Raw genomic sequence first — 41,728 nt, forward strand, 5'->3', positions numbered from 1 at the left:
AGGGTAGGCGGCCGTTCCCACGTTGGCTGCCTGGAACCAGGCGAAGCAGGCGTTGGCCACTACGCTGGGCAACTGCATGCCGCCCACCTCGTGGTCCATGCCCCCGCCGATCAGCCCGGCGTCGGCGAAGACCTTCAGGGCCTCTTCGACTTCGGGGATGATGTGCACCCGCTCGCCGTCGAAGCGCGGCTCCTGGGTGTCGTTCTTCTTGTTGTGCGGTGCGAAGTGCCGGGCGGCGATCGTTTCGCTGAGGTCCAGCACCGCGTCGAAGGTTTCGCGCGAGTGGTCGGCGAAGCGGGGGCGCGCGGTCAGGGACTCGACGTCGAGCCACTCGTGCAGCAGGAAGTCGAGGTCTTGGCGGGAGAGCAGGAGGGAGGCCATGGTCCTCTTCTTCTGTGGGTTCGGGTTGTGTGTGCGAGGGGGGAGGGGAGTTGTCGCCGGCCGGTCAGACCGTGGTACCGAGGCCGCCGTCGACGGGGATGACGGCGCCGGTGACGTAGGCGCCCGCACGGCTGGCCAGATAGACGGCGACGCCCGCCATGTCGTCCGGCCGCCCGATCCGGCGCAGCGGAGCCGACTCCGCGATCGCCTCGCCCATGGCGTCCAGGGTCGCGGCCATCATCTTGGACTCGAAGGGGCCGGGCGCAATGGCGTTCACCGTGATGCCCTGTGGCCCTAGCTCCTTGGCCAGTACGCGGGTCAGGTGGTGCAGGCCCGCCTTGCTGGCCGCGTAGGAGTAGGCCGAAACCGGGCTGACGTGCAGGCCGTCGATGGATCCGATGTTGATGATCCGCGCCGGGTCCTCCGTCGACCCGCCGGCGCGCAGCTTCGGCAGGAGGGCCTGGGTGAGCAGGAAGGGGCTGCGCAGGTTGAGGTCCATCACCTTGTCCCAGCCGCTGACCGGGAACTCGTCCAGGGGCGCGCCCCAGGTGGCGCCGGCGTTGTTCACCAGGATGTGCAGCCGCTCCTCCCGCTCGCCGATGTCTGCGGCGAGTCGGTGGCACTCCTCCTCGTGCGACAGGTCGGCCGGCAGCGCGACCGCCTGGCCCGGACCGGAAAGCCCGCGCACGGCCTCCTCGCAGGCTTCCGCCTTGCGGGAGCTGACGTAGACCTTGGCTCCCGCTTCGACCAGGCCCCGGGCGATCATCAGGCCGATGCCGCGGGAACCGCCGGTCACGAGGGCGGTTTTGCCGACGAGGGAGAACAGTGAGGTCACCGGTGGACTCCTGAGGGGGAGGGGTGGCACGGGCAGGCTGTCCTCGCACCGACCTAGATACTAAGCAGTCGCTTAGAACTGTTCAAGCCATGTACCCACGGAACCCCCCGGGCTTCCATGCCTCCGTGCCTAGACGGTGGTGCGGTGGACCGGCTGCGGATCCCCGAGGGGCGTCGGCCTCACCCGACGCCCGGGGCGACCGGCACGACTCCGTCAGCGTCGGCAACGCGGGTCCTTGGGGAGGTCCTGGTACTCCGGGGAGTGGAGTGGACCCATGCATCAAGACGAGTTCTACACCGCGCTACTGACCGAGCTGTCCCGCCTCGAACTGGCCTACATCCACCTCGCAGCCACCGCCGAGGAGGAGGTGCTGGCCGGCCTGCCCCGCGCATGGCAGGGCACCCTGATCATGAACTCGGGTGCTCCCGATGGGACCGAAGCACACCGGCCGGGACGAGGCCGACCCCTGGCTCGACCTGGGGGCCGAGCTCATCAGCTTCGGCCGCGCCTTCATCTCCAACCCCGACCCGGTCGAGCGGCTGCGCACCGGGGTGCCACTCGCTCCCGTCGACGAGGCCACGTACTACCAGGGCGGCGACACGGGCCACCTGACCTACCCGGCCTACCAGTACACGGCCTGACACCACCCCTCGGCGTCCGGCCCCGACGCATCCAGCGGCCCCGGCGAACAACGCCTCGTTCGGCCTCGGACTCCTCGTGCGAGGCCGCTTGCGTGAGCGCAGGCCACGCACCTGCGCACAGCAGTCCTGTGCTCGGGGCTACGGTCCATCTCCTCGCCGAGGTCGATCCGGCGGCACCGTGCCGGGCAGTCACGAGGCTCGCAGTCCGGTCGGTCAGTCCTCGCGTCGGCAGCGCCCGTGCCGCTCGGTCCGTTCACGATGCGGGCAGACCATGCCGCTATGGAACCGGCGCGGCAGAGTCGGCTGTTCGTGGCAGTCCGGCACTTCGGTCGTGCCCGGCCCTGAGCCCGGACAGGATCGGGACACGGCCGTTGACCAGGCCGGACACTCAACCGACTGTCCGGGACAGCCAACTCCGTTGAAACCGCCCGCCCGAGCCCAGGAAGCTGGGCATGGCCCGCGGATGAAGTCAGCGGGCACGAGTTCCGCTGATGCCGGAGCGCGCACAGATGAACATCCAACAGCCGAAAACGAGATGAGGGCGGGTATGCGGAAGAAGTCAGCGCTGATGGGCCTTTGCTTGGCAACGATCGCGGCCACGGGCATGACCGCGGTGGCGCCTGCAACCGCCTCCGCGGGGGAGGCGGTGACCATATACGTGGACGCTGAGGCGCCTGCATCGGGAGCCAGAGGCGCGCTCGGTCGTAACGGGCTCTCGCGGGGCGCGGCCGTGTCCTCCGTCGCCGAGGCGCAGGAGATCGCCCGGGCAAGAGGGGGACGCGATGTCACCGTCCGCCTTGCTCCTGGCACGTATGCACCCATCGACTGGTCCTACGCCCCGAAGGGCGGGCACATCACCATCACCAGCGAATCCGGTGGCCCGGCGGCGGAAGATGCGTCCTCAGCCTCGGTCATCAACTGCGAACTCGACGGAATTGCCGAGTACGGGGTGAAGCTCACCTCCGCCGACGCCGGAGTCACCATCGCCGGCCTGACGATCGAGAGCTGCCGCAACGGCGGCATCAAGGCGTCCGGGGCGCTCGACGTCTGGGTCGAGAACAACCTCATCCGCTACATCGGCAGCAAGCACGTGGACGGTACCGGCAACGAAGGGTTCGGCGGGGTACACCTGCTCAACTCCGGCAGGGCGCACATCGAGGGGAACCGGTTCTACTACCTGGAGAACACCGGGAGCCCCGCCGGGGTCCATGGGGTGTACGCGGCGAACAACTCGGACGGGATGATCGTCCGTGACAACAACTTCGGCTACATATCCGGCGATCCGATCAGGGTCCGCAACGGCACGGACGCCGGCCTGGTGGACCACAACCGGTTCTGGAAGACCGGCTACATCGCCGTCCTCAGCGACTGGCGTTTCGGCTCGGAGATCTGCTCGCAGGGCAACGTCTTCGCCGACAACGTGGTCGGTAACACCACCTACGCCAACCTGAGGTTCAACATCGACCCCACCCCCAACGGAGTCGTACCGTCGGTCCGCAAGTGGGGACATGACGCCGTCAAGCCCGAGAACCTGGGTGGTTGCAGCCCCGCCCCCATCGAGTTCGGCGGTGGCAACAGCTACACCAGTACCCGCCCCTGGTAGCTCTACGGCAAAGCCGCGCAAGCCTGGGACCGCGCTCGTCCGAGGCTGACCCGAGGGGCGGGGGTGGCCCGGGGTCTCTTGGCCCCGCCTCGCCCGGCAAGATCCTCGAACCGGAGACGATCAGCCGGCTTGCCCGTGTCCGTCTCTCAGGTCGCGGAGGCAGGCATCGGAAACAGCATGCAGCTGCTCGTGGCGTGGGCCAGCAGGCGCTCCCTCGTGTCGACCAGCCGGGCCTCGGCGAGCGCGGTCTGCCGACCTCGGCTGATGACCGTTCCGATGGCGCGGACCCTGCCTGTGTCCGCGGTGATCCGCTTCAGGAACTTCACGGTCAGGTCGAGCGAGGTGTACCCCATGCCCGGCGGGAGCGTGGACTGCACGGCACACCCTGCCGCCGAGTCGAGCAGGGTGGCATAAACGCCGCCGTGCACGCTGCCGATCGGGTTGTAGTGCTCCTCGCCCGGCGTCATCGAGAACACCGCCTTTCCCTCGTCCACCTCGTCGAGTGAGAAATCGAGGGTCGCCGCGATGGGCGGCCCGGGCAGTCGACCCGCCTGCATCTCGCGCAGGAACTCCAGGCCTGTGGCGCGCCCCACGGCTGCGGCGCTGATCGAAGGGTCCTCCCACTCGTACGTGCGTATGCGTCCCATGTCCTGGCGTCCTCCCGGCTGACTTCGTTGGTTGAAGCTAGCTCGATGCTTCCCTGACTGTCAAAGGTGAAGCCAGCGCTTAGAATGGCGGCATGGAGTGGCTTGAGGTCAGCACGGAGAACTGTCCCGTCCAGCGCACCCTCGATCTGGTCGGAGAGAAGTGGACACTGCTGATCCTGCGGGATGCCGCCAACGGCGTACGCCGGTTCGACGACTTCCGGCGTCACATCGGCCTGTCGGAGGCGGTCCTGAGCGATCGGCTCCGGAAGCTGACCGGAGCCGGCGTCCTGATGACCGTTGCCTACCGGGAGCCGGGCAGCCGCTCCCGCAACGAGTACCGGCTGACGCGCAAAGGGTGGGACCTGTGGCCCGTACTGGTCGCTCTGCGCCAGTGGGGCGATACGTACGCCCCGGATCCCGAAGGCCCGGTTCTGGACATACGCCACGCCGAGTGCGGAGCACCGGTCCGCGTCGTCGTCGAGTGCGCTGAGGAGCATGCGGCCTTGACTCCTAAGGAGGTCACCGCCCGGCCGGGACCCGGTGCGCGGCGTCGGGCGTGAGACCGCTCGCGCATCGGCTGGTTCTCGACCCGCTGCCACGGCGGAGGCCTGCGACGCGGTCACCGGCCTGCGACGGATGCACCAGGGCACAGGACGCCACAGGGCTCGAAGGCGGAACTCGGCTCGGACGACCGCGAGTTCGTGAGGACCGCACGTTCCATGCCGTGATGGTCCTGAGGCACCGAACCTGTTCGCGGGCTCTGCGAACTGCTCGATTTCTCCACCCATGGGCGCCGCTGCCTGGCCCCACTGCCGGCCGGGCCGTTTCTTTCCGCGCCGGGCTTCGTATCGCCGGCATCTTCATCTGGTCCTCCCTCTGATCTCGGGGAGTTCCCGTCTGACGAATCGGCAGCCACACAACGTCGGGGCACTCCCAGCACCAGGAGCAGGGAGTGCCATCCGGTGAACCCTCCGCCTTCTGCCTGCAGTTCGGCCCATGTCGTCCAGGTCCCGTTCATGCATGATGACGGAGCCCTTTTCGTCGTCATCGTGCTCATGCTGGTCACGGTGGACGTCGGGGACCCAGAGATCGACGAGGGCGAGGCTCCAGGTAAGACAGCAGTCGGTCAAGATCCGATGCCCCGACCGGGAGCCTCGCCGTGCTGTCTTACCCCGCCACGATCCCGCTGTCCAGCCGAACCCTGAACCACCTTGCCGAGCGCATCCGCAACCACAGCAACCAGCGTCGATCCCGGTGGCGGCGCCTCGACCCCGGCCGACAGGCCCTGCTCACCCTCGCTCACCTGCGCAACGGCGACACCTACACCCGCCTGGCAGCCGCGTTCGGCATCGGCGTCGCCACCGCCTGGCGCTACGTCCGTGAAGCCGTCGACCTGCTCGCCGCAGCCGCGGACGACCTGGCCACTGTCATGGACCGTATCCGCAAGCTGGCGTACGCGATCCTCGACGGCACACTGATCCCGATCGACCGTGTAGCCGACCAGAAGCCCTGCTACTCCGGAAAACATAAGCGGCACGGCATGAACGTGCAGGTCATCGCGGAGGCAATAGGTCGCCTGGTCTGGGCCTCGCCAGCGCTGCCCGGCGCCACCCACGACCTCAGCGCCGCCCGCGCTCACGGCATCATCGACGCGCTGACCAGCGCCGACGTGATGACCTTCGCAGACAAGGGCTACCAGGCAGCCGGTGGGAGCGTGCGCACGCCGTTCAAGCGCCACCGGTACCGGCCGAAACTGTCCCGCCGGCAGAAGGCCATCAACCGCGCACACGCCCGCATCCGCGCCCGCGGCGAACGGGCCATCACCACGCTCAAGACATGGAAGATCCTGGCCAAGCTGCGCTGTTGCCCCCGCCGCACGACCGCGATCGTGCAGGCCGTCCTCGTCCTGCACCACGTCGAGACCAGCCGCTACTCAGGATGAAGACGGCACAGTGATTCCTTGGCGGCGCTGTTCGAGGTGAACCGGCTCCTACTCGCGGCAACGTACCGGATGCCGGGGCTCGCAAAGCAAGGCCGAAGCCCGATGCAAGAAGCTGGTCAAGGCGGGCGACTTCAGGTCAGCTGCACCATCCGACGAGTGTGAAAGCATGCGACGATGCCAAACGATGCTCTTCACGGGGGTCCCGTCCAGGTCGCTGCCCGTCTCGTGGCCACCGCCGCAGCCCCGCTCGACCCCGCATCGGCGGACGCCCCTCAGGTGCTGCACTGGCCCGGGCGCAGGCTGCTGGTGCAGCGCGGGGACACCGAGCTGGCCGTCCGCGACCTGGACGGGGAGGGGACAGAGATCCGTTTCCCCGCGCCCTGGCCTCGCCGGTACGGCTCGGTGACAGTCTCGCCCACGGGTACTGTTGCCGTGTTCGCCGGCGTGCACGCGTTGCGGGCCGTGGATTCGACCGGTGCCGTGCGGTGGGAGATCCGGCACGGTTGTTGGTCCCCCGCCGTGTGCACCGGGGCCCATGCCTCGTTCTCCGAGTACGCCGACGACTACCACCACGGCCACGCGGACGTCGGCTCGGCGGCATTCTCCGCGGACGGCAAGCTGCTGTGGGCGCACGTCCGCAACCGCGCGGGGCGCGACGTCAACGAGGAATGGCTGATCCTCGACCCCGCCGACGGCACGGTACTGACCCGGGCCGACACGATGACCGTGGGATCGGGCTCCCTCCACTTCCCCCATCCGAACCCGGCCTACATGGGGCTGACGGTCGGCGAGGGCGAGGAGAACTCGCCCGTGCTGTGGGGACACTGGGACGGCGCGAACCTCACCGTCCAGCGGTTCATCGAGGAGGTCCTCCTCGCAGTGAGTCCGTCCGGGGAGCACTTCCTGACCACGGACCTGGGGCAGTGGACCCTCTACCTGCACCGGGCGGAGGACGGCATCGAACTGCGGCATCTGGACGCCGACGAAGCCGTGCCCCTTCCCGCAAGCTCGGACGACGACCGCGTTCTGTGGGACTACGAGGCGGCGGCGTTCCCCTACGACGACACCGCCGTGGTCGGCACCGAGGACTCCGCGGAGGACCCCCGCCACTGGTTTGTCGACCCGCACACGATGGCCCTGCGCGGCCGGATCGCCTACCCCTTCCCTGTCTCGGGACCTCCCCGATCGGCGGGGCAGGGCGCCTGGTACACGGTCTCCAAGGACAAGACCACCCTCCACCTGTGGAACGTGCCGCACCGGGAATGAGTCAAAGGCCTCCACGCCACGGCCCTGGAACTCGGCGAACGCACCGTCGCCACGCTCAAGACATGGAAGATCCCGGCCAAGCCGCGCTGCTGCCCACGCCGCGCGACCGCGATCGTGCAGGCCGTGGAGCGCCGGCAAGACCAGGACGAAAGTCCCGGCACAGCGCGGTGAAGCAGGAAGCCCCCGGAAGGGTCAGCCGACCCCGACTGGAATCCCTGGACTTTAAGCCAGGAGCACGTCAAACCGAACCCAGGCTTGCTCTGGGAACGCACCAACGGGGTCGCACGCAGCTGGAACGTCATGGCCGACGGACGCTGCTACGCCTCCCTGGAAGACCGGGCCAGCGAGATCGTGCCGGAAGGTGCAACGGCATGAGGTTCGACGAGTTCCGGGAATGGCGGCAGCGGCAACTCAGTGCTTCCTCGTCGCTTCTGGACGCCGCCGAGACCAACGTGTACAGGGCGCTCGCTCCGATGCGACCGGAACCGCCGACCGACATGAGGACGGTGCACCGGTGCGATCTCGTCCGTGCCTGGCTGCGGCGTTTCGAGCTGCCGGAAGAGTCATCCGGCCGCGCCATGGTCTGTCGAGGGGTCCGTCACGGGCTCGGCGTGGTGTTCCACTGGCTGCGCGCCGTGCAGGCGCGGTTGTGGCTGCCCAGTGACGTGTACCCGGTCTACTTCGACCTGGCCCGGGCTGCGGGCCTGGCGCCCGCGTCCTACCCGACGCTGCCGGCGCCGGCCCTGCCGAGGTCGCCGGCGGACGACCGGCCCGAATACCTGCTGCTCTCCAACCCCAGCAAGCCACTCGGCCGGTACCTGTCCGATGCCGGGTGCGCCGCGGTGATCTCGTGGTTGCGGGAATCACCGCACCGCCGCCTGCTGATCGACAGCGTCTACGACCTGGGAGTCCCGTTCGCCGCCGGCACACGGCGATTGTGGGACACCGGTTGCGCGGTCCTGCTGCACTCGGTCACCAAGGGATGGCTGTGGCCACGCACGTTCGGCGTGGTCCTGCTGGGCCCGGCGCAAGCCGAACTGGCCGAAGCGTTCCGGGCGGATCCGCCGACGCCGGCTCAGCTGAGGCTCGCCGATCGCCTGCTGACCGAGCACAGTGACGTGCCCCGGCAGGTCGTCGACGAACTGGCCGCACGGGCTGAGCGGTTGTTCGAACGGTTGCCGGACGAGGTGCTCGGGGCGATCCCGACGGCCAGCCGGACCTGTTCCGGCAACTACTTCTTCCCGGTTGAGATGCCAGCGGAGACGCTCCGGCGTGAGTGCGGCGTGCTCGCCATACCGGTCAGCGTGTTCGGGGAGAGCAGTTGGTCCGGCTCCATCCTGACCAGCCTTGCTGACGCTTTCGGTCCGACGCCGGCGGTGGCGCGATGAAGCCACTGGAGGACCTGGGTGACCGTCAGCGGGCCGAGGACGAGCGACTGCCGGTCGAGTGGCTGGAACAGGACAGTGCCGGCTCCCCGACTCGCCCTACCACCACACGTCGGTCGTGGACCGGGACGGGGCATGGCTCGACGTGCGGGCGACGACCAGCTACGACGCCGGCGCCCAAGTGCTGCGCTCAACGCTGGACTACCTACGCGAGGGCGCGTGCGTACGCACCAAGAAGGTACTGCGGAAGGTTCGCTTCGGCGCCCGACAACGCCCGCGCTGTGGGGTCGCACTGTGGCCAGTGCCGTGACGGGCAGGTTCACCCGGCTAGGCAGTTTCGTTTGGATCACCTAGCGGACCAGAGGAAGATGCCTGCCATGCGATCGCGTCGATCACCCCGCGATGATCCCGCCACCGGCCACCACGCTTCGGCGTCCGATCCGGAAGCAACGTCTCAATCCGCGCCCACTGCGCGTCAGTCAACGGCACACCCGGACCAACGATCAGCCAGATCTGGAGTGAGCGGCTACATGCTGCCTGGGTCGTCGGCTCGGCCGACAGCTGTCCACCAGGCGATCACTCGGGCTGCCATCGCTTCCGGCTGCGAATCCAGAGGGTCTAGGCCGAAGTGATCCTCCAGTTCGTGCCGCAGAAAGGCACCGATCTCCGTCTGGTCACCGCGCTCACGGAGCCGCTGGAGCAAAGGGGCGAGCATGCAGTCGTACTCATCCTGCACATCGTCGGCTACACCGATCGGGTCCCACTCATTGAGCAGGTGCCGCAAATCGTTCTCGGTGGCGGGGGGCCCAGGTTGCATCGCTCAAGAGTGCCACCCGGGAACGACCGCCGCCATCACTCGCCGCCCACCTTGATCCAAACGGAACCGCCTAGCCGGGCGGCGGGCCCAGTGGCTCGACAGGGGTGCCGCCGGCGGCATCGCGGGCCACCTGGCGGGCGCAGGCCTCGTGTGGGGCGGGGCCGAAGCGGGTGTTCCAGCCCGGTGGTACGGCGCGCCAAGTGGGCCACAGGGACTGCTGTCCTTGGGCGTTCTCCAGTACGAGGTGGGTGTCCTTGCCGTCGGGGCCTGGATCGAACGGTCCGGCTTCATAGCTCATGCGTCGAGCTCCTTGAGGCGCGCCGCCAGGAGGGCGGCGATGTCGTCGAGGTGGCCGTCCTGCAACAGTTCAGGATGGGTGCAGTCCAGGTCGTGGTTGACGATCGGGCCGCTGACGTGGGGGTGCCATGCCTTCCAGGTGAGCCAGTCCTCCGCCCGTGGCGCGGCTGCCGTGAAGAAGAACAGGTCGCCCTGGAAGCAGCGGTGCTGGTGCTCACGCACCATGCGCGCGTGGTGGGGCACGATTTCGATGATCCTCGACAGCGTCCGGTCGGTGAGACCGGCGAGGGGGCTGCCCACCCGGCGCAGCGTGGTCAGAACGTCATCGCGGGTGCGCTCGTCGGTGCGGTCGTAGCCGGCCATGCGCAGTATCGCGGTGAGGGCGTCGCCCTCCTCGGGCGCGGGCCGCTCCCGCCACTGGTCGGCCGGAAACGCGTCGAACAGCGCGAGGAGCTCGACCTCCTCACCGGCTTCCTGGAGCACGCAGGCCGCGGTGTGCGCGAGGATCCCGCCGAGAGACCAGCCGGTCAGCCGGTACGGACCATGTGGCCGCACCACGCGGAGGCACTCGACGTAGTCGGCCACCTGCTCCGGCAGAGTGCGCGGCAGCGGCTCGTCGCCGACCAGGCCGCGTGCCTGGATTCCGTACAGGGGCTGGTCCGGACCGAGGCGGGATGCCAGGCCCGCGTAGCACCAGGAGATGCCACCTCCGGGGTGGAACGCGAACAGCGGGGGCCGCTTGCCGTCGGTACGCAGCGGAAGGAGGACGTCGAGGGCGCCTTCGGCCGCGTTTCCTGCGAGGCCGGCGCCGTGTGGCGGCCCCGTGGCCTCGAGACGCGCGGCGAGAGCGGCGGGGGTGGGTGCCTCGAACAGCGAACCGATGGTCAGCTCGGCGCCGCATTCCCGCCGCACCCGCGCCACCAGCCGCACCGCGGACAACGACGTGCCGCCCAGGTCGAAGAACGCGTCGTGGGGACCGACCCGGGCGACCCCGAGCACCTCCGAGAAGAGCCCTGTGAGCACCTCCTCGAGCCGGCCGGACGGACGACTGGTGTTGCGCTCGCCACCGGTGACGACAGGGGCGGGCAGTGCGCGGCGGTCCAGCTTGCCATGGGCGCTCAGCGGGAACGTGTCGAGGCCCACGACGGTGGCGGGGACCATGTGTTCCGGCAGGATCCGCGCCAGCTGGGCCCGTACGGCCGCGGGGTCGGCGCCACCGGTCACGTACCCGACGAGCCGATCCTCCCGCACCACGGCGCACGCGCCGTCCACGCCGGGCTGATCCGCCAGCGCGGCCTCGATCTCGCCCAGCTCGATGCGCTGCCCGCGCAGCTTCACCTGGTGGTCGGTACGGCCGAGGTACTCGAGCTCGCCCCGATCCGTCCAGCGCGCCAGGTCGCCCGTGCGGTACATCCTGCCGCCCGGCGGCCCGAAGGGGTCGGCGACGAACCGGGACGCCGTCAGCGCAGGGCGGTTCAGATAGCTGTCGGCCAACTGCCGTCCTGCCAGGTACAGCTCACCTGCAATGCCCGGCGGGCACGGCTGGAGCGCCGCGTCCAGCACGTAGAGGCGGGTGTTCCACACCGGGCCGCCGATCGGCACCGGGCCACTGCCGTCCCGTCCACACGCGTGGTACGTGACATCGACGGCGGCCTCCACCGGCCCGTACAGATTGTGCAGTTCGACGTCGGGCAGCGCCCGCACGAAGGCGCGCACCGTCTCGGGGGGCAAAGCCTCACCGCCGCAGAAGACCCGGCGCAGCCCCGTGCAGGCGGCCGTGTCGGCCCCGGCAAGGAAGACCCGGAGCATCGACGGCACGAAGTGGCAGGTCGTCACGGACTGAGCGCGCATCAGGGAGGAGAGCGCGACCGGGTCCTTGTGGGCCCCCGGCTCGGCGACGACGACCGTCGCGCCCTCGCGCAGCGGCCAGCAGAACTCCCATACGGACACGTCGAACGACGGCGGAGTCTTCTGCAGTACCCGGTCGTCGGCGGTCAGCGGGTAGGAGTGCTGCATCCAGCGCAGCCGGTTGTCGATCGCCCCGTGCGAGACGACGACGCCCTTGGGGCGGCCCGTGGAGCCGGAGGTGTACATGACGTACGCGGGATGGGCGGGCGTGAGCGCACGTGCCGGGTCGGTCGGTGGGTAGGGGGACACGTCGAGTGCGTCGAGGGCGACCACGGGGGCTTCGACGTCCTCGGGAAGGCGTCCCGCGCGGTCGGCCACGGCGCACACCGGCGCCGCGTCCTGGATCATGTACGCCAGTCGCCGAGCCGGATACTCCGGGTCGAGCGGCAGATAGGCGGCACCCGACTTGAGCACGGCGAGTACGGTGGCGACCAGCTCCAGCGAGCGCGGCACGCAGACCGCGACCACTGCACCCGGCCGGGCGCCGAGGGTCTGCAGATGCCAGGCCAGCCGGTTGGCGTGGGCGTTCAGCTCCGCGTACGTCAAGGAGTGGTCCCCGTACACCAGCGCGGTCGCGTCCGGGGTGCGCGTGGCGCGTGCCTCGATCGGGCCGATGAGCGTGGTCGCGGGCAGTGCACGTGCTGTCTGGTTGAACTCGTTCAGGACCAGAGCCTGTTCGGCGGGCGTCGCGATGGTGTGAACAGCGAGCGGCTGCCGAGGGTCGGTGCCGGTGAGACGGGCCAGCAGGTGCACGAAGCGCTCCTGGTGGGTGGCGAGTTCGGCGCCCTCGTACAGCGAGGGGTTGCCGTCGTGGTCGATTCCCAGGCCCCGGCCGTCGGCGCGGTCGTAGACGTTGACCCTCAGGTCGTCGACAGGGCCTGCGGCGAGGTTGCGCGCCCGCGCGGGGGCACCTGCGAAGTCGACGCCGTAGTCGAAGGGCATGATGTTGATGACCGGGCCGATCAGGGCGTGGCTCTCGCCGAGCAGTCCCAGGTCGCGGCGGATGTCTTCGTAGCGGAAGCGCTGGTGGCGTCGCACCTCGCGGATGCCGAGCACGACCTGGTGCACCAGTTCGGCGAAGGTCGCGTCGGGGGCGACGGTCAGCCTGAGGGGGAGCACGTTCATCACCATGCCCGGCACGCGCAGCGCGGCCGACCCCATGCGGCTCATCATGGGCAGGCCGAGCACGACCTCGGACCGGTCGGTGGCGCGGGAGGTGTAGAGGGCCTGTGCGGCGACCAGAATGTCCGGCCATGTCGCGCGGACCCGGGCGGCCAGTTCGCGCAGACCTTCGGTGGTCTCGGGAGTCAGCCGAGTCGTACGGCGACGGAACGTGCGCGAGGGCAGCGCGCCGCGGCCCGCGAGCCGGGGCGCCTGGGGCCGGTCGGCGAACGCCTTCGTCCAATGGGCCCGGTCGGCCGCGAAGGCGTCGGACGCGCGGTAGGCGGCATCCTCGTCAACGAGGTCGGCGAGGGCTCCGAAGGAGCGAGGGGCGGGTTCCTCGCCCCGGGCGAGCGCCGTGTATGCCTCGGCGGTGCGTCGTACGAGGAGCGAGTAGCCGAAGCCGTCGATGACGAGGTGGTGGATGCGCTGGTACCACAGCCATCGCTGCGTGCCGACCCGGAACAGGGCATGCCGGAAGAGGGGTCCGGCCGCCAGATCGCAGGGCTTGGCGAGGTCGGCGCGCATCCACGCCTCGGCCTTCCGCTCGGCACCGTCACCGTCGCGCAGATCGAGCACGGTCAGTGGCAGCTCGACGGTGGCGCGTACGCGCTGGCGAGGACCCTCCGGGCCGTTCTCTATGCAGACCCGCAAGGCGTCGGCCTCGGCGGTGACGCGGCGCAGGGCTGCGGCGAAGAGGTCCGGATCGAGCGGTCCGTCGATGTCCAGGCACTCCGCGGTGTTCTGCGCGGGGCTGAGAGGATCGAGGGCCTGCGCGTACCACATGCCCGACTGGGCCGCGGTGAGCGGCAGCACGGTGGCCGGGGTGCCGGTGGTCGTGACGGAGGTCATGAGGCCCCCAGCAGTACTGCCCAGGCCTTGAGGACCGGCTGCTCGGCGAGGTCCGCGAAGCCCGCTTCGACGCCGTGCTCGCGGCGCCATCGTTCGAGCAGTGTCATGATGCGGACCGAGTCGATTCCGTAGTCCACGAGGTTCTCGTCGAAGGGGATGTCCGCGGGATCCTCGCCGAGACAGTCGGCGACATCGCTGCGGAGCTGCTCCAGGGTGAGGGCCACGGTGCTCAGAACTCCTTGAAGAGCGCGTCCGTGGTGGTCACGAACGCGCAGCGGCCGGCGGCCCAGCGCAGGGCCATGTCGTGGTCGTCGCGGGAGAAGTCGGCGACGGCATCGGCGACGACGAACGCCTGAATATCCTGCATCCACGCGTCGCAGGCGGTCACCAGCACGCCGATGTGCGCGTACACACCGATGACGACCAACTGGTCGCGGCCCGTCTCACGGAGCAGCCGCGACAGCCCGGTGCGCACGAACGCGCTGTACTTCCACTTGGTCAGGACCGTGTCGCCGGGATGTGGTGCGACCTCGTCCGGCACGGCGAGCGCGTCGGCGTCGTCGGCGACGCCGGGGCCCCAGAAGTCGAGCTGGAGCCCGCGCTGGCGAGGCGTCTGGCCGCCGCGCTGCGCCGAGTACACGACCGGCATGCCGAGGCCACGGGCGCGCTCCAGCAGCCGGCCGGTGTTGCCCAGCATCCCCGTCAGCGGTTGTTCGCCGGAGGGAAACGCACCGAGGAAATGTTTCTGCAGGTCGTGAACGAGCAGCGCGGCGCGCGCGGGGTCCACGGCCCAGGCGACCCGGTTCTCCGGCAGCTCGCCCGGCGCCGGCAGCGGGTAGGAGGCGATGGCGGGAAGTGCCATGGCGGAGCCTTTCAGTGCGGCTCGGAGGCGGCCGCGGTGGACCGCAGCCCTTTCTTGCTGACCTTGCCGACCCCGGTCCGCGGGAAGGCGTCGACGAATTCGACGAGATCGGGGACCTTGTAGTCGGCGATGCCGCGGTCACGGACGAACCGCTTGATGGCGGCCGGCTTCAGCTGCTCCGCATCCTGGCGGAGGACGACGTAGGCGAGTGAGCGTTCCCCCAGGTACGCGTCGGGCACCGCGACGACGCAGACGTCGTGCACGGACGGATGGGCGAGGATGATGTTCTCGACCTCCTCCGGCGCGACCTTCTCACCGCCCCGGTTGATCTGGTCCTTGGCCCTGCCCTCGACGACGAGGTGGCCCGTCGGGGTGCGGCGCACGATGTCGCCGGTGCGGTAGAAGCCGTCCGGTGTGAAGGCGCGTGTGTTGTGGCCGGGGGCACGCCAGTAGCCGCGGATCGTGTACGGGCCGCGGGTCAGCAGGTGCCCGAACGCGCCCTCGGGGACGTCGTGCTCGGTGTCGTCGACGACGCGGATCTCGTCGTCCGGGGAGATCGGGCGGCCCTGTGTGGTGACCACGGTCTCGAAGTCGTCGTCCAGCCGGGTGTAGTTGACGAGCCCCTCGGCCATGCCGAAGACCTGCATCAGCCGGCAGCCCAGGGCGGGTTCCAGACGGCGAGCGGCCTCCGCGCTGAACTTGGCGCCGCCGACGAGCGCCAGCTCCAGACTCGTCAGGTCATGATCCGCCTTCGGACCCGCCTCGGTCCACAGGAGGGCCAGTGGCGGCACCAGCCCCGTCATCGTGATGCGCTCCTGCTCGACGAGGGGCAGGGCCGTCGCCGGGTCCGGGCCGGGGGACAGCACGACGGTGCCCCCGGCATACAGCGTGCCCAGCCAGCCCGGCGAGCTCATCGGGAAGTTGTGTGCGGCCGGCAGGACGACGAGGAAGCGGGTGTCGGCGTCGACGCCGCAGATCTCGTCGGAGCCCCGCAGCGAGTAGACGTAGTCGTCGTGGGTGCGCGGGATGAGTTTCGGCATCCCTGTCGTACCGCCCGACACCTGCAGGAACGCCAGCTCGTGCGGCTCCGGTCCGGTGGGCATGACGACCGGGTCGCACGGCACGTCGGACAGCGCGGTGTGCTCGCCCGGGTCGCCGACGACGAAGACGTGCCGCAGGCTCGGCGTGCGCTGTGCCACCCGCGTCGCGAGCTCGCGGTGGTCGAACCCCGCGTGACGGTCGGGGACCACATAGGCGACGGCCTCGGCGAAGGAGCAGAAGTGGTCGATCTCCGTCTCCCGATGCGCGGGCAGCGCGTACACGGGCAGCGCACCGATGCGGAACAACGCGAAGACGACCTCGATGAACTCGCCGGTGTTCGGCAGCTGCAGAACGACCCGGTCGCCCTTGGAGATCCCGCGCGCTGCGAAGCCGACAGCCAGCCGGTCGGCGCGCTCGTCCAGTTCCCGATAGGTCCAGGTGCGGCGCTCGGGCACCGGGTCGACGAGGGCGATGCGGTCGGGGTGGGCGGCGGCTCGCTCGCGCAGTAAGCCCCCGAGGGTCTCGCCGCGCCAGTAGCCCGCCGCGCGGTAGCGCTCGGCGAACTCCGGGGGCCAGGTGGGTGCGCCGATGCCCGGCGTGGTCGCGACGGGATCCCCCGTGCCGGAGGCTGGGGGAGGGTGGGCGGTCACAGCGAAGCTCCCACGGCATCGAGGAACGTACGGAACTTGGCGCTGGTCTCCGCGGTCTCGGCCTCCGGCGCCGAGGCGGCCACCACCCCGGCGCCCGCGAACAGCCTGAGCGAGCGCCCTGCGGCCTCGGCGCAGCGGATCGTCACGACCCACTCTCCGTCCCCGTCCGCGTCCTGCCAGCCGACCATGCCGGTGTACGGGCCGCGATCAAACGGCTCCGACTCGGCGATCACGGCTCGGGCCACCTCGGTCGGGGTGCCGCACACCGCCGGTGTGGGGTGCAGGGCGGATGCCAGCTCCAGGGAGGTGACGTCAGGGTCGGCCAGATCGCCCGTGACGCTGGTCGACAGGTGCCACATCGCCGCCGTACGCATCAGAGTGGGCCGCTCGGGCACCTCCAGGCAGGTGCAGAACGGCGCGAGCGCCTCGCGTACGGCGTCGACGACGACGGCGTGCTCGTGCAGGTCCTTGGGCGACTCCAGGAGTGCCGCCGCGCGTCGGACGTCCTCGGCCAGGTCGGTGCTGCGCGGCGCGGACCCGCCCAGGGGGTTCGCGGTCAGGCGGCCGCCCCTTCGGGCGACGAGCAGTTCGGGGCTGGCTCCTATGAGCGTGCGACCGGGGCCGCTGGGGACGGCGAAGGTGTATCCGGCGGGGTCGCGGCGGGCCAGGCGGCTCAGCATGGCTGGCAGATCGGGCTCGTCGGGTGAGGTCAGCTCCAGTGTGCGAGCGAGGACGACCTTGGTGAACTCCCCGGACCGCATCCGCGTCACCGCGTCGGCGACCACCTGGCCGTACCGCTCGGGCGCGGGAACCTCCCGCACCTGCCAGTCGGCGCCCTCCTGCGGGAGTGGCGCGGGCAGGGTGATGAGCGGGTCCCCACTCAGCGGCGGCGCCCACTGGACGGACCGGGGCGAGACCAGGGAGTGCGGGGCGTCCAAGGCGAAGGGGACGGAGCCCACGACGATCGGTGCCGGGGCGCCCGCCCGTCTCCGGGCGTCCAGGACGGCACGCACTCGCCATGTCAACGGCCGCGTGTCGTGGGGTACGTCGGCGGCGGCTCCGTTGCCCAGCAGGGTGTGGTGGGGCGAGGCGAGGAACCGGTCGGTGCCCGCGCGGTAGGCGTCGAGCAGGGCGGTTGCCGCGCCGGGAGAGACGAGGGCCGTGGCAGGGGGTTCGCGCAGAGAGGCGGACATGGATGTCTCCAGCGGGGGAGGCACGATCCGTGGTCGGCGGAGCCGCTGTGGGGCGAGCGGGTTCAGGCCCGCAAGGTGGCGCCGCCGTCGACGTACAGGTCGTGCATGGTGATGTGACGCGCGCGGTCGGACACGAGGAAGGCGACCGCCTCGGCGATGTCGCAGGGATCGGCGAGCCGGCCGAGCGGGATGCCGGTGCGGTGCGTCGCGAGGTCTCCCTCGACGACGCGGCGCGCGGCGGCCGCCGGGTCCTGGTTCTCGTGGTCGGTCCACAGGGCGCGCTGCATGTCGGTCAGAGTCGAGCCGGGGGAGACCGTGTTGCAGCGGACGCCCCGCGAGGCCACCTCCAGGCCCAGGCATTTGGTGAACATCACGGCGGCGGACTTGGAGGCGGCGTAGGCGGACAGGCCCGCGCGGGGGATGCCGGCCGCGTTCGAGGCCACCGTAACGATGCTGCCGCGGCCACGCTCGGCCATGCGGCGGGCGGCCGACCGTGAGACGTGGAAGACGCCGCTGGTGTTGACGGCGAAGGTGGCCGCCCAGTCCTCGTCCGACAGGTCCACGGCCTGGGAACTCCGAAGGATTCCGGCGACGTTGACCGCTATGTCCATCGCACCGAGCGCGCGCTCGGCCTCGGTCTCTGCCACGAGGGCTTCGACGGCTCCGGCGTCCGTGACGTCGAGCGGGCGGGCGGTGACCTGCTCGCCGTAGGTTCCGGCGAGCGCCTCCACGCCCTCGGGGTCCAGGTCGGTGGCGAGTACCCGGGCGCCGCGTTCCACCAGCACCGTCACCACCGCCTTGCCGATGCCCCTGCCCGCGCCCGTCACGAGGGCGAGCCGTCCGGAGAGTTCAGGGTCAGCACTCACGTGACCATCGCCTTTGGGAAGTCGTCGAGCAACGGGGCCGCCGCCTCCACACCTCGCCCCGGCGCGTCCACGTGACGCCGTCCGGCACGGTCACGCGCTTGTCGGGCTCGGCGTTCAGCTGCCGACAGGCAGGCTTTTCGGCCGGCTCGTCGAGGAGGTCGGCGCATCAGCCGGTCGAAGGCAAGGTGCCGATGTAGGGCGCCGATGAACAGCCGGCCGGCTCGTCGAGCTCCTCGAATGTTCTCCTCGCTGATCGGCGTCGAGTGGCTCTCGCCCTTCTCGCTCGGGCACGCCGAGCCGCTCGAAACCGACCTCCTTGAGGATATCGCCGATGACCACGCTCTGCCGCCTGACTGCCCTGCCGTTCGCCGAGCAGCGGCCACGGACGCGTCGCCGGCGGGCAGGTCATCTGGTCGGTCTTCTCGCCTGCGTCGAGTTGGGCCAGGACCAGGCGGAGCCGGTGCCGGCCGAGCGATCAGGGCGAAGCCCTGGCTGCCCGCCCGACGACGAACCCCGCCCTTCCGCGCCGGAAGGACGGGGTTCGTCGTCGGGGAGGTCACGTTCGTCATCCGCCCGCGGCGTCCTCAGCCTCCCAGCGCAGCAGGTCGCCCGGCTGGCACTCGAGCACCTCGCAGAGCGCGGCGAGCGTCGTGAAGCGCACCGCCTTGGCGCGGCCGTTCTTGAGCACCGCCAGGTTGGCCGGGGTGATCCCTACGCGCTCCGCGAGCTCGCCCACGGACATCTTCCGCCTGGCCAGCATCACGTCGATGTCGATGGCGATCGGCATCAGATGACCTCGTCCAACTCGGCCTGCATGCGCGCCGCTTCGACGTCGCGGGCGACGGCCTGGGCGAGCAGCATCCGCAGCAGGAGCACGATGAGCGCGACCCCGAGGATGGCCACGCCGACCCCGCCCATGATGACGGTGACGCCCGGGTCCTCCCGCTGGCCCGGCGCATTGATGCCCGTGACCGCGAACCACAGCAGGGCAGCCGCAAAGATCGCGCCGATCACGCCGTCCACGTACCGGAAGGCGGCGTTTGAGAACACGGTTCCGCGTCGCACCATCGTCACCAGCCGCCCTACGCAGACCACGGTGACCTGGACCGACACCATACCCAGGATCGTGATCACGCGCAGCGGGGTCAGCGGGAGCGACCCGTCCTCCGGGTCGGTGGCCAACGCCCACACCATCCCTGCCTGTACGAACACGGTGCCGACGAGTACCACCACGAGCACGGCGCACAGCGCACGCACTGCCAGCTTTCCCACAGCCCCTCCTTCCATTGAGTTACGATGGAAATCTATCGAGATTCGATAGGTTGATCAAGGGCTGGAGTGGAGGTCGGCGGCGGTTTCGCCCGTCGGCCTTGTCCACCCAGCCCGTCGCCAGCTGCGAATCCTTGCTGGAGCACCCGATGCAGTAGTTGGCTGCGGGTGAGCCGGGCCGCTGCCGCCGGGGTAGGTGCCGCATCCAGAACCGCCGGGCGTGATTGGAATCGAGGCCCAGCGTGCCGGAACCGTGAAGAAGCCGGTCTGACCTGAGGGATCACAGTCCCGGAACGGCGGCAGGATTCCACCTCACACAGCGGGCCCTTGCGCTTCCGTACTCGGCCTCACTGCTTAGCCATTAGATCTACCTCACGGCAGACGGCCGATGCCGTCCTCTGGCGTTCGTCCTCACCCCCGGACAGGCCGGGGACGCGCCTGTCTTCACCAAATGTGATGGCCCGTCTGCGTGTTCCTCGCCTCCACGGACGGCCGCGCAGCACCCCGGACATGCTGCTGGCTGACAAGGCGTATTCCTTCCGCGCCATCTGCCAGTACCTGCGCAGGCGCGGCATCTGCACGGTCATCCCGGTTCCGGCTGACCAGCGCGCTCACCGCCTACGTCGAGGGAGCCGGGGAGGCAGGCCACCCGCCTTCGACCGCGCGGCGTACCAGCAGCGCAACACTGTCGAGTGGTGCATCAATCGCTTGAAGCGGTGGCGTGGCATCGCCACGGGCTATGAGAAGACCGCGACCATCTACCTGGCCGGTCTACGTCGCCGGCTTCTTTCTTTGGTCTGTCAGGCCCACGGCTCCGGAGCAGGAGCGGACCGCATCGTCCCAGGCACCGGGACTGCGGTAGTGGTTCTTGTGCCCCGCGGCGAGTACGTGGCGCAGTTCGGCAAGGTGCTGGGTGTCCGTGGGGAGGTCCAGCTGGTCGAGGAGGGCCAGTGCGGCACGCGGTTCCAGGTCGCCGTAGATGTCGTGGAAACCCGCCCGAAGACCCCGGCAGAGGGCTGAATGCAGGGCGGGAAGCCGTACGGCGGTGCGGTGCGTCGGCTCCTTCACCGTCCAGCGCACCGGGCCTGAACACTCCAGAACCCGACGGGCTCGGCGGAGTCGGGCTTCCGATTGCTCGGCCACCACTCGGTCGATGTCATTGCCAAGGACCTCGGCGAAGGCCGTCGCGGAAGTGGTGTGGTCCTCGAACCAGTCCACCCACAGCGAGTAGGTGACGGCTTCGGCGTCCCGGTCCGCCTCCAGCCGCTGACGGTAGCCGTTCCACAGCTGTCGGCCAGCAGGGGACCGTCCGTGCTCTCGTACGCGAACCGCATCTCGCACGTGACCCAGTAGTCGTCGAGGAGGTCCAGCAGCCCGAAGGCCAACCGCAGCTGGTCGGCTGCTTCCAGGTCTTCGGCGAACACATCGCCAGCCCAGGAATGCGCCACTTGGGGTGGTGAGCAGCACGTCCGGCCTCTCGCCGCTCACCCACCCGTCGCGCCGCCTGGCGAACGCCCTGATCAACAAGTCAACGCCGTGCCGCCTCCGCAGCTTGCATCTCCATGCGGGAAGTATGACAAGCCTCGCGAGATCCGAACGAAGCAGCCTAATCCTGCCCGGCGAGGGGATGCCTTCACGTCTCGGCGCGGCGGAACTTACGGTTTGTGGGTTACCCAGAGCAGTTCCGCCGGCCAGCGGTGTGCCCAGTCGGGTGGGTCGGTTTCGTTGTAGCCGTTGGGTGTTCCGAGTTCGGGCCGCGGCTCGATGAGGTCGTCGATGATGAGACCCGCGCCGCGCAGGACCTTTACCCAGTCGCCGTAGGTGAGTTGATAGCTGGTCGCGCCGTCGTCTTCGGCGATGGTGTTCAGCCCGAAGTAGTCCTGCTGCAGCGTCGTGGTCACGCGGCTGGCGGCTTCGTCGTAGCAGGCTTCGAACCATGGGCTGGCGACGTTGAACACCAGGCGCCCGCCTCGGCCCAAGACGCGTGCGGCCTGCGGGACGGCCAGGTGCGGGGGCGCCCAGCTGAGCCCACCGAAGTCGCAGAACACCAGGTCGAAGCTGTCGGCGGCGAAGGGGAGTTGTTCGGCGGCACCTTGTACTAGCGGGTAGCGGGCCGCTCCCATCGCGCGGGCCGCTGCGGCGAGTTGGGCTTCGGACAGGTCGAGCCCGACCACGGTGGCGCCCTCGGCGGCGAGCGCCCTGGACCACTGGCCGGCGCCGCAGCCGAGTTCGAGGACGCGCTTGCCGGTGACGTCGCCCAGGGCGTGCAGGTGCGCGTCGGGGATGGAGTACATGCCCCACAGCCGTGGTGTGGCGCCGATTTGCGGATCGTGCTCGTGCTGGTAGGCGCTGCTGATCTTGTTCCAGAGCCGCCGGTTGGCGGGGATGCTGTCCACGTGCCGACTCCAGCATTGCCTGCCGGGGGCGGTCAACACGATTAGGGCACTGGCCGGCCCTCGCCTCGGTCCGGGGGTCTCTCAAATGAACGGTGTAACCGAGGTGTTGGGTTACTGACGGGCTGCTGAGAGTCGGCCGTCGAAGGTGATGTCGAAGGCGTTCAATGCGGTCTTCCAGCGCATGGTCCAGCGGGCCTGGCCCTTGCCCGTGGGATCGAGGGACGTGATCGCCATGTAGACGCACTTCAACGCGGCTTGGTCGTTGGGGAAGTGGCCGCGAGCCTTGACCGCTCGCCGGATCCGCGCGTTCACCGACTCGATCGCGTTGGTGGTGCAGACGATGCGGCGGATCTCGGTGTCGACTCGCAGGAACGGAGTGAACTCCTCCCAGGCGTTCTCCCACAGTTTCACGATCGCCGGATACTTCCTGTCCCAGGCGTCGGCGAACTCGGCGAACCGCTCCAGGGCGGCTTCCTCGGTCGGCGCGGTGTAGATGGGCTTGAGGAGGCGGGCGATCTTGCCCCAGTCCTGGCGGGCGGCATAGCGGAAGGAGTTCCGCAGCAGGTGCACCACACCGGTCTGCACGATCGTCCTCGGCCAGACCGTCTCCACCGCCTCGGGCAGGCCCTTGAGCCCGTCGCAGACCAGCAACAGCACGTCACTCACGCCGCGGTTCTTGATCTCGGTGAGAATGCGCAGCCAGTGCTTGTCGCCCTCGCCGCCGTCGCCCGCCCACAGGCCCAGGATCTCGCGCCGGCCCTCGCCGGTGACGGCCAGGGCCACGTAGATCGGCCGGTTGGCGACCGCGCCGTCGCGGATCTTCACGTGGATGGCGTCGATGAAGACCACCGGATAGACGGCGTCGAGAGGCCGGCTCTGCCACTCGGCCATGCCCTCCAGGACCTTGTCGGTGATGGTGGAGATGGTCTGGCGGGAGACCTCGGCCAGGTGGGCCTGGACCTCACCGGTGGTCAAACCCTTCGCGGCCAGTGAGATGACCATCTCGTCGACACCGGTCAGGCGCTTCTGCCGCTTCTTGACGATCTTCGCATCGAAGGAGCCGTCCCGGTCGCGGGGCACGGCTATCCGGGCGCCCGGTACGGGATCCTGAGCGGGTTCGAGCCCGGGACGCGCACGCTGGAGGCGCACTTCCAGATCGCGCCGCCGTTCAAGCCGCTGCCCGTCGACATCGTCCTCGACAAGGACGTACCGGTAACACCCTCCGTGACGGTGTCACGATCCACGTCGACGTCTTCCGTCCCGCCGGGGCGGAAAAGGTGCCGGTCATCGTGGCGTGGAGCCCGTACGGAAAGGGCCAGGGAACGTCCGCCAGCGTGATGAACATCTTCGGCATGGTCGGGCTGGACAACGGCATCGTCTCGGGTCTGGCGAAGTTCGAGGGTCCCGACCCGGCGTACTGGTGCGCGCAGGGCTACGCGATCTGCAACCCGGACATCCGGGGCGTGGTGGACTCCGAGGGCGACAGCGTCGTGTGGGACCGGCAGGAGGGCCGGGACTGCTATGACCTGATCGAGTGGCTGGGCGTCCAGGACTGGTGCACGGGCAAGGTAGGGATGAGCGGAACGTCGTATCTCGCCGTCTCGCAGTGGTTCACCGCGGCCGAGCAGCCGCCGCACCTGGCGGCGATCAACCCGTGGGAGGCGTGAGCGACGTCTACCGCGACCTGGTGCTGCGCGGCGGCAGGCCCGACACCGGCTTCGCCGAGCAACTCCAGAACAACAGCTACTAGGGCCGCGGCCAGAGGGAGGAGTGGCTGCGCATCCACAACAGCCAGGAATGGCCCGACTACTACGACGAGGCGAACACGGAGGACCTGCGCCGGTTCTTCGACCACTTCCTCAAGGGCGAGGACAACGGGTGGGACCAGACGCCACGCGTGCGCTACTCGCTCCTCGACCTCGAAGGCGGCGACCGGGTGAACATCCCGGCGGACCAGTTCCCGCCGGCGGATGTTCAGCTGACGAAGTACTACCTCGACGGCCGCTCACACACCCTGGGGACGACAGCGCCCCCCGACGAGGCGACGGCCGGCTACACCGTAGGGGCCAACCCGGACGTGGTGTCGTTCGTGACGCGCTTCGACCAGGAGACCACGCTGGTCGGATACCCGAAGGCACACCTGTGGGTCGAGGCGAAGGGCCATGACGACATGGACCTGTTCATCCTCGTCCAGAAGCTCGACGCATACGGAACGCCGCTGCAGCAGTTCACCGTGCCCAACCAGGGCGCACTGATCCAGGACGTCACCGAGCGGGGCGCCTCGATCCTGCGGTACAAGCGTTCCGACGGACGACTGCACATCTCGATGCGCCACCTCGACGAGAAGCTGTCCACCGAGGCAATCCCCGCCCACAGCTTCGACCGGGTCGAGAAGCTGTCACCTGGCGAAGTCGTCGACGCCGAGATCGACCTGCTCCCCGTCGGGCTCACCTTCTACCCGGGCGAGCAACTGCGCCTCGTCATCAGCGGCCGGTCGCTCTTGGGCACGACGATGCCCGGAAACCGCGAGCACACCCCCGCCAACAAGGGACAGCACATCGTCCACACGGGAGGGGAGCGCGCCTCCTACCTGCAGATTCCGGTAAAGCCCGCGTGACCTGCGGGTCCCGTCGGACAGCGGGAATCCGTCAGAGCATCCAACGCGGTGAACGATCAGCAGGAATGCGAGGCGGCTGGGCGCGCGACCGTACCTCGTCGATCGTAGGCGCATCCAGGTCCTGAGCGCGCCTTCGACACACACGGGAACCGGGGGACTGGGAGCCCACACGCGCTTCTGTGCGTTCTCTGCTCTCCGAGTTGTGCCCGGCTTGCCAAGACGGTGTGTGAACCGGCCCTCAGGCGGAGTGGCGAGGTTTTGGCGTACCTCTGTCCAGTGGCATGATCGATTGGCTGTTCGAGACAACGAGTTGGAGGGGGACAAGGTTGTCTTTCGATGAAGAGTGGGCCCAGTTGAAGGCTGACGCCCTGACGCGTCAGCAGACCGGCATGCAGATCGACCAGCTGCCGGCAGACGGTGGCGGAGGGTCTGGTATCCCAGCCGCCGGTTCCTTGGTGGCCAAGGCCGAATCGATCAACGGAAACGCGAATCTGCTGATCGAGATCGCGGGCTTCCTCCAGGAGGGCCGTCCCGACGCCGAGCTGACCACCATGGCCCGGGAGCCGCGGACGCCCGAAGACGTGGCCAAGCAGGTGGCGCGCTTCGCCGGCTTTGCCGATGACCAGTACCTGGACGCGGTCGCCCTGTTCGCGGCGCTCTCCACTCGCCTGAGGACAACCGGCGGCGACTTCGTGAAGATCGATGACGACACGGCTCAACGCTTCCTCGACGATGTTCTCGAGTACGGTCAGTACGTCGCCCCGGAGGCTCGATGAGCAGCGGCATAAGCCACCGCAAGGACATCGAGTTCCTGGAAAGCTGCAACCCGACCCTGGTCGAACGGAACGCGGACGAGTTCAAGCGCCTGCACGACATGCTCGTGTCTGTCGACCCCTCCGCCGAACGGGCGGAGAAGCACACGCAGTGGAAGAGCAAGGGCAGTCAGCACTACGAGGCCCGGCTCGCCGAAGGGCGCAAACTCATCGCGCAGCTCGCGGAAGGCTATGCCACGGCCGCCAGCGCCCTGAGCAGCTACGCGTTCGCGCTGGAGGTCGCCAAGGCCCACTACTCCCATGGCAAGGCGAACGAGCGATTGCTCGCGAACCTGATCCACACCAAGGGCACAGCGATCACCCGTGAAGCCCAGGAGGCGGAGCCGATGCGCCAGTGGGAGGACATGCGAGCCACCACCGGCGTCATGGACTTCTTCGCTGAACTGACCATGGACGTGGACGACATCCGCGACGACGCGAACCGGTTGCACGACGCCGCCGGCGGGGACTTCTACCTGGCCAAGACCACGGAGCACGAGGCGCGGGAGATCTGCGTGCACGAGCTCAAGCAGGCCTACGACCTGCTGCCGGACTTCCGGATGGGTTTCATCCAGCGTGTCGACATCGTTTCCGCGATAGCGGAGCTGCGGCAAGAGGCGGCCGAGGCGCGTTCGAACCCGTTGACGCGGCTGCCCGGAAGCGGTCCCAAGCAGGACTACTACCCCCTCGCAGGGGACGACATCGTGTCCCCGACCTTGCGGGACATCCGCCTCCAGGTCGCCAACCTACCTGGAGCGCAAGACAGCTACTGGAGCCCGCCGTCCAATGCCCAGGAGCGGGCCGAGTGGATTGCGGCGAACAAGGAGATCATCAAGGCTGCCGCGCGGAACTCGGGGCTGCCGCCGGACATGGTTGCCGGTATCGCGTGGCAGGAGATCGGCGGACAGCCCGGCATTCTGGACGACATGACCGACACCATCCGCGAGCAGGCGGACTCTCCCCTGAGTCCGATCGCCCCTGAGAGCCTGCCGTGGCGCCTCGGCGGTGACCCCGACAACACGTCCATGGGCCCCATCGCCATCCAGGTGCGACGCGGCGCCGAGGTCCTCGGTTATGACCCCGAGCACCTCACCGACCAGCAACGCGGCATGGTGGAAACAGCACTGCAGGACCCAGCACAGAACATCTTCATCGCCTCGGAGTACTTGGCCCAGCTCAAGGCGGAGAGCGAGTTCGCCAACGTACCGGCCGAGGAAATGACGTGGGTCCAGTACCAGGAGCTTGCCGCACGCTACAACGGCGGCCCGTACTGGGAGAGCGACGACGCCCAGGCCTACGGACGTGGGTTCACGAACAATCTGGACGAGGCAAGGAACGCACTGCGCTGATGACCAGTCCTTCCCATGTGAACGACGACCGCGGCTGCCTCCGCCTGGTCCTCGCCGTACCGCTCGCCCTGCTTACCCTCATTGCCGCGTACTTCTGCTGGACGGCGTTGACCATCCGTCCGTCCGGCACCTGGGACGACGACGCGTACGCCGGAATCGTTCTGTCGTGCGTCCTCACCATCGGGGCGGCCGGTGCCGCGGCCGCGTTGTGGCTGGTGCCGTCGGTGCGGCGGGCCGTGCCGTGGTGGTGGATATCTCCGGCTCTGTTGCTGGGGGCGGTTGCGGGAGTGCGATGGGCCGTGGGCGGTTAGGACCACGATCACCATCGCTCTCATTCACCCGGGTATGTGTTACATCCGTCGTGTCTTGCGAGACGAAGTTCCCGGCCTACTTCGAGTAGACACCGTTCTTCGGCGAGTGGTCCTGCAACCGGCTGCACGAATTTCGGCTTGACGACGACGGGAACTAATCAAGATCAACGACTTCCTGTCGAACCTGAGCTTCAAGTCCCGATGGACATGAAGTTCGCCCCCGACGCGGCGATGTACCTGCTGGAGTGGGGAAACGATATGCAGGAAGTGCGGTGCGCGGATGCGCCGTTGGCCTCGTTCTTGTTCCCGGTGTCCTTGCCGGTCGGGAGCGGGGGGATGCGGCCGCGGACGCTGCCGAGCTGGCCGTGGAGACAGGACTGCTCGGGTGGGTGGGGCGAGGAGTCATGAGCGTTGTGCGGCTGGTATTGCGCGCGGTCGATTGACCGCCCCGTGCAGACGCCCCCCGAGGGCTTTGCCGCTGTCCGTCCGCGTTGCCCGGCCGGCTGTCCGCGGGCGTTGTGTCTCCCGGCTGCCGCGCCTGAGCCGTGGGCGGTGAGGACACCACGGGTGTGCCCGTTCGGTTTGGGTCCGCCAGCAGACACCGATACGACTAAATCGGCACCAAAAACCGGGACCTTGGCCAAGTAGGTGCGAGCCACTTCCAAGGCATCCTGAGTGGCCGCCGGCCGCAGATCCCACTACGGATGCCAGAAGCCGTTGTGTTACACGTCGAACAGCACACCATGGGTCGGCGAATCCAGCCGCTCCGCCAACTCCACCGCGTCGCCATCCCGTCAGTGACATCGGCATCCTCAGCATGGGAGGCTGCGATTACTCGGGTGAATGTGGTGCGGTTGTGATGCGGCGCGGCGGCACCATGTCCAGCGTTCCCGCTAGGGCGCGTATCGGGTCGTGATCAATCTGTCGATTCGCCCTCGTGGTGAGGTCTGCATTGGTAGATCTTCTTCCGTGACGCGAGTGCAACTGAAGAATGGGGAGCGGGAGTTCATAGGGCCGTACCTGCCGATCGGCGAGTACGGCCCGTATCCCGAGCGGTTACGGCAGCAGTTCGAGGGTGTGATCTGGCGGTTCAAGACCGGCGGGGCAGTGGCGGGAGATGCCGAGGGAGTTCGGTGCCTGGTCGACCGTCCACAACCGCTTCCGGCAGTGGCGTGACGCCGGTGTCTTCGAGGCCCTGCTGGAGGGCCTGATCGCGGAAGCGGCGAACCGGGGCGAGGTGGACCTGTTCCTGGTCAGCATCGACTCCACCACCGCGCGTGCTCACCTCGACGCGGCCGGGATGCACCTGGGCGAGGAGGTCCTCGGCGCACTGGAGAAGGCTGCCGCCGAGGCGGAGAAGGCAGGTCAAAAGGGGCAGTCTCAAAGAACAAGACGGACGGGAAGCCGAGATCGATCCCAAGCGGGAGGAGCGACGACGCATCCGGCGCCGACGCAGACTCCGGCTGAAAGCCGCCCTCCTGGGACGCTCCAGAGGCGGCCAGACCAGCAAGATCCACCTCGCCACCGACCGCAAGTGCCGCCCGCTGGCGTTCGTCCTGACCGCGGGCCAGGCCGCGGACAGCCCGCAGTTCATCCCCGTGCTGGGGAAGATACGGGTCCGCGGTCCCCTCGGCCGCCCCCGCACCCGGCCGGACGCGGTCGCCGGGGACAAGGCCTACTCCTCCTGCGCTCAACGGGGCCCACCTGCGGAAACGCCGCATCAAGGCAGTCATCCCGGAGAAGAGAGACCAGGCCGCCAACCGGAAGAAGAAGGGCTCCGCGGGCGGCCGGCCGGTCAGCCACGACGCAGACCTCTACGAGGAGAGGAACACCGTCGCGCGCCTGATCAACAAGCTCAAGGCCTGGCGAGGCATCGCCACCCGATACGACAAGACCCCGGACAGCTACCTCGCCGGCCTCCACCTGCGCGCCTCGATGACCTGGATCAAGGACCTCACCCGGACCACCAATTGATCACGACTCGATACGCGCCCTCGTAGTGCTTCGTTACGTTGAGTGATCTCGGCTGTTCGTGGGCAGCTGCCTGGGGTGAGGTTGGGGGAAGTGGACCGACTGCGGGGCGAGTGCTGTCTGCGGGGCCTGATGCCGGACGGGCGTCGGAAGTCGATCCAGCCGATGGCCGAGCGTCTACCGGACGGGAACATGCAGGCCCTGCAGCAGTTCGTGAGCCAGTCGTCGTGGGATCCGCTGCCGGTCAGGCAGCGGATCGCCGGGTGGCTGTCCGGAGTTGTCGGGCCCAATGTGTGGGTGATCGACGACGTGTCGTTCCCCAAGTGGGGCAAGGCGTCGGTCGGGGTGGCCCGCCAGTACTGCGGAGCGATCGGCAAACGGGCGAACTGCCAGGTCGCGGTGAGTGTCCATGCCGCCACCGACACCGCCTCGTGTCCGCCTGAGTGGCAGTTGTCTGCCGCGTGAGTGGACGGACGAGCCGGACCGATGCCGCAGGGCAGGAGTCCCCGACGAGGTGGTGCACCGGGAGAAGTGGCGTCTCGCGCTCGGCCTGCTGGACACACTTGCCGAGTGACAGGTGAAGGCGCCGGTCGTGGTCGCCGACGCCGGCTACGGCGTCAGCACCCCGTTCCGGCTCGGTCTCGAGGAGCGAGGGCTGTCCTATGTCCTGGCCCTGAACAGGAAGGAAGTCGCCCACCCGGAGGATGTCGAGCCGCACCGGCCTGCCTATGGCGGGCTCGGACCGCCACCCTTCCCCGCTACCGCACCCCGCCGTGAGCCGTCTGCGTCCTCGCAGCGGAGGCGGGTGCGGAGCGGTTCACCGAGGTGACCTGGAGGCAGGGCAGCAAAAGCGCGATGACCTCACGGTTCGCGGTGCTGACAGTGCGGCCCGCGGGCAAGCAGCCCCTGGCCGCAGCCCAGGAGGCGGGCGGTGGCCGCAACCGGTGGGACGGCGTCCTGCCCGTCCAGACACTCCTCGTCGAATGGCCGGACGGCCAGGACACTCCGACGGACTACTGGATATCGAACCTGCCCGCGACCACACCGGCCGCTGACCTGGTGCGGTGGGCCAAGATGCGCTGGCGGATCGAGCATGATTACCGCGAGCTCAAGCGTGGCCTCGGACTGGACCATTCCGAGGGCCGCACCTGGCCCGGCTGGCACCACCACGTCACCCTCGTGACCGCCGCCCAGGCATTCCTCACCCTCAGGCGGCTCGACCCGAAAGTCCGCACACCGGCCTGACCCTCTACCAGGTCCTCAACGTTCTTCAGGACCTGCTGAGGTGCTGGACCGGTACCTGCACCACCTGCGGACGCCCCCTGCCCAGCCCTCGGAGCAGTCACAGACAGCCCACAACTTGACGAAGCACTACTAGCCACCGTGACAGCGACACACTCCCCGCATCTGCGGGTTCCGGCACGGAGAGTGTCATCCATTCACGGAGCGTAACGTATATGGAGTGGGAACCGAACGAACACTCACGCGTCTGATCGGGCTGTGGGCCGGGCTGGACCGTGAGCCGGAGCGGCCGGCACACATCGATTTGCCGAAGATGAGCCAGCACCGCATCGTGCTGCTTGCCGCGACGCTCGCCTTCTATCTGGCGATCGTCCGGGGTGTGGTGATCACCTCATGGCTGGTCCGGCTCGGCTGGCAGCTGATGTTCTTCCGGCCGTACCAGCAGTGGCCCCAGATCCACGCCTTCGCCGACTACTACGTGGTGCTCGGCCAGCGCGGCCCGACCGCGGTGATGGTCGCCGCAGGGCTGGGCTGGCGCTCGTGGCGGCAGCGCGTCTTCCGTCCGCTGTCGACCCTCGGTGTCTCGCTGGTGCCGCTGAACGTCACCGTCGGCGCCGCCAAGATCGGCATGGGGCGGCTCGGCCCGCACAACGCGACCGTGATCGGCTCGAACGAGATGGGCCTGGGGGCCGATATCTTCCCCAGCGGCCACACCGCCAACGCCGTGGTGACCTGGGGCATCCTCGCGTATCTGGGTTCGACGCCCAGAGTGCGGCGCTGGCTTTCTGCCCTGTCGGCGGCGATGGCGCTCGGCGTCGGCCTCACCACCGTCTACCTCGGTACCCACTGGCTCAGCGACGTCCTACTCGGCTGGGCCGCGGGGCTGCTGATCCTGCTGGCGCTGCCGTGGTTCGAGCCGCTGATCGACCACGCCGAGGTATGGATCCTCGACCGGCACGGCCGGTTGCGCGCCTGGTGGCGTGCCCGGGACGGACACCGCGCGCCCGCGCCGGCCGGTTCGCCCGTGGTGCTGGCGCGGCGTTCCCCGGCCGCGGAATAGGCCCCGGCGCGACACGGTCTCCCGTCGGTGGCACCCTCGCCCGGCGCGCCGGTCCCCACCTGCCGGGCCCGCGCACGGCCCGGCACGGAGCGCACGCCGGTCACGTACGTCGGTAGTCCGAGGCCACCGCGGGCCCGCGGCATGCCGCGCGGGACGGCCTCGGCGGCCCCCGGCCCCTTACAGGCGGCTGAGCGGCACGCACACCCCAATCGCCCTCCATACGAATGCCCGGCTCCTGAGCAGGAGCCGGGCATTCGTCGACGGCAGGCTGCCGCATCAGCCCTTGCAATATCTGGTCGCTGCTGCAACCGGACTCATCGACGCACTTGCCCAGACCGGCCTGACCGCGAGGGCATCAGGCCGGCAGGGTCCGTAACCGGCGGCTGGCGCCGGGTAACTTCATCATCTGGGTGGAGGTTCGGCAGCGGAGAGCGGCTCACCCTGATCTTCGACTGGCCGTGGGGCCGCTTCTCCCAGTCGTCCATGAAGGTCCCGTGCAGGCCGTGCTTGCGGGCCAGAGACAAGAGGGTCTCGGTGCGGTAGTAGAAGTCCTCGGAGAGCACCTGGTGTTCCGTACCTTCGGTGCGGTCGAAGGTGAAGTCGAAGAACCCCTTGTCGGTCAAGACGCGGCCGACGTGGGCAAGGCACTCCTCGATCACCTCCAGCGGCGAGTGGGAGAAGACGCTGTGCGCGTGCACGACGTCGAAGTGGTCGCCGGGCAGGAAGTCAAGGGTGAGGTCGCCGGTGATGGTCAGGTGCGGCAGCTTGGTCTGGAGCCCACGGTCGACGAGGGTTTTCTTGGCGGCGATCAGGATGTCCGGCGAGATGTCGATGCCGTAGTAGTTCCCGGTGTCGAGGTAGTCGATGAAGCGCCAGCCGCCGCGCAGGTTGCCGCAGCCGATGTCGAGCATCCGGTACTCGGGGCGCACCCCGTGCTCAATGAGGTAGTCGAACTGCATCTGCCCAAGTGCGAGCCAGCCCTCGTGGGTCTGGCTGCCGACCGCCGCCTCCGGGTTGCGGCGGGTGTCGGAGGCCATGACCGCGCGGTAGTAGCTGACGTGGTCGGGGTGCCTGAGGCTCAGCCAGGTGTCACGGGTGGCGCGGCGGAGGTATGGGGCGACGCGGCCGGGGTGGGTCAGCGCGTAGCCGACCTTGTGGGTGAGGGTGGAACGGTTGCGCAGCAGCTTCTTGGGGGACTTCGCGTCCTGGGCCATGGCGGTGACCTCCGTATAGGCGTCCCCGATGCGGGGAGCAGCTTCTGATAGGGGGTGAAAACGTGCGGGTGACCGACCGAGCACCGTCCCGGGTGGGCCGTCGGCCAATGTAGAGGGCCACGCCACGCGGCACGCGCCACCATGTGCGCAAGGGCCGTCCAAGGGCCTGGGCCTGTCTTTCCGGATCAACCGGTGGCTGCGGGTGCGGCACGCGCTTTCGCGGCATTGGTCTCCGGTCACTGAATCCGCGGTCGAACATACTCGCGCAGGGGTAGCCTTCTTGCCCCTATTTGATGGGTATCGCTGGACGGTGACGGGCGGCGGTGGCATGGTCGGGGGTGATCGGCTTGACGGCCGCGGCCTCCTTGCTCGGGTAGGTGTAGGAGGCGCCTTCCAGGCGGATCTGCTGCGGGGGCTTGGCCCGCGCGGTGCCGCGGGCCGTGGTCATGGTGCGGACCTCGTCGATGAAGTCGTAGTAGTCGGAGAGGTAGAGGCCGTGGTGGAACATGACCGTCGAGTACCGGATGATCGAGTTCAGGGCGCGGCCGGCGGTCTGTGAGGCGACGACCGCGGTGTCCGCGACCGCTGTCGTCATGGCCCCGGCGAGGACCAGGCCGGCGAGCGAGGCCCACATGCCGAGGGTGAACAGGCCGCCGAGCGAGGCGGCCAGCAGCGTGATTCGCAGATAGGGGCGCGCCCCGGCGACCTCCCGCATCTCGACCCGGTCACACATGGACCGGTACCAGAAGTGCAGGTAGCCCCGCATGGTGTTGGCGCGGAGCTCGTCGGCGAGCTCGGCCGTCGTCAGCCACCAGCGCATCATGCCGCGGACGTTGCGGGCGGAGATGGTCTGGTCGTGGACGCGGTAGTCGACCCGGGCGGCGATCACGCCTCCGAGTCCGCGGGGGACGACGGACAGCAGCAGCACGCCCAGGAGCAGGGGGTGCAAGGTGGTGAGTACCACGGCCGCGGAGGCGAGCTGGACGAGTCCGTTGGTGAGGGTCTTCGCGTCGTCGGCGAGGTCGACGGCTCGCAGGGCGCCGATCTCCGCCGCCTGGCTCCGGTCGCCGAACCCTTCGGCGCCGTAGGCGGCGAGTTCAGGCGTCGGGTCGCCCAATCCGCGAGGATCCACGTGGCCGCGCTGGTGGCCATCGCGACGACGGCGACGGTCAGTGCCGGCCACGCGTGGGCCAGGCCCTGGCGGGGGTCGTCGACCATCAACTGCGGCAGGGCCTTCGCGACGGCGGTGAGCATCAGGGCCGTGCCGATGCCAGACAGCAGCTGGCACACGACGATCGTCAGGGCCATGCGCCGGTTGACGTTCCAGGCCAGGCGGGCCGTCTGGGTCAGGGCCGCGGGGATGCGGCGGGCCATGTCCCACGAGGTGGCGTCGTCCATCGCGCGCCGGTGTTTGCGCCCGTTGTAGTCGAGCTCCGGCGGCGCCAAGGGCTGCGGAACGCCTGTCCGCGCGGCCGGAAGGGACGCCGCCTCACCGACCCTGTGTGCTGCGTCGACGGCCGGGGACTCGGTCCGGTTGTGCGGTGCGGTCATGCGAACACCCCCGCCGTCAGCCGGTCCAGGGTGCGCCGTCCGCGTGCGGTGACGTGGGGGTCGTCGAGTTTCGGTCCCCAGACCAGGCAGCTCACCGCGTCGATCGCCGCGAGGCACTTCAAGGCGTGCTGCTCCTCGACGGTGAGGTTGCGGCCGTAGCCCTGAAGGCACGCGGCCCGCAGGTCCGGCCGATCGGTCCAGGTGGAGCAGGCCATCAGCACGAAGTCCTGCACGGCGGTCGCGGCCCGGGAGCGCTCGAAGTCGATCCATCCGGCCTGCTGCCGGACGGTCGACCACATGAGGTTGCGGTCCCACGCGTCGCCGTGGATGTACGCGAGCGGCAGCGGCGGCAGGTTCCGCAGCTCCTCGGCCAGCTGACGCACGAGCTTCTGCTCCGGCGCGGTCAGCAGGCCCCCGGCCGCCGCCAGGTGAACCTCGGCGCCGTCGGCCGCGGCCTGCAGCGCCTGCTCCGCCTCGGCTCGTCGACGACCGGACAGATCGCCGGCCGCGTGGAGGCGAGCCAGCAGGGCGCCGCCGTGCCGGTGCGCGCGGGCTTCCTCCACGGGCGAGAGCTCCAGCTGCTTGAGCGGCCGTCCTGGGACGGCGGTCAGCAGCAGTGCCAGATCCTCCGCGCTCGAGGCGCGCAGTTGCGGCGCACCGCCGGCGCCGAGGGCCGGTGCGGCAATTCGGAGCGTGAGCGTCTCGCGCTCGTACATCACGGCCTTGGGGGAGATCTTCAGGTAGAAGCGGAGCGCCCCGGGCAGGTCGAGCCTCCAGACGCGGGAATCCTCGCGCGGATGGCTGACGTCCTTTACGGCGGGACGGGCGCCGAGTGCCCGGCTGGCCCACGCGAACAGTGCAGTGGGCGGAGTGGTCGGATTGGTCATGCCCCCCACCCCGATGACGGTCGTGATGCTGCGGCGAACAGGACGCGGCGGACGTCGACGGGCCGCCGGAACGCGAGAGCCTCGGCGGCCGCAGCAGGAGGGTTCTCGCGAACAGGGTGAAGGGTGACCAAACGGACGGGATTCATGGTTTCTCCTCGGTTCGGAACGGGGGCAGAGCACCCGGACAACGCACCTGATCACAGGGCCGCTACGGGCAGCCGCGGGCGACGAGTCGAGTGAAGGTTCGACGCAGGGGCGCGGACGGCAGGCGCCGTCTGCGTCGGCGACTCCTCTCGCTTGATTCGATTCACACGTACGGGGAAGGCGGCGGGACGGCCGCCCGAGCGGCGGATTGCATGACGCGTCGACAGGACCCGTTTCCTTCGGTGTGGTGTGGCTGTGCTCTGCGGACGGACCCTCGCCCACGCCACTGACAATCCGCGGCCACCGGCACCGTGATCCGGTCATCCCCGGCCTCCCCTGCCGCCCACCGCCACCCGCGTAGCGGAGTGCTCTGACCTGCGGTGGTGATGGGAGAAAGGATTCTTGAACTCTCCGGGTCGGCACGGAATCCGGCGCCCGCGAGAGTGGCTCGATCTGGTTCGCGGCCGGGTGAGCACCCGGAGCGTCCCGCCCCTGGGCGGCCGCGTCGGCGGCTAGCATCGGCACCTTCGACGCGGCTGGCGCACGTCCGGGTGGTGTTCTCGCGATCTGTGCCCGCGCCCGCAGATCGGCCGCTACGTTCGAACGCGCCGTCCCCCGCTGCACCCCCTGTGGAGCTGCGCCGCGCACGAGGTCACCAGGAGAGCCATGACCGTTCCCGCCCCGCACCTCCAGGACCTCGTCACCGGCTACCTGCGCGGGCACCCCGACGAGCAGCCGCTGCTCCCGCCGCTTCTAGACCGTCTCGCTGCCGGCGACAACGTTACCGACCGCCAGCAGTTCGACGGCCACGTGACCACCTCCGGCATCGTCATCAACGACGCCGACGACGTCCTGCTCATCCACCACCTCGCCTCCGGCCGCTGGATCCAGCCTGGTGGCCACCTGGAGAGCTCGGACCGCACGCTCGGGGAGGCGGTCCGCCGCGAGATCGCCGAGGAGACCGGCGTCACCGGGCTGGAGACGTTCGGCGACGGCACGCCCGTGCACATCGACGTCCACATGATTGAGGCCCGGCCGGACAAGGGCGAGCCCGCCCACGTCCACTACGACGCCTGCTACCTGTTCCGTGCCCGCGGACCGCTCTCACTGACCCTGCAGGCCGAAGAGGTCGGCGCGGCGCGGTGGCGGCCGGCGTCGGAACTCGGCGACCCCGTCCTGCGGGCCCGGGTACTGTCGAGCCTGGGCCGGCCGCGTGAGGACCGCCCGGCGGACGTGGACCCGTACTGCGCCCTCGTGGTGATCACGGACCTGGCCGCGACCAAGGTGCTGATGCACCTGCGCGATGACAAACCAGGCATTTGGGCGCTGAGCACCTGGGCGCCGCTGAGCGGCGGCGCCGAACCCGACGACACCGGCCCGCACGCCACCGCCCGCCGGGAGCTGAGCGAGGAGATCGGCCTGGAGGACGTCCGGCTGATGCACCTGTTCTCCACCCACACCGACGGCTACCCGCGGCACGTCTTCCACGGCGTCTGGGACGGGGACCCCGGCACGCTGACTCTCACCGAAGGCCGCAAGCTTGCCTTCATCCCGCGCGGCGACTTCGACCAGGTCCCGATCCATCCGGCCACGCGCCAGGACACCGACCAGTGTCCTGGAGCTCATCACCCCACGCAACCGCCCTGCGGCTACGCCACCTTGGCCCTGATCGCCAACCGGCGCGGGCAGCTCCTGATGCATCTGCGCGGCGACAGCCCAGGAACCTGCTGGCCGGACACCTGGTCACCCAACGGCGGCAAACCCGAAGCCGCCGATACCGGCCCGCGCGGCACCATCTGTCGCGAAGTCCACGAAGAGGTGGGCCTCGACGAAGCCGCCGTCAGCCTCTCGCACCTGGCTGGCCAACTACCCTGCCGTCGGCCTGAGTTCCGCCGCCCGTGCGGGCCCACGCCAACTCGGCGCCCAACCCGGCGACAACATCCTCGAGATCTGTGCCGGCACCGGGTACAACGCCGCACTTCTGGCCGAGCTCGTCGGCGGCGGGAAGGTCACCACGGTCGACATCGACTTTGACGTTGCCCTGCACGCCCGTACCGCCCTCAACGCGGCCGGCTACGAGCGCGTCAAGCACATCGCGGGCCACCATGCCTACGCGCGGTCCCTGGCCGAACTGGGCCGCGGATTCTGCCCACGCTGCGGAAGCCAGCTCGTCTCCGTCGCCGAAGGCTCCGACATCATCATGGTGACCGCCGGCCGGTGTGACTGAGGAGAAATCCGTCGGACTGTGGGACGGTCGGGGCGACGCGCCCGAAGACCTTGTCGGCCGCTTCCGCGAACCAGCGGATCGACTCGATCGCCGCGGGCACGTCGCCCGTGCTCGAGCATCATCGCGACGACGGACGGCACCGACGCGCAGGACAGGGGCAGTGGCTTTGCCGGGGTTGTCCTTGATGGTCACGGCCTGGTCTGTGTACGCGTTCTCGATCTTGATGCCGGGGAGGAACGCCTCCCGGGGCACTGTCCGCATGGCCCGTTCGACGTCCCCGTGGCGCACGCCGCGCGCCACGATCGCCGGGTACGCACGGGCCCGGGACCTCGCCGCGGCGCCGACCTCCAGTTTGCCCATGCCGCTTCGGGCGATGGCGCTCGGCGCTGGAGGCGCTTCCGTCAGGCGTCGGCGGTCCATTAACTCGCCCAAGGGTGTGAAGCAGTGAGCGGCAATCAGCCGGGGCCGTGTCTTGCGTTCATGCTCGACTTCGTGCTCGTCAGTTCAGGACCGTCAGGCGCTTGAGCGGGTGACCAGGCGCGTGGGCAGGATCAACGGGGTGGGGTCGTGTCCGTTGATGACCGCGACGAGCATGCGCGCCATCTCACGTCCGAGAGCCGTTATGGGCTGATGGACGGTGGTGAGGGGCGGATCAGCGACCTGGGCGACGGTCAGGTCGTCGAAACCCACCACAGCGATGTCGGCGGGGACCGCCCGGCCGGCCGCGCGCAACGTGCGCAACGCCCCCGCTGCCATGTTGTCGTTGGCTGCGATGATTCCGTCCAGATCGGGGTGCTGCTTCAGCAGGACGGCCGTGGCGGCGGCTCCGCTGGGCTCGGTGAAGTCCCCCTCCTGCGGCGGCAACGGATCGAGGCCAGCCCCCAACAAGGCGTCCCGGTAGCCGCGGTACCGGGCGCGTCCGGCCTCGATGTCCAGACGCCCGCAGATCGCAGCCACGCGAGTCCGGCCGCGCGAAATCAGGTACTCGGTCGCCTCGCGCGCTCCGCCGACGTTGTCGACGTCCACATACCACCGGGGAGCTACACCGACGGGGCGTCCCCCGAACACGACGGGCATCTCCGCCTCTTCGGCCATACCGGCCAGCGGATCGCCCTCGCGCAGGGCCATCAGCAGGACACCGTCGGCACCCTTGCACCGGAGCAACTCCTCCACCCGCTTGCGACCCCGGTCGGAAGCGGCCAGGCACAACATCAGATGCAGATCGGCGTCCTCCAGAGCGGTCGACGCCCCCACGATCACCTGAGCGAAGAACGGATCCGCGAAGATCGACGGATCCTCTCCCGAGACGACCAAGGCGGCCGCTCCCGTCTGCCGCGTGGCCAGAGCACGGGCGGTCGGATTGGGCACATAACCGAGTTGCCGGACGGCCCGTTCAACCGCCTCCCGTTTGGCAATGCTGACATGCGGAGCGTTGTTGAGGGCACGGGAGGCCACGGAACGGGAGACCCCGGCGCGTTCGGCCACCTCCTCGAGCGTCGGCTGCCGACGCGGCGCAACTGTCATGACCACGAGCCTTTCCCTCATGACCGGACGGGAAGCGTCTCACCCCGGACCATGACGCTGCCACCCTGGGAGACGTCGTGAGACAGACAAGGAGACCTCGACCTCCGCCAGCCTGGGACCCAGTCTGGGATCGCTTCCAGTTTCCTGACCCATGAGGCTTGTTCTCGCCATACGAGCATGGTGCATCGACCCTTGACAGCTCAACTACGGCGCAACACCATGCCCGAAGCCACCCCAACGATTTTCCAGTGCTTTGGGACCGCTTCCAGTGGGAGCGCTCCCAAGATCAGGTAGCAACACCGCTCTTGCTCAGGTCGCACGCTCGGGACCAGAGGGTGCGACGGACCCCTGCCAGGAAATCGAGGTCAGTCATGCGCCGCAGACTCCGCGCCTTGGCCGCAGCGCTCTTCGCCCTGCCGCTGGCGTTCGCCTTCGCACCGTCCGCCCACGCGGCCGACCCCACCACCATGACCAGTGGGTTCTATGTGGACCCCGACTCCAGCGCGAAGAGGTGGGTCGCCGCCAACCCCCGCGACGGCCGGGCGCCCGCGATCAACTCCTCCATCGCCAACACCCCGATGGCCCGCTGGTTCGGCTCCTGGAGCGGCACCATCGGCACCGCCACGGGCGGGTACGTGGGAGCGGCGGACCAGGTCGACAAGCTGCCCCTCCTCGTCGCCTACAACATCTACAACCGCGACTACTGCGGCGGGCACTCCGCGGGCGGAGCCGCTTCGCCGTCCGCCTACAGGAGCTGGATCGCCCAGTTCGCTGGTGGGATCGCCAACCGCCCGGCCGTCGTCATCCTGGAACCGGACTCCCTCGGGGACTACGGCTGCATGACCCAAGCTCAGATCGACGAACGCGAGGGGATGCTCACCGGCGCCCTAGCCGAGTTCAGCCGCCAGGCCCCCAACACCTGGGTGTATCTCGACGCCGGCAACCCGGGCTGGGCGAACGCGGCGACCATGGCCCGGCGCCTCCACGAAGCCGGCCTGCGGCAGGCGCACGGCTTCTCGCTCAACGTCTCCAATTACTTCACCACCGCCGAGAACACCGCCTACGGCAACGCCGTCAACAGGGAGCTGGGCGCCCGCTACGGCTACACCAAGCCGTTCGTCGTGGACAGCAGCCGCAATGGCAACGGCTCCAACGGCCAGTGGTGCAACCCCTCCGGCCGCCGTATCGGCACCGCCCCCCAGCTGGGCGGAGGCGCCGAGATGCTCTTGTGGATCAAGGTTCCGGGCGAGTCCGACGGCAACTGCGGCGTCGGAGGCGGCTCCTCGGCTGGGCAGTTCCTCCCCGAGGTCGCCTACAAGATGATCTACGGATACTGATCCCGGACTGCCGTGCCCTGGTACGCTCTGACCCACCATCAGGCCACGGCACCGCCCGCCACGCCCGGCCGAGTCGACCGCCCACCTCTTCCGCACAGCGGTCGACAATCGGCCGGGCTATGGGCATTCCCGCGGTGATCGAGTCGCTCCCGCCGGTGCCACCGCGCAGACCCCACGCCGCAGACGCCGTGCACGCGCGCTCCCGGGGCAGGCTGCGTAGTTGGGTTACGTGTCGGGGGTCTGGCGCAGGTCTAGGAAGCAGCGCAGCCGTACACCGGGCTTGCCGAGCTCCCGAGTCGTACGGTCCGCCAGCGCAATGGCGCACCGCGCGGCGAGTAACTCCTGTACCGCGAAGGTGGTCTCGGCATCGGCGGCCGCAACCTCCACGACGGCCAGGCCCGGCGCTGCCACGTGCGCTTCGTTGATCTGCTTCATGCCCGGCACCACGCGTTGGCGCCCGCTCAGGTTCTCCTGCCGGCAGGTCTTCACCCGACCGGGTAAGGAGTGTCGAATCAACGGTGGATCTGATGATCAAGGAGACACGTCTGATGACGGAGACCGCCGTGGAGAACGAGCAGGCCGAGCCGGTGGTTCAGGCACCGCCGAGTGCGGGGCGGATGGACAGCTCGTTGCGATGCTGGTTGACCGGGCCCGGAACGAAGGGCTGCAGCTGACGGGCGAGGGCGGGCTGTTGCAGTAGCTGACCAAGCGAGTGCTGGAGTCCGTCCTGGAGGGCGAGATCACCGACCACGTCGGCACGAGAAGCACGACCCGGCCGGGAAGAACAACGGCAACAGCCGCAACGGCACCCGGGCGAAGACCGTACTGACCGAGGTCGGCCCGGTGGAGGTGAAGGTGCCACGCGACACCGCCCGCACCTTCGAGCCGCAGATCGTCAAGAAGCGGCAGCGCTGCCTGACCGGCGCCGACGAGATGGTGCTGTCGCTCTCGGCGAAGGGCCTCACCCACGGAGAGGTCTCCGCGCACCTCGCCGAGGTCTACGGGGCGGAGGTGCCCAAACAGACCATCTCCACCATCACCGACAAGGTCATGGACGGCATGGCCGAGTGGCAGAACAGGCCGTTCGACGCCGCTTGACTTCTATCGGTGGTTGCGAACGCCCCGGATGGAGAGCGTTCGGATGCCGAAGTAGCCCCCAACAAGATGCCGAGCTCGGTGAAGAAGTGGTACTTCGAGTTGCTCAGGGAGGGCTACAAGGGTGCGGCGGCGGCCCGGGTGGTGGGGGTCTCCGCCAGCTGTGGTTCGAACTGGTTCATCGAAGCTGGGAGCATGATCGTCCCCGACGCCGGCCCGATATCGCCACGCTTCCTGACCCAGAACGACCGCATCGCCATCGCCGACGGACTCCGGCCTAAGACGCCGTTTCAGTTGGTGAGTCGGCGGTAGCTGATGAGGGCTGCGGCGATGCCGACGAAGGCCAGGAAGTGCTCGGCCTTTCGCTCGTAACGG

37 protein-coding genes and 7 pseudogenes (1 of these 44 only partly in view) are annotated in these 41,728 nt (G+C 69.2%); 21 read left to right on the top strand and 23 right to left on the bottom strand.

Translation table 11 applies throughout. The annotated features are described in order from the left end of the window. Together ACIHAR_RS29495 and ACIHAR_RS29500 are read right to left on the bottom strand one after the other, a co-directional pair. Nucleotides 1–381, bottom strand: the 5' end (the start) of a protein-coding gene (locus ACIHAR_RS29495) for an acyl-CoA dehydrogenase (protein ID WP_400022600.1). Its footprint begins 1,416 nt before the window's first position; 381 of the gene's 1,797 nt are visible here — the first part of the coding sequence; it begins with the start codon at nucleotides 379–381; its stop codon lies beyond the left edge, outside the window. A gap of 64 nt (nucleotides 382–445) precedes the next feature. Next, entirely contained in the window at nucleotides 446–1,216 is a 771-nt protein-coding gene (locus ACIHAR_RS29500) for an SDR family oxidoreductase (RefSeq protein ID WP_365465986.1), read from the bottom strand. Between the two features lie 286 nt (nucleotides 1,217–1,502). Here ACIHAR_RS29500 and ACIHAR_RS29505 point away from each other — a divergent pair. Both ACIHAR_RS29505 and ACIHAR_RS29510 read left to right on the top strand, forming a co-directional pair. Continuing rightward, nucleotides 1,503–1,857, top strand: a pseudogene (locus tag ACIHAR_RS29505) (alkene reductase); the annotation flags it as partial. 730 nt (nucleotides 1,858–2,587) lie between these two features. After that, nucleotides 2,588–3,460 carry a right-handed parallel beta-helix repeat-containing protein gene (locus ACIHAR_RS29510; RefSeq protein WP_365465984.1) on the top strand — a complete coding sequence of 291 codons (873 nt, stop codon included), beginning with the start codon at nucleotides 2,588–2,590 and terminating at the stop codon, nucleotides 3,458–3,460. A gap of 146 nt (nucleotides 3,461–3,606) precedes the next feature. On the opposite strand, the gene ACIHAR_RS29515 is transcribed toward ACIHAR_RS29510, so the two are convergent. Then, nucleotides 3,607–4,107: a PaaI family thioesterase gene (locus tag ACIHAR_RS29515; protein ID WP_365465982.1), complete on the bottom strand. Its 501-nt coding sequence runs from the start codon at nucleotides 4,105–4,107 to the stop codon at nucleotides 3,607–3,609. 92 nt (nucleotides 4,108–4,199) lie between these two features. On the opposite strand from ACIHAR_RS29515, the gene ACIHAR_RS29520 reads away from it, so the two are divergent. The 4 genes from ACIHAR_RS29520 (at nucleotide 4,200) to ACIHAR_RS29535 (ending at nucleotide 8,703) form a co-directional block, all read left to right on the top strand. Next, a complete protein-coding gene (locus ACIHAR_RS29520) occupies nucleotides 4,200–4,667 on the top strand; it encodes a winged helix-turn-helix transcriptional regulator (RefSeq protein ID WP_400022601.1) in 468 nt (155 codons plus the stop codon). 599 nt (nucleotides 4,668–5,266) lie between these two features. Continuing rightward, nucleotides 5,267–6,049 (top strand): transposase family protein, encoded by a 783-nt coding sequence (locus ACIHAR_RS29525; RefSeq protein WP_400022602.1) that lies wholly within the window; start codon nucleotides 5,267–5,269, stop codon nucleotides 6,047–6,049. Nucleotides 6,050–6,274: 225 nt separating this feature from the next. Further along, a complete protein-coding gene (locus ACIHAR_RS29530; protein ID WP_400022603.1) occupies nucleotides 6,275–7,315 on the top strand; it encodes a hypothetical protein in 1,041 nt (346 codons plus the stop codon). A 371-nt stretch (nucleotides 7,316–7,686) separates the two neighbouring features. Next, nucleotides 7,687–8,703: an aminotransferase class I/II-fold pyridoxal phosphate-dependent enzyme gene (locus ACIHAR_RS29535; protein WP_400022604.1), complete on the top strand. Its 1,017-nt coding sequence runs from the start codon at nucleotides 7,687–7,689 to the stop codon at nucleotides 8,701–8,703. A gap of 324 nt (nucleotides 8,704–9,027) precedes the next feature. On the opposite strand, the gene ACIHAR_RS29540 is transcribed toward ACIHAR_RS29535, so the two are convergent. From ACIHAR_RS29540 to ACIHAR_RS29590, 11 genes are all read right to left on the bottom strand, one after another. After that, on the bottom strand, nucleotides 9,028–9,189 hold the full coding sequence (locus tag ACIHAR_RS29540) for a transposase (protein ID WP_400022605.1): 162 nt from the start codon (nucleotides 9,187–9,189) through the stop codon (nucleotides 9,028–9,030). Between the two features lie 37 nt (nucleotides 9,190–9,226). Beyond that, nucleotides 9,227–9,517 carry a hypothetical protein gene (locus ACIHAR_RS29545; protein ID WP_400022606.1) on the bottom strand — a complete coding sequence of 97 codons (291 nt, stop codon included), beginning with the start codon at nucleotides 9,515–9,517 and terminating at the stop codon, nucleotides 9,227–9,229. 70 nt (nucleotides 9,518–9,587) lie between these two features. Next, nucleotides 9,588–9,815, bottom strand: coding sequence for an MbtH family NRPS accessory protein (locus ACIHAR_RS29550; RefSeq protein ID WP_400022607.1), 228 nt, complete (start codon nucleotides 9,813–9,815; stop codon nucleotides 9,588–9,590). Beyond that, nucleotides 9,812–13,735 carry an amino acid adenylation domain-containing protein gene (locus tag ACIHAR_RS29555; protein ID WP_400022608.1) on the bottom strand — a complete coding sequence of 1,308 codons (3,924 nt, stop codon included), beginning with the start codon at nucleotides 13,733–13,735 and terminating at the stop codon, nucleotides 9,812–9,814. The genes ACIHAR_RS29550 and ACIHAR_RS29555 overlap by 4 nt, the downstream gene beginning before the upstream one ends. Further along, the gene (locus ACIHAR_RS29560) at nucleotides 13,732–13,959 is read right to left on the bottom strand and encodes a phosphopantetheine-binding protein (protein WP_365465962.1); all 228 of its coding nucleotides are present in this window, start codon (nucleotides 13,957–13,959) and stop codon (nucleotides 13,732–13,734) included. Before ACIHAR_RS29560 ends, ACIHAR_RS29555 begins: the two co-directional genes overlap by 4 nt. Before the next feature lie 5 nt (nucleotides 13,960–13,964). Then, entirely contained in the window at nucleotides 13,965–14,597 is a 633-nt protein-coding gene (locus ACIHAR_RS29565) for an isochorismatase family protein (protein WP_400022609.1), read from the bottom strand. A gap of 11 nt (nucleotides 14,598–14,608) precedes the next feature. Beyond that, nucleotides 14,609–16,288: a (2,3-dihydroxybenzoyl)adenylate synthase gene (locus tag ACIHAR_RS29570; RefSeq protein WP_400022610.1), complete on the bottom strand. Its 1,680-nt coding sequence runs from the start codon at nucleotides 16,286–16,288 to the stop codon at nucleotides 14,609–14,611. After that, complete coding sequence (locus tag ACIHAR_RS29575) at nucleotides 16,285–17,481, bottom strand: isochorismate synthase (RefSeq protein WP_365465958.1); 1,197 nt, start codon at nucleotides 17,479–17,481, stop codon at nucleotides 16,285–16,287. Before ACIHAR_RS29575 ends, ACIHAR_RS29570 begins: the two co-directional genes overlap by 4 nt. Before the next feature lie 62 nt (nucleotides 17,482–17,543). Further along, nucleotides 17,544–18,347, bottom strand: coding sequence for a 2,3-dihydro-2,3-dihydroxybenzoate dehydrogenase (locus tag ACIHAR_RS29580; protein WP_365465956.1), 804 nt, complete (start codon nucleotides 18,345–18,347; stop codon nucleotides 17,544–17,546). Between the two features lie 565 nt (nucleotides 18,348–18,912). Next, nucleotides 18,913–19,134, bottom strand: coding sequence for a helix-turn-helix domain-containing protein (locus ACIHAR_RS29585; protein WP_400022611.1), 222 nt, complete (start codon nucleotides 19,132–19,134; stop codon nucleotides 18,913–18,915). After that, nucleotides 19,134–19,619: a DUF2975 domain-containing protein gene (locus ACIHAR_RS29590; protein WP_400022612.1), complete on the bottom strand. Its 486-nt coding sequence runs from the start codon at nucleotides 19,617–19,619 to the stop codon at nucleotides 19,134–19,136. The genes ACIHAR_RS29585 and ACIHAR_RS29590 overlap by 1 nt, the downstream gene beginning before the upstream one ends. A gap of 324 nt (nucleotides 19,620–19,943) precedes the next feature. On the opposite strand from ACIHAR_RS29590, the pseudogene ACIHAR_RS29595 reads away from it, so the two are divergent. Continuing rightward, nucleotides 19,944–20,318, top strand: a pseudogene (locus ACIHAR_RS29595) (hypothetical protein); the annotation flags it as partial. Nucleotides 20,319–20,387: 69 nt separating this feature from the next. On the opposite strand, the gene ACIHAR_RS29600 reads toward ACIHAR_RS29595, so the two are convergent. The 3 genes and pseudogenes from ACIHAR_RS29600 to ACIHAR_RS29610 form a co-directional block, all read right to left on the bottom strand. Then, a complete protein-coding gene (locus ACIHAR_RS29600) occupies nucleotides 20,388–20,957 on the bottom strand; it encodes a hypothetical protein (RefSeq protein ID WP_400022633.1) in 570 nt (189 codons plus the stop codon). Between the two features lie 314 nt (nucleotides 20,958–21,271). Continuing rightward, nucleotides 21,272–22,012, bottom strand: a complete 741-nt coding sequence (locus ACIHAR_RS29605; RefSeq protein WP_365465948.1) for a class I SAM-dependent methyltransferase — start codon at nucleotides 22,010–22,012, stop codon at nucleotides 21,272–21,274. A gap of 111 nt (nucleotides 22,013–22,123) precedes the next feature. Beyond that, nucleotides 22,124–23,098, bottom strand: a pseudogene (locus ACIHAR_RS29610) (IS256 family transposase); the annotation flags it as partial. Between the two features lie 191 nt (nucleotides 23,099–23,289). Between ACIHAR_RS29610 and ACIHAR_RS29615 the strand changes: the two are divergent. From ACIHAR_RS29615 to ACIHAR_RS29650, 8 genes and pseudogenes are all read left to right on the top strand, one after another. Then, nucleotides 23,290–23,679 (top strand): CocE/NonD family hydrolase, encoded by a 390-nt coding sequence (locus tag ACIHAR_RS29615; protein WP_400022613.1) that lies wholly within the window; start codon nucleotides 23,290–23,292, stop codon nucleotides 23,677–23,679. A gap of 167 nt (nucleotides 23,680–23,846) precedes the next feature. Beyond that, nucleotides 23,847–24,629, top strand: coding sequence for a CocE/NonD family hydrolase C-terminal non-catalytic domain-containing protein (locus ACIHAR_RS29620; RefSeq protein WP_400022629.1), 783 nt, complete (start codon nucleotides 23,847–23,849; stop codon nucleotides 24,627–24,629). A 326-nt stretch (nucleotides 24,630–24,955) separates the two neighbouring features. Next, on the top strand, nucleotides 24,956–25,405 hold the full coding sequence (locus ACIHAR_RS29625) for a hypothetical protein (RefSeq protein ID WP_365465946.1): 450 nt from the start codon (nucleotides 24,956–24,958) through the stop codon (nucleotides 25,403–25,405). After that, complete coding sequence (locus ACIHAR_RS29630; RefSeq protein WP_400022614.1) at nucleotides 25,402–26,790, top strand: hypothetical protein; 1,389 nt, start codon at nucleotides 25,402–25,404, stop codon at nucleotides 26,788–26,790. Before ACIHAR_RS29625 ends, ACIHAR_RS29630 begins: the two co-directional genes overlap by 4 nt. Continuing rightward, nucleotides 26,790–27,101 carry a hypothetical protein gene (locus tag ACIHAR_RS29635; RefSeq protein WP_400022615.1) on the top strand — a complete coding sequence of 104 codons (312 nt, stop codon included), beginning with the start codon at nucleotides 26,790–26,792 and terminating at the stop codon, nucleotides 27,099–27,101. The genes ACIHAR_RS29630 and ACIHAR_RS29635 overlap by 1 nt, the downstream gene beginning before the upstream one ends. A gap of 969 nt (nucleotides 27,102–28,070) precedes the next feature. After that, nucleotides 28,071–29,075: pseudogene (locus ACIHAR_RS29640) on the top strand (IS5 family transposase). Between the two features lie 129 nt (nucleotides 29,076–29,204). Further along, nucleotides 29,205–30,317: pseudogene (locus tag ACIHAR_RS29645) on the top strand (IS701 family transposase). Between the two features lie 217 nt (nucleotides 30,318–30,534). Continuing rightward, nucleotides 30,535–31,374 carry a phosphatase PAP2 family protein gene (locus ACIHAR_RS29650; protein WP_400022616.1) on the top strand — a complete coding sequence of 280 codons (840 nt, stop codon included), beginning with the start codon at nucleotides 30,535–30,537 and terminating at the stop codon, nucleotides 31,372–31,374. Between the two features lie 314 nt (nucleotides 31,375–31,688). Here the strand turns inward: ACIHAR_RS29650 and ACIHAR_RS29655 are convergent, their stop codons facing one another. The 3 genes from ACIHAR_RS29655 to ACIHAR_RS29665 all read right to left on the bottom strand — a co-directional run bounded on the left by ACIHAR_RS29655 (nucleotide 31,689) and on the right by ACIHAR_RS29665 (nucleotide 35,026). After that, nucleotides 31,689–32,588 carry a methyltransferase gene (locus ACIHAR_RS29655; RefSeq protein WP_400022617.1) on the bottom strand — a complete coding sequence of 300 codons (900 nt, stop codon included), beginning with the start codon at nucleotides 32,586–32,588 and terminating at the stop codon, nucleotides 31,689–31,691. 286 nt (nucleotides 32,589–32,874) lie between these two features. Further along, nucleotides 32,875–33,705, bottom strand: coding sequence for a hypothetical protein (locus tag ACIHAR_RS29660; RefSeq protein ID WP_400022618.1), 831 nt, complete (start codon nucleotides 33,703–33,705; stop codon nucleotides 32,875–32,877). Nucleotides 33,706–34,135: 430 nt separating this feature from the next. Further along, nucleotides 34,136–35,026 carry a phosphotransferase gene (locus tag ACIHAR_RS29665; RefSeq protein ID WP_400022619.1) on the bottom strand — a complete coding sequence of 297 codons (891 nt, stop codon included), beginning with the start codon at nucleotides 35,024–35,026 and terminating at the stop codon, nucleotides 34,136–34,138. A gap of 810 nt (nucleotides 35,027–35,836) precedes the next feature. Between ACIHAR_RS29665 and ACIHAR_RS29670 the strand changes: the two genes are divergently transcribed. Both ACIHAR_RS29670 and ACIHAR_RS29675 read left to right on the top strand, forming a co-directional pair. Next, nucleotides 35,837–37,204 (top strand): NUDIX hydrolase, encoded by a 1,368-nt coding sequence (locus tag ACIHAR_RS29670; RefSeq protein WP_400022620.1) that lies wholly within the window; start codon nucleotides 35,837–35,839, stop codon nucleotides 37,202–37,204. Further along, on the top strand, nucleotides 37,152–37,397 hold the full coding sequence (locus ACIHAR_RS29675; RefSeq protein ID WP_400022630.1) for a hypothetical protein: 246 nt from the start codon (nucleotides 37,152–37,154) through the stop codon (nucleotides 37,395–37,397). The genes ACIHAR_RS29670 and ACIHAR_RS29675 overlap by 53 nt, the downstream gene beginning before the upstream one ends. 513 nt (nucleotides 37,398–37,910) lie before the next feature. Here ACIHAR_RS29675 and ACIHAR_RS29680 read toward each other — a convergent pair. Continuing rightward, a complete protein-coding gene (locus tag ACIHAR_RS29680) occupies nucleotides 37,911–38,921 on the bottom strand; it encodes a LacI family DNA-binding transcriptional regulator (protein ID WP_400022631.1) in 1,011 nt (336 codons plus the stop codon). 371 nt (nucleotides 38,922–39,292) lie between these two features. Between ACIHAR_RS29680 and ACIHAR_RS29685 the strand changes: the two genes are divergently transcribed. Beyond that, the gene (locus ACIHAR_RS29685) at nucleotides 39,293–40,258 is read left to right on the top strand and encodes a glycoside hydrolase family 6 protein (RefSeq protein WP_400022621.1); all 966 of its coding nucleotides are present in this window, start codon (nucleotides 39,293–39,295) and stop codon (nucleotides 40,256–40,258) included. Nucleotides 40,259–40,483: 225 nt separating this feature from the next. Here the strand turns inward: ACIHAR_RS29685 and ACIHAR_RS29690 are convergent, their stop codons facing one another. Further along, nucleotides 40,484–40,693, bottom strand: coding sequence for a DUF6207 family protein (locus tag ACIHAR_RS29690; RefSeq protein WP_400022622.1), 210 nt, complete (start codon nucleotides 40,691–40,693; stop codon nucleotides 40,484–40,486). An 83-nt stretch (nucleotides 40,694–40,776) separates the two neighbouring features. Between ACIHAR_RS29690 and ACIHAR_RS29695 the strand changes: the two genes are divergently transcribed. The 3 genes and pseudogenes from ACIHAR_RS29695 (at nucleotide 40,777) to ACIHAR_RS29705 (ending at nucleotide 41,665) form a co-directional block, all read left to right on the top strand. After that, entirely contained in the window at nucleotides 40,777–40,932 is a 156-nt protein-coding gene (locus tag ACIHAR_RS29695) for a hypothetical protein (protein ID WP_400022634.1), read from the top strand. Continuing rightward, a pseudogene (locus tag ACIHAR_RS29700) lies at nucleotides 40,893–41,347 on the top strand (transposase); the annotation flags it as partial. The gene ACIHAR_RS29695 and the pseudogene ACIHAR_RS29700, both read left to right, overlap by 40 nt. Before the next feature lie 87 nt (nucleotides 41,348–41,434). Beyond that, on the top strand, nucleotides 41,435–41,665 hold the full coding sequence (locus ACIHAR_RS29705) for a hypothetical protein (RefSeq protein ID WP_400022623.1): 231 nt from the start codon (nucleotides 41,435–41,437) through the stop codon (nucleotides 41,663–41,665). Here the strand turns inward: ACIHAR_RS29705 and ACIHAR_RS29710 are convergent. Next, nucleotides 41,644–41,728 (bottom strand): annotated as a pseudogene (locus ACIHAR_RS29710) (IS5/IS1182 family transposase); the annotation flags it as partial. The gene ACIHAR_RS29705 and the pseudogene ACIHAR_RS29710 overlap by 22 nt on opposite strands.

Origin of the sequence: Streptomyces sp. NPDC052016, assembly GCF_044548445.1 — a bacterium.
GTDB lineage: Bacteria > Actinomycetota > Actinomycetes > Streptomycetales > Streptomycetaceae > Streptomyces.

Coding starts and splice junctions, on each gene's coding strand:
- ACIHAR_RS29515 (WP_365465982.1), bottom strand. CDS start 4,107: ATGGGACGCATACGCACGTACGAGTGGGAGGACCCTTCGATCAGCGCC.
- ACIHAR_RS29520 (WP_400022601.1), top strand. CDS start 4,200: ATGGAGTGGCTTGAGGTCAGCACGGAGAACTGTCCCGTCCAGCGCACC.
- ACIHAR_RS29535 (WP_400022604.1), top strand. CDS start 7,687: ATGAGGTTCGACGAGTTCCGGGAATGGCGGCAGCGGCAACTCAGTGCT.
- ACIHAR_RS29545 (WP_400022606.1), bottom strand. CDS start 9,517: ATGCAACCTGGGCCCCCCGCCACCGAGAACGATTTGCGGCACCTGCTC.
- ACIHAR_RS29550 (WP_400022607.1), bottom strand. CDS start 9,815: ATGAGCTATGAAGCCGGACCGTTCGATCCAGGCCCCGACGGCAAGGAC.
- ACIHAR_RS29555 (WP_400022608.1), bottom strand. CDS start 13,735: ATGACCTCCGTCACGACCACCGGCACCCCGGCCACCGTGCTGCCGCTC.
- ACIHAR_RS29565 (WP_400022609.1), bottom strand. CDS start 14,597: ATGGCACTTCCCGCCATCGCCTCCTACCCGCTGCCGGCGCCGGGCGAG.
- ACIHAR_RS29575 (WP_365465958.1), bottom strand. CDS start 17,481: ATGTCCGCCTCTCTGCGCGAACCCCCTGCCACGGCCCTCGTCTCTCCC.
- ACIHAR_RS29585 (WP_400022611.1), bottom strand. CDS start 19,134: ATGCCGATCGCCATCGACATCGACGTGATGCTGGCCAGGCGGAAGATG.
- ACIHAR_RS29630 (WP_400022614.1), top strand. CDS start 25,402: ATGAGCAGCGGCATAAGCCACCGCAAGGACATCGAGTTCCTGGAAAGC.
- ACIHAR_RS29635 (WP_400022615.1), top strand. CDS start 26,790: ATGACCAGTCCTTCCCATGTGAACGACGACCGCGGCTGCCTCCGCCTG.
- ACIHAR_RS29655 (WP_400022617.1), bottom strand. CDS start 32,588: ATGGCCCAGGACGCGAAGTCCCCCAAGAAGCTGCTGCGCAACCGTTCC.
- ACIHAR_RS29665 (WP_400022619.1), bottom strand. CDS start 35,026: ATGACCAATCCGACCACTCCGCCCACTGCACTGTTCGCGTGGGCCAGC.
- ACIHAR_RS29670 (WP_400022620.1), top strand. CDS start 35,837: ATGACCGTTCCCGCCCCGCACCTCCAGGACCTCGTCACCGGCTACCTG.
- ACIHAR_RS29680 (WP_400022631.1), bottom strand. CDS start 38,921: ATGACAGTTGCGCCGCGTCGGCAGCCGACGCTCGAGGAGGTGGCCGAA.
- ACIHAR_RS29685 (WP_400022621.1), top strand. CDS start 39,293: ATGCGCCGCAGACTCCGCGCCTTGGCCGCAGCGCTCTTCGCCCTGCCG.
- ACIHAR_RS29690 (WP_400022622.1), bottom strand. CDS start 40,693: ATGAAGCAGATCAACGAAGCGCACGTGGCAGCGCCGGGCCTGGCCGTC.